Below are 55,837 nucleotides of genomic sequence, written 5' to 3'. Positions count from 1 at the left end.
TAGTCGGCGGCGATCTGGTTCAGCACGGCCTGGGTGGTGTCCGAGCCGACGCCCACGATGTCCTGGGAGTGCGGCAGGCCGGCCGGGTCGGCGACGGCGGTGCCGGCGAAGACGGTGGCGACCGAGGTCGCCAGGGCGGCGGCGGCAAGCAGGTTGGCAGCGGTCTTACGCATGTTTCTCTTCCTCCGGTGGGAGAGACGTCCATCGCGTGACCCGCACTCCGGTCGGGAGTCCGGGGCCGGTGACCGCGTCCGCTGCGGCCCGTCCGGCAGTGCAGATCCTGTCCGGCGGGCAGGTTCCGCCGGAAGGGAGGTCGAGCCCGGCCGGGGAATGTCGACTCATCGGTTCAGCGAGGTTTAGGTACTGGTCAGCGTGGACGCCACAGGGCCGTGACCGGGCCTCCGAACGGCGTCGACGTTCTTCTCCAGGAAGCTGCTCGGGGTGTTGCCGGAAACCTGGACTTCACCGAAAGCGCACGAACGGAAGGCCGCGAACGATCCGGGGCGGACGGGGCCCGGGCAGCACGGAACGACGACGGAACCGGTGCCGGAACCGGTGCCGGAATGCGGTGACCGGATGCGGTGACGGAATGCGGCACCGAGCTGCGGCACCGGGATGCGGCGGCGGACTACAGCGGTCGGCGGCCGTCGCGCCCGGAACGGCGCAACTCCTGGCCCACCCACTGCAGTCCGGCCAGGAAGCCCTCGATCCCCGCCTGGCACTGGTCGCGCCGCAGGTACCCGCGCGCGCTGCGGGCGACCGGAACGACGGAGGCCGCCCCCGGCCGGGTGCTGCGCACCGGCAGGTAGGCGGCCCAGACCCACTGGCGCCCCTCGGACTGCCCGATCGAACATCGCAGCGCGGTCCGCTCGATCAGCAACTCCCTTACGGCATCAGCGAGTTCATCCTCGCTCCGGTAGGTCCGCGCGCCGACGCCGAGCGGCCTGCCGTTGGCCGCCCGCAGCGCCCAGCCGACGCAGCGGTCGGCCGCCGGCACGACCAGCAGCCGCGGACCGCGCCGCTCAGCGACCATCGGTGCGTCTCAACGGCACTGCGCGCTCCGGCAGTTCGCGCGGCGGCTGCTTGGCGAGCAGCACCACGAAGCGGCGGAAGGCGTTCTGGCAGGTCGCGTACCGCTCGTACGCGCGGCTGGAACGCACCTCGGGGAGGTTGCGCGAGCCCGGGACGACCCAGACCCAGCCGATGCCGTCCCGGACGTGGGTGATGCGGGCGGTCAGCCCGTCCGCCCCGGCCCGCAGGCCGTCGAAGCTCCGCTCGGCCTCGCCGGCCGTCTCGAACGCGGCCGGGGTGATCGCGACGACCCGGCCGTTGGGCGCCTTCAGTTGCCAGCGGTAGCGCCCGTCCGCGGCTCGTTCGGCGCGGAATCCCCCTCGACTTGCCCCTGCTGCGGTATGACCGCGGCCGGAAGCGTCCACTGCCCCCTCCGTCCGGTTACCTTCCGGTTTCCCCTCCGAGACGGAGCAAAGCTATGTGTGCACACAGAGCCGCCGAAAGCCCAGAACGTTCACAACTTGCGCCGTTGGTCGGGAAGTTCTCTCTCGTTTAACTTTCACTTGTCTTTACCGGAGGGTCCGGTTCCAGCCGATGGACACCCTCAGAGCCGGGCCGTCCAGCGCACCGTGGTGCCCTTCCGGTAGGGCCCGCTCTCGTGCCAGGCGTCGCCGCCGAGCGCCTCGGCGCGCCGGGTGAGGTTGAGCAGTCCGCTGCGCCGGCCGCCCTCCGGGATGCCCACGCCGTCGTCGGTCACGGACAGCAGCACGCCCGGCCGGCCGCCCCGGTCCAGCGACTCCGGGTCGCCGCCCACCGGCCGCCCGTCGTCGCCCAGGTGGACGGTCGCGTCGATCTCCACGCCGACCCGCGAGGCCCGCGCGTGCCGCGCCGTGTTGGAGAGCATCTCCCTCAGTGCGGCGAGCAGTTGACGGCCGGTCCTGTCGCCGACCAGGCTCTCCACCGGCCCGACGAAGCTCACCGAGGGCTTGAAGCCGAGCGCCGCCGCGGCCTGGCTGGCCTCGCGCAGCACCCGGGTGCGCAGGGTGTCCGGCGCGTCGCCGTGGTTGTCGTGCTGCAGGGCGTAGATGGTGGTGCGGACCTCCTGGATGGTGGCGTCCAGCTCGTCCACCGCCTTGCCGATGCCGGTCCGCACCTCGGGGACGACCGCCCGGCGGGCCGCGCTCTCCAGCATCATCCCGGTGGCGAAGAGCCGCTGGATCACCAGGTCGTGCAGGTCGCGGGCGATCCGGTCACGGTCCTGGAAGACGGCGAGGCGCTGCTGGTCGCGCTGGCCCTCGGCGAGCCGCAGGGCGAGCGCGGCCTGCGAGGCGAAGGTCTCGGCGAGCTGCTTCTCGCTCTCGGTGAAGGGCAGCGCTCCGCACGGGCGCCACACGCAGAGCCCGCCGAGCACCCGCCCGGCGGCGACCATCGGCACCGCCATCGACGGGCCGAAGCGGCGGGCGAGCCGCATCACCACGGTCGGGTCGCGGGACATGTCGTCCAGGTAGACGCTCTCCCCCGCCAGCAGCCGGGCCGCGAAGCTCTCCTTGGGCAGCAGCTCGCCGCGGACGAACTCGGCCACCTCGCCGGAGGCGTGGGCGACCCGCATCTGCCCGTCCCCCTCGCCCTCCGGGCCGGTCGGCAGCAGGATCATGCCGAGCGCGGCGTCCGCCAACTCCCGTACCTGCTCGGCCGCGACGGTCAGGGCCGCCTCGGCCTGCTCGGCGGAGAGCAGGGCGGTGGTGACGGCGGCGGCGCCGGCGATCCAGCGCTCGCGGCGGCGGCCCTCCTCGTACAGCCGGGAGTTCTCGATGGCGACGCCGGCCGCGGCGGCGAGGGCGTGCACCACCTGCTCGTCCTCGGGGGTGAAGGCGCCGCCGCCCTTCTTCTCGGTGAGGTAGAGGTTGCCGAACACCTCCTCGCGGACCCGGATCGGCACGCCCAGGAAGGTCTTCATCTGCGGGTGCCGGGACGGGAACCCGGAGGAGCGCGGGTCGGCGCCGAGGTCGGCCAGCCGCAGCGGTTCGGGGCGGTCGATGAGCACGCCGAGGATGCCGCGCCCGGCGGGCAGTTCGCCGATCCCGGCGGCGGTCCCGTCGTCGACGCCGACGTGGATGAAGTCGGCCAGTCCGGTGCCGCCGGGGGCGATCACGCCGAGCGCCGCGTAGCGGGCGTCGACCAGCTCGGCGGCCCCGGTGGCGATCCGCTGCAGGGTGGCGTGCAGGTCCAGCCCGGCGCCGATGGAGACCACCGCCTCCAGCAGCCGCTGCATCCGGTCGGTGACGGCGGCGGCCGACTGCAGGCGCTCGGCGACCTCCGTGACCAGGGTGTCCAGGCCGAGCGAGGCGATCTCGGGCACCCGATGGGGTGTCGGCTCGGGGGCGGCCTCGGAGGGGTCCGGCCTGGTGTCCGGCGCGGGGTCCGGCATGGGGTCCATGAAGAAAGACTAGTTTGTACGGTTTTCAGACGACGGGTGCCGGGACCGGCGCCGGCACGGCTAGCGGGCCTCCCCCACCGGCTCCGGCAGGCCCACCCGCTCCGGCAGACCGTCTGCCTCCAGCAGCTCGTCCGCCTCCAGCAGACCGTCCGCCTCCCGCTCCCGCCGCCACATCGCGTGCAGCCGCCCGTCCCGGTCGGCGACCAGCTCCGACCAGCGGCCCCGCTCGGCCACCCGGCCGCCGTCCAGCACCAGCACCTCGTCCACCGTGGTGTCGTCCAGCCCGGCCAGCCGGTGGGTGATCAGCACGGTGGTGCGCCCCTCGGTGGCGGCCAGCAGGTCCGCGGTGAGCGCGTCGGCGGTGGGCAGGTCGAGGTGCTCGGCGGGCTCGTCCAGGACGAGCACGGGGAAGTCCGCGAGCAGGGCCCGGGCGAGGGCGAGCCGCTGGCGCTGGCCGCCGGAGAGGCGGGCGCCGTGCTCCCCGACCATGGTGTCCAGGCCGTCCGGCAGCCCCTGCGTCCAGTCCAGCAGCCGGGCCGCGGCCAGCGCGGCGCGCAGCTCGTCCTCCCCCGCGCCGGGCCGGGCCAGCCGCAGGTTCTCCCGCAGCGAGCTGTCGAAGACGTGCGCGTCCTGCGCGCAGAGCCCGATCACCCGGCGGACGTCCTCGCCCGCGAGCGCGCGGCTGTCCACAGCCTGTGGACGACCGGCGGCGAAGGTGACGGTGCCGGCGCCCGGCTCCAGGAAACGCAGCAGCGCCTGGGCGAGGGTGGTCTTGCCGGAGCCGGACGGGCCGACCACGGCGATCCGGCGCCCGGCGGCCAGGTCCAGGTCCACCCCGGCGAGCGCGTCCACCGGCTGCCCCGGGTGCCGTACGGTCAGCCCGCGCACCGCGACCGGCAGCGGCTGCTCGGGCAGGGCGCGGGGGTCGGCGGGCTCGGCGACCGGCACCGGGGCGGTCAGCACCTCGTCCAGCCGGGCCCGCGCGGCGCGGCTGCGCTGGCGGGCCTGCACGGCGAGCGGCATCCCGGTGACGGCCTCGAAGGCGGCCAGCGGGGTCAGCACCACCACCGCCAGGCAGACCGGCGCCAGCACCCCGGCCCGCACCCCCTGGACGCCGACGGCCGCCGCGGCGGTCACGGTCAGCCCGGTGAGCAGCGCGATCAGCCCGGTGCCGAGCGCCGTGGTGGCGGCCGAGCGGGCGGCCAGCCGGGTCAGCGCGGTGTCGGCGGCGCGGACGGCGGCCAGCCGGCCGGGCAGCGCGCCGGCCACGGTGAGTTCGGCGGTGCCGGTGAAGGCGTCCACCACTGCGGTGGCCAGGTGCCCGCGCGCCGGGGCCTGCCGCCGCTCGGCGCCGGCCGACCAGCGGGCGGCCAGCGCGGGCACCACCGCGCCCGCGAGCAGCAGCCCGAGGCCGAGCACCGCCCCGGCCGCGGGCAGGAAGGCGGCCAGCGCCAGCGTCGAGCCCAGCGCGACGACGCCGCCCACGGCGGCCGGCAGCCGCCAGCGCAGGTAGTGGTCCTGGATCGCGTCCACGTCGGCGACCAGCCGGGAGAGCAGGTCGCCGCGCCGGAAGGCGGGCAGTCCGGCCGGGGCGAGCGCGCTCAGCCGGCGGTGGACGTCGGCCCGCAGGGTGCCGAGGGTGCGCAGCACCGCGTCGTGCGAGACCAGCCGCTCGGCGTAGCGGAAGACGCTGCGGCCGATGCCGAAGGCGCGCACCGAGGTGACGGCCATCATCAGGTAGAGGACCGGCGGCATCTCGGAGGCGCGGGAGATGAGGTAGCCGGAGGTGGCCATCAGGGCGACGGCGCAGCCGAGCGCGAGCGCGCCGAGCAGGACGGACAGCGCCAGCCGGGGCGTGCTGCCGCTCTCGGCCTCCGGCTCCTCGGGGACGGCGGGGGCGGGCGTCGGCCTCCCGCTGTGGGCGAGCGGGGTGACCGGGGCACCGGCCACGACGGCGGCCGGCCCGGCCAGCCGCACCCGCTCGTCCGCGACGGCCAGCAGCGCGGGCCGGTGCGCGACGATCAGCACGGTGCGCGCCGGGTCCTCGGCGAGGGCCCGGACGGCGTCCACGACGGCGGCCTCGGAGGCGCCGTCCAGGTTGGCGGTCGGCTCGTCCAGCAGGACCAGCGGCCGGTCATCGGCGAGCAGCACCCGGGCGAGCGCGAGGCGCTGGCGCTGGCCGGCGGAGAGCCCGGCGCCGTCCTCGCCGAGCCCGGCGGCCAGGTCGGTCACGAAGTCGAGCGCGTGGGCGGCCTCCAGCGCCGTCCACAGCTGCTCGTCGGTGGCGTCGGGCCGGTGGAGCCGCAGGTTGTCGGCGACCGTCCCGGCGAACAGGTGCGGGTGCTGCGGCACCCAGGCGATCTGCCGCTGCCAGCTGCGCGGCTCCAGCTCGGCCAGGTCGTACGAGCGGCCGTCGGCGGCGGTGATCCGGACGGTGCCGGCCCCGGGGGCGGTGAGGCCGAGCAGGACGGCCAGCAGGGTGGACTTGCCGGCGCCGCTCGGGCCGGTCAGGGCGGTGGTGGTGCCCGGACGCAGGGTCAGCCCGGCGCCGTCCAGCGCGGGCTCGGTCCGTCCGGGGTGGCGCACGACCAGGCCCTCGGCGCCGATCACGGCCCCGGCGAGGGCGGGCGCGGGCACCGTGCCGGCGGCGGGCAGCGGGGTCTCCAGCACCCGGAACAGCTCGTCGGCGGCGGTCAGCCCCTCGACGCTGGAGTGGTAGAGCGCGCCGACCTGGCGGATCGGGAAGTACACCTCGGGGGCGAGGACCAGGATCAGCAGGCCGGTTTCCAGGTCGAGCGTGCCGTCCACCAGCCGGAAGCCGACGGTGACCGCGACCAGCGCGACGGACAGGGTGGAGAGCAGCTCCAGGGTGAAGGAGGAGACGAAGGCGATCCGCAGGGTCCGCAGGGTGGCCCGGCGGTAGTCGGCGGTGATCCGGGCGATGGTGGCGGCCTGGGTGCGGGCCCGGTTGAACACCTTGAGGGTGGGCAGCCCCGCGACGACGTCCAGGAAGTGGTGCGAGAGCCGGGCCAGGGTGTCCCACTGCCGGTCCATCCGGGACTGGGTGGCCATCCCGATCAGCACCATGAACAGCGGGATCAGCGGCAGCGTCCCGGCGATGATCGCGGCCGAGGTGAAGTCGGCGCCGACGATCCGCAGCAGCACGATCACCGGGACGACGACGGCCAGCGCCAGCTGCGGCAGGTACCGGGCGAAGTAGTCGTCCAGCGCGTCGATGCCGCGGGTGGCGAGGGTGGTGAGTTCGCCGGTGCGCCGGCCCGCCAGGTAGGACGGGCCGAGCGCGGTGGCGTGGTCGAGCAGCCGGCGCCGCAGGGTGGACTTCACGCGGGCGACGGACCGGTGCGCGGTGAGCTCGGTGAGCCAGCCGACCAGCCCGCGCCCGACGGCCGTCAGGGCGAGCAGCAGCAGCGGCGTGGTCAGTTCGCCGAGCGTCGCCCCGCGCTGGAAGGCGCGGACGACGATCTCGGCGATCAGACTCGCCTGGGCGACCACCAGGGCCGCGCCCGCCGCGCCGAGGAGCACGGATCCGGCGAGGAAGGCCCGGGTGGTGCGGGCGTACCCGAGGAGTCGGGGGTCGACCGGCTTCATCGCGTCAGACCCGGTCGAGCGGGGCGGCGGCCGGGGCGTGCCCGGGGATGTGCTGGACGCCGATCCGCTTGCGGAACACCCAGTACGTCCAGCCCTGGTAGAGCAGCACCAGCGGGGTGAACACCGCCGCCACGACGGTCATCAGCTTCAGCGTGTACGGCGAGGAGGCGGCGTTGGAGACGGTCAGGCTCCAGCCGGCGTTCAGGGTGGACGGCATGACGTTCGGGAAGAGCGCCAGGAAGAGCATCGCCACGGCGGCCACGATCGTCGCCCCGGAGAGGACGAACGCCCAGCCCTCGCGGCCGAGCTGGTTGGCGACCAGGGCGCCGGCCAGGGCCAGGACGGCGATCACCAGGGCGGCGAGGCTGCGGCCGTTGCCGCTGTCCGCCTGGGTCCAGACCAGGAAGACCAGCGCCAGCACGGCGGTGGCCAGTCCGGCCTGCAGGGCGGCCCGGCGGGCCCGCTCGCGGATCTCGCCGACCGTCTTGAGCGCGGCGAACACCGCGCCGTGGAAGGTGAACAGGGCGAGCGTCACCAGGCCGCCGAGCAGCGCGTACGGGTTCAGCAGGTCCCCGAGGGTGCCGACGTAGTTCTTCTGCGCGTCGATGTCCACGCCGCGCACGATGTTGGCGAAGGCCACGCCCCAGAGGAAGGCCGGCAGGAGGGAGGTCCAGAAGATGGCCTCCTCCCAGTTCCGCTGCCAGCGGGCGCCGTCGCGCTTGGCCCGGTACTCGAAGGCCACGCCGCGCACGATCAGGCAGACCAGGATCACCAGCAGCGGGACGTAGAAGCCGCTGAAGAGCGTCGCGTACCAGTCCGGGAAGGCGGCGAAGGTGGCGCCGCCGGCGGTCAGCAGCCAGACCTCGTTGCCGTCCCAGACCGGGCCGATGGTGTTGATCAGGACCCGTCTCTCGGCGGTGTCGCGGGCCAGGCCCTTGGTCAGGATGCCGATCCCGAAGTCGAAGCCCTCCAGGAAGAAGTAGCCGATCCACAGGACCGCGATCAGCACGAACCAGACGTCGTGGAGTTGCATGTCAGATCCTCAGTTCCGCAGTGGTCCTCAGTGCCCCGTGTCCCGGTGCCTCAGTAGGCGAAGGCGAGCGGCTTGTCGGCGTCCTCGTCCGAGGACGGTCCGCGCAGCGAGGGGACCTCGGTGGGCGGCTGCTCGGTCACCACCGGGCCGGCCTTGGCGTACTTGACCAGCAGCCGGACCTCGACGACCGCGAGGATCGCGTACAGCGTGGTGAAGGTGGCCAGCGCCCCGATCTGGGTGCCGACGCCGACGTTGGGGGAGACCGCGCTGGAGGTGGTCATCAGGCCGAAGACGGCCCAGGGCTGGCGGCCCATCTCGGTGAAGATCCAGCCGAAGCTGTTGGCGATCAGCGGGAAGCCCATGGTCAGGATGCCGATCCGCCAGCTCCACGTGGTCAGCAGCGGGCTGAGTTCGCGTCCGGGGGTGAGCATCAGCCGGGGCACCTCGGTGTCGCCGGTGCGGAACGCGGGGCGCAGGAAGAGCTTCTTCCGGGTGGTCCAGAGGCCGATCAGGCCGGCCACGAAGGAGGTCATCCCGAAGCCGATCATGAGGCGGAAGCCCCAGTAGGTGACGAAGATGCTCGGGATGTAGTCCTTGGGGTCGCCGCCGTGCAGCGCGGCCTCGGCGGCCGCGGTGTCGTTGATGCCGGGGACGGAGGAGCTGAAGTCGCTGTGGGCGAGGAAGGACAGCACCCCGGGGACCTCCAGGGCGACCGAGTTGTGGCCCTTGCCGACGTCGCCGACCGCGAAGACGGAGAACGGCGCGGGCGACTGGGTGTCCCACAGGGCCTCGGCGGCGGCCATCTTCATCGGCTGCTGCTCGAACATGACCTTGCCCAGCTCGTCGCCGCTGAGCGCGGTGCCGGCGCCGAAGACCACGGCGAGCACCAGGCCGAGCCGCAGCGAGGTGCGCATCGAGGCGGTCTTCCTCGCGTCGGCGGTCTCCGGCCTGCGCTTGGCCTTCCAGAGGTGGAAGGAGGAGATGCCGACCATGAAGGCGGCGCCGGTGAGGAAGGCGGCGGTCAGGGTGTGGGCGACGACGGTGAGGGTGGTGTTCTGGAACAGCACCTTGGTGATGTCGGTCAGCTGCGCCTTGCCGGTGGCCGGGTCTATCGCGTACCCGACGGGGTGCTGCATCCAGGAGTTGGCGGCCAGGATGAAGTAGGCGGAGAGCACGGTGCCCAGCGCGACCATCCAGATGCAGGCGCAGTGGATCTTCCTCGGCAGCTTGTCCCAGCCGAAGATCCACAGGCCGATGAAGGTGGACTCGAAGAAGAAGGCGATCAGCGCCTCCATCGCGAGCGGGGCGCCGAAGACGTCACCGACGAAGCGGGAGTAGTCGGACCAGTTCATGCCGAACTGGAACTCCTGGACGATTCCGGTGACGACGCCCATCGCGATGTTGATGAGGAAGAGCTTTCCCCAGAACTTGGTCGCGTGGAAGTACTTCTCCTTGTTCGTCCGCACCCAGGCGGTCTCCAGACCGGCCACGACCGCGGCCAGGCTGATCGTGAGCGGAACGAAGAGGAAGTGGTAGACGGTGGTGATGCCGAATTGCCATCGCGCAATGGTCTCGTGAGCGATTGCCAGTTCCACGTCGCCCTCTCTCCCAACCGGCCCGCACGTTCGACGGGCGCATTCCGGACAAACTTCTTGTGTAGCCGTAGACCGTCGCCAAGCCGTGCAAGCTTGTCCGCTTGTGAACGTGAACACGTTCACAAGGGCCAGTATCCACCATCCTTACGGGGGAACTGCAGGTGGGGTGGGGTTGACGAACCTGTGCGGTGCGTCACGGTTTGCCGCGCGGTGCGCACAGTCTGCGGACCCGGCCCCGGCCGGGGCAACGAACGACCGGGCGGATGCGGACGGGCTCTTGGCCGAACCGGCGCTTGACAGGCCGACGCCCCGCTTGCACCCCGCGAGCGGAGCGAGCCGGGCCCGGCCGGCCCGACCGGGCGCGGCGGTGCCGGCAGGTCCGGTCAGGCGCGGCGGTGCCGGCAGGTCCGGTCAGGCGCGGCCGAGGAGCTGAGTGCCCGAGGTGGAGTCGGCGCGGGCGGTGAAGAACTCGGTGAAGCCGTGCAGGAACTCCTCCCGGGTGATCCGGCCGTCCCCGTCCGTGTCCAACTGGCGGAAACCGTGCGACAGCTCGACCGGATGCACCCGCGGACCGCCGAACACCGCGCGGTACTCGTCGAACTCCAGGAAGCCGCTGCCGTCGGTGTCGGCGGCGGTGAACACCGCCCGCAGCGCGGGCAGCAGCCCCTGCTCCAGGTAGGCCCCGTCCCGGTCGCAGCCGGCCACGGTGGCCGCCACGAACTCCTCCCGGCTGACCTTCCCGTCGCCGTTCGCGTCCATCGCCGCGCGCAGCTGCTCCCACCAGCCCTCGAAGGCCTCGTGCACCCGGGCCTCACCGGCCTCGTCCAGCTCCAGCTGCCAGCAGACGTTGTGCGCCATCGCCCGCAGGTCGTGCACGGTGACGAAGCCGTCGCCGGTCTGGTCCAGCACCTCGCGGAAGAACCGGTCCAGCCGGGGCCCGCGGGTGTCGCGCTGCGGGCGGTAGCGGCGCCCGCCCGGATCGGCCTGTTCCGCGGAGCGGTAGCGCGCGCGGTCCGGGAGGCGGGCGACCAGCGCCCCGGCGCCGCGGTGCAGCACCAGGGACAGCAGCGCGCCGCGCCGGGTCGCGGCCAGCCCGAACCGCTCCCGGACCACCGGTGGCAGGTCGGCCGCCGTCAGCTCGGTGATCACCCGGGCGACGACGCCCCGGACCACCCGCCAGCCGGCGTCCCCGAGGAACCACAGCCGCCGCGGCCGGGGCGCCTCGCGCAGCAGGTCGCCCATCAGGTAGCGCGCCGCCTCGGTGAACTCCAGCTTCTCGCGGGCGTACCGGGCGAAGTAGGGGGGCAAGTCCTTGGCCGTGGGCGGCAGTTCACCCTCGGGCAGGTCGAAGGCGGCCACCGCCTGCTTGAACTCGTCGTACGCCTGCTCCAGTTGGGCCGCGTCGTAGCCGTCGCCGCCCAGCCGCCGCATCGCGACCACGCACTCGAAGAGCGTCAGCAGCACCCACGCCCTGGTCCCGGCGTCCCGGGCGTCGTACGGCCGCCCGTCCGGCCCCGTCCCCCGGATCCGCTTGTGCGCCCGGTCCAGCCGCGCGATCTCCCGCCGCAGCGTCTCCGCGTCCTGGTAGAACAGCCGGCGCCCGCTCCCCAGCGTGTGCTCCACCCGCCGCCACGGGTGCGCCCGGTACGTCGAGTGCTCCGCCATCCCGGCCCCGACCACCGGATCCGCCGCCTGCAGCACCAGCAGCCGCCACGCGACCAGGGCGATCCGCCACTCGGAGAGGTCCCGCTTGAACGACACCGCGCGCTCAGCCACGGCGCTCGCCGGTGATCCCGGGACCGATCACGAAACCCTTGGCGGGGCCTTCGGGGATCACGGCCTCCTTGCCGTAGGGGACCCGGGTCGAGGAGGCGTAGGCACGGCGCTCCCGGTCCGGCTCGGTCAGGACGGTGACGGCACCGCCGTCGTCGTAGTCGTCGATGATCACGTACACCGGGATGCCGGCGGCGGCGTAGGCGCGGTGCTTCAGGATGTGATCGCGTTTGCGAGCCTCGGCGCCGGGCGAGACGGTCTCGATGACGAGTGGCACGCCGGAGGCCGACAGTCCCACACCCTCGGGATGCTCGATCTCATCGGTGTCGTCGGGCGCCACGAAGACATCCGGGATGAGCACCTTGAGATCGGCAATGACGTTGCCGTCCTGCGCGGGGCCGTAGCCGGTCCCCCTCAGATGGTCATACAGAGCCCGACCCAACCGCCTGTTGACGGTGAAGTGGCGAGTTCCGCCAGTGGGTGACAACGTGATCGTCCCCTCGATGATCTCCGCTCGGAAGCCCTCGGGCACATCCATGGACTTCCACGCTTGCCACAGCACCTGGTCCAGGTTCACGGCGACGGTCCTCTCGGCGATGGCCTTCTCGGCGACGGCCCTCTCGGCAACGAGCGCGCTCATGGGAACACCCCACTTCCCGTCCAGTGTGGTCAGCCCGTGCGAGTCCGCACAAGCAACGGCAGCACGGTCGCACACGACCGGGGGGCCGGTCGGGTGATCGACGATCGGTTCACTCGATCGGGGCGTTTGGGGCCCGAAATACCCGGTCAGCAAGGGAATTGACGGGCCGACATCTCTCCGGCGCCGGCGCTCAGCAGGGCCGGTCGGCGTTGTTGGGAAGTTCGACCCGGAACGTCGCACCCTCGCCGGGCGCGGTGTCCAGGCTGAGGGTCCCGCCGTGCGCGCGGGTGAGGGCGGTGGCGATGGCGAGACCGAGTCCGGCGCCGCCGCCGTTGTCGCGGCTGCGCGAGGCGTCCACCCGGAAGAAGCGGTCGAAGACCCGCTGGGCCTGCTCCTCGGTGAGGCCCGGGCCGGTGTCGGCGACCTCCAGCAGGCAGACGCCGCCGGGCCCGGCGCCCACCCCGATCCGCACCGGGGTGCCGGCCGGGGTGTGCTTGACCGCGTTGCCGACCAGGTTGGTCACCACCTGCCGCAGCCGCGCCTCGTCGCCGAGGACGGGCGCCGCGCCGGGCGCGCCCGTGCCGGAGGGGCCGGTGAGCGCGACGGGCCGGCTGGGGTCGAGCGCGGTGAGGTCGTGCAGGGCGTCGGCGGCGAGGGTGCGCAGGTCCATCGGGGCGAGGTCGAGCGGGCGTTCCTCGTCCAGCCGGGCGAGCACCAGCAGGTCCTCGACCAGGGCGCCCATCCGGTCGGCCTCGCTCTCGATCCGGGTCATGGTGCGCTTGACGTCCGCCTCGTTGGGCAGCGCGCCCATGCGGTACAGCTCGGCGAAGCCGCGGATCCCGGCCAGCGGGGTGCGCAGCTCGTGCGAGGCGTCGGCGACGAAGCGCCGCATCCGGGCCTCGGACTCGGCGCGGGCCGCGAAGGCCGCCTCGATCTGGGTGAGCATCCCGTTGAGCGCGACCGACAGCCGTCCGACCTCCGTGCCCGGGGAGAGTTCGGGCATCCGGTGCGACAGCTCGCCGGCCGCGATCCGCTCGGCGCCCTCCTCGATCCGCCGCAGCGGCCGCAGCCCGGCCCGTACCGCGAAGAAGCCGAGCGCGGCGATCAGCAGCAGGACGGCGCCGCCGATGGCCAGGAAGGAGGTGCGCAGCTTGCCGAGGGTGGCGTCGATGTCCTCGCGGGAGACGGCGACCATGACGTGGGTCGGGGTGGCCGTCGGGGAGGCGTACGCGTTGGCGCCGACGGCCGGACCGCGGGGAGCCTGGAGCGGCAGCACCAGCACCCGCCAGCGGTGCTCGCCGCGCTGGTCGGGCAGGTCGAAGGGGACGTCGGGGGCGGTCCGCGCCGGGTCCAGGCCGGCCAGCTGCGGCGCCGGGTCGGTGTCCGCGACGGGCTGGCGCATCACCGCCTGGACCTTGCCGTCCGCGGAGAGGTACTGCACGAGGTACTGGCTGGGCAGCATGATCCGGCGGCCGGTGACGGCGGGCCGGCCGGGGTTGGGGGTGGACACCTGGGCCGGGGGCTTGCGGGACAGCGGCAGCCCGTACCGCTGGAGCTGCTCGTCGAGCTGCTCCACCAGCTGGCTCCGGACGGTGCCGACGACGAAGGCGTCGCTGACCGCGAGGCCGGTGGTGACCAGCGCCAGTGCGAGCACCAGCAGCCGGGCGCGCAGCGACAGCCGTGAGGAGAACCGGGCGAACACGTGCGGCGGTACCTGTCAGCCCTGCGGGGGGCGGCGCAGTGCGTAGCCGATGCCGCGCACGGTGTGGATCAGCTTGGGGCCGTGCGCCGGGCCGGAGTCGAGCTTGCGGCGCAGGTAGGAGATGTACGACTCGACGATGGAGAGGTCGCCGCCGAAGTCGTAGGCCCACACGTGGTCGAGGATCTGCGCCTTGGAGACCACCCGGCCGACGTTGGCCATCAGGTAGTGCAGGAGCTTGAACTCGGTCGGGGAGAGCGAGACCGGGGTGCCGCTGCGGGTGACCTCGTGGGCGACCGGGTCGAGGCTGAGGTCGGCGACGACCAGGCGGCCGTCCTCGGCGGGCCCGCCGGCCCGGCGCAGGATGGCGCGGATCCGGGCGATCAGCTCTTCGAGGCTGAACGGCTTGGTGACGTAGTCGTCCGCGCCCGCGGCGAGGCCCTGGACCTTGTCGCCGACGCCGTCCTTGGCGGTGAGGAAGAGCACCGGCAGGTGGTCGCCGGGGTGCCCGTGCGCCGGCCCGGCTATCTGGCCGCGGCTGGTGCGCTCGCGCAGCTTCTCGACGACGGTGAAGCCGTCGAGGTCGGGGAGCATCACGTCGAGCACGACCAGGTCGGGGCGCTCGGCCGCGATCAGTTCGAGCGCCTCGGTGCCGCTGGCGGCGGAGGCGACCCGGAAGCCGGAGAAGCGCAGCGAGGCGGAGAGCAGTTCGCGGATGTTGGGCTCGTCGTCCACGACGAGCAGGAACGCCTCGCCCTGGCCCCCGGCCACCGTGGAGCCGCCTGGTGTGGTGACAGTGCCTTGCACGGGGCTTCGGCCTCCCGGTCGGACGATGACGTTCAGCATGAGGCTAGCTCTCGGAGGCTACGCGGCATGGATGAATGTTGGATTAACACCTTATCGGTCGGTTTTACGACGACAAGGCCATAGCGGGGCGCTCGGTGGTGTGCGGACGGGCGTGAACACGCCCGGCGCGCCCCCGGACAACAGTGCCCGCCCCTGCCCAGTCGCCGGTATGACCTGGCTCACTCCCCCGCGCCCGGAGCCCCGACCGGCGGGTGCAGGTCGGCCCACGGACGGAGCTTCTCCGGGTTGCGCACCGCCCAGATGTGGGTGATCCGGTCGTCGGCGATCCGGAAGGCGATCACCGTGACCGTGACGCCGCCCTGCCGGGCGACCAGACCGGGCAGGCCGTTGACGGTGCACTCCAGCAGCGTCGTCGCCGGCGCCAGGCGGGCGATCTCCAGGTAGGCGCGGGCGATCCGTTCGTTCCCCGACAGCGGGTGCGGCAGGGCGCCGACCAGGCCGCCGCTGTCGGCGATCACGGTGGCGCCGGGATCGAGCACGCCCATCAGCGACCTCAGGTCCTTCGCCTCCCAGGCCCGTTTGAACTCCCGCACCACGGCCGCCTGCGCGCCCGTCGGCACCGCCGGGGCCTGCGCGACGCGGATCCGGCGGCGGGCCGAGGTGGCCAGCTGACGGCAGGCGGCCGGCGAGCGGCCGACGATCGCGGCCACCTCGGCGAACGGGTACCGGAAGACGTCGTGCAGGACGAAGGCGACGCGTTCGGCCGGCGTCATGGACTCCAGCACGACGAGGAAGGCCATGCCGACCGACTCGTCCAGGGTGATCCGGTCCGCCGGGTCCGCCGCCGCGGTCGTCGCGGCGGACGTCCACTCCCGGCCCTCCGGCAGCGGCTCGGGGATCCACTCGCCCACGTAGCGCTCCCGCCGCACTCTGGCCGAGCCGAGGACGTTGAGGCAGATCCGGCTGGCGACCGTCGTCAGCCAGCCGCCGGGGGAGCCGATCGCCTCCCGCTCCCGCCGGGGCATCGCGTACCAGCGGGCGTAGGTCTCCTGCACCACGTCCTCGGCGTCGGCCAGCGAGCCGAGCAGCCGGTACGCAAGATTGATCAACCGCCGCCGCTCGCCCATGATCGCGCCCGGACCCTCGTCCCGCACCGGTCCCCGCCCCTTCGCCTCGTCGTCGGACTCCTCACCCATCTGACAGGACCGCGCAGCGGAATGTGACGCCTTTGCCGTCACCTCACATCCCGGACCGCTGTCCTGTCGTACCGCTCGAAGGCGAACAACCGAGACGGAGGAACCCGATGGACGACTTCCGAGCGACCGCCGACCTGGTCGAGATCCAGGCGCTGCAGGCCGAGTTCACCGATGCCGTGATGATGCGCGACCGCTCCCGGCTCTCGCGGCTGTTCACCCCCGACGGCGCGCTGCGGATGCCGAACGTCCCGGTCGAGCTGGTCGGCCGCGAGCAGATCCGCGTCGGCGGCGAGAAGCTGCAGGAGCAGTGGGACTTCTTCGTCCAGAACACCCACCCCGGCGCGATCCGGATCGACGGCGACACCGCGTCCGGCCGCGCCTACCTGTTCGAGCTCGCCCGTCTGAAGAACGGCTTCCAGGGGCTCAACCACGCCGTCTACCACGACCGTTACCGGCGCACCGAGGACGGCTGGCGGATCACCGAGCGGGTCTACGAGGTGCGGTACCTCGACACCACCCCGCTGACCGGCTCGGCGCCGGAGTCACCCCGGGTGTCGTTCACCGACCCGGCCCCGGCCGAGCGGCTGGAGCGGGCGGCGGCCGCCCTGACGGCCAACGGCTTCACCGTCGAGGTCCTGGACGGCCTCGCCGCCGCGCGCGCCCGGGTCGACGAGCTGATCCCGGAGGGCGCGGGCGTCTTCACCGGCGCCAGCGAGACCCTCCGGCTCTCCGGCATCGACGAGGACGTCAACGCCGGCATCCGCTACCGGGCGGTCAAGCCGCGGGTGACGGCCATGGACCGGGCCACCGAGGGCGACGGCATCCGGCGGGCGGTCGCCACGCCCGACGTGGTGCTGGGCAGCGTCGCCGCCGTCACCGAGACCGGCTCGCTCGTCGTCGCCTCCGGCACCGGCAGCCAGCTGCCCGCCTACGCGGGCGGCGCCGGCCGGGCGATCTGGGTCGTCGGCGCGCAGAAGGTGGTCCCCGACCTGCCGACCGCCCTGCGCCGGGTCGAGGAGCACGCCCTGCCGCTGGAGTCCGCCCGGGCCGAGGCCGCGTACGGGTGCCCCAGCGCCGTCAGCCAGCTCCTGGTCCTCAACGCGCCGGCCCGGATGACCCCGGGCACCGTCCTGCTGCTGCGCGAGGCCGTCGGCTACTGAGCGGGCCCCGCAGCAGTCGGCCTGTACGCCGGGTTCCGTCTCCCGAGTACCGCACCGGCGCAGGAAGTCGGCCGGACCGACTTCCTGCGCCGGACGGGCCCTACGGCTCCAGCCGGTGCGGCCCCCGGAAGAGGAAGGTCGCCTCGCGGATCGACGGCAGGCCGAGGGCGAGCATCAGCAGCCGGCCGAGGCCGAGACCGAGGCCGCCGTGCGGCGGGGTGCCGTAGCGGAAGCAGTCCAGGTAGCCGGAGAGCGGCCCGGTGTCCATGCCCTTCTCGCGGGCCTGCGCGACCAGCCGGTCGTACCGGTGCTCGCGCTGGGCGCCGGTGGTGATCTCCACGCCCTTCCACAGCAGGTCGAAGGACTCGGTGACGGTCGGGTCGTCCTCCGGTCGCAGGTGGTAGAACGGCCGCACGGAGGCCGGGAACCGGGTGACGAAGACGAACTGGTGCCCGGTCTCCTCGGCGATCAGGGCGCACAGCGTCCGCTCGCCCTCGGGGTCGAGGTCATCCTTGACGCCCTCCGGGTCCCAGCCGGTGGCGCGGAGCCGGGCCAGCGCGTCGGCCATCGTGATCCGCGGGAACGGCAGTTCCGGTACGACGACCTCCGTGCCGAAGTGCTCGGCGATCGCCCCGCCGTGGCGCTCGGCCACGGCGGCGAGGACACGGTGCAGCATCCGTTCCTCGAAGGCCATCACGTCCTCGACGCCGTCGATCCAGGCGATCTCGACGTCGACGCCGGTGAACTCGGTGGCGTGCCGGGAGGTGAAGGACGGCTCGGCCCGGAACACCGGCCCGATCTCGAAGACCCTGTCGATGCCGCCGGCGATCGCCATCTGCTTGTAGAACTGCGGCGACTGGGCGAGGTAGGCCGTCCGGCCGAAGTAGCCGACCTCGAACACCTCGGCGCCGGACTCGGAGGCCGTGCCCATCAGCTTCGGCGTGTGCAGCTCGGTGAACCCCTCCTCGGCGGTCACCTCGCGCATCGCCCGCTCGACGGTGGTCTGGACGTCGAACACCAGGTGCTGGGCGGGGCGCCGGATGTCGAGGAACCGCCAGTCCAGGCGCTGGTCGATGCCGGTCTTCTCGTCGATCGGCAGCTTCGGCTCGGCGAGCGAGACGATCTCCACGCGGGACGGGACGATCTCCAGGCCGCCGAGCTTGACCTGCGGGCTCGCGACCACCCTGCCGGTGATCTTCACCGCGGACTCCGGCGTCACCTGCTCGAACGCGGCCTCGATGACGTCGCCGTCGCCACCGCGCGGGTGGGTGACCTGGACGAGGCCGGTGTGGTCGCGGACCAGGACGAACTGGATCCGCCGCTGCAGCCGCAGCGTGTTCACCCAGCCGTAGACGGTGACCGTCTCCTCGATGCGCGCGTGGAGGTCAGCGACGAGGGTGCGCGTCATGGCGGCAACTCCCTGGGTTGCGGGCGCGTTGGTCGCGCCGACGACGAGCGGTAAACGGCCGCTCGGGGGGACGCGCCCACCATAGACGGTCAAGATCGCGGAAGTCGCCCGGTTTTCCGGCGGTACCGCCCCGGCGACACGGGACGGTACGGCCTCCTCAGCCCATGCCGAACGAGTCGTGGACCGGGCGCACCTCCACCGCCACGACGTGGAAGTCGAGGACCCGCGCGGCGATCTCCCGCGCCCGCTCCGGGCTCGCGCAGTCGATCACGTAGTAGGCGGTCAGGTGCTCGGCCGCCGCCGCGAAGGGCCCGGCCGTGGCGGTCGCCCCGTCCGGTGCCTGCGACCCGTCCGACCCGTCCGACCCGTCCGATCCGTCCGGACCGCCGCCGTTCCGGCGGAGCGTGGTCGTGTCCGTCGGATACGCCAGCCCCGCGCCGTTCAGCATCTCACCCGAGCCCTCCAGGTCCCGGTGGAGCGCCTCGTGCCGCCGGAACACCTCCGCCCGCTGCTCGGTGGTCATCGCCGCGGTCGCCGCCGGATCGGCGTACATCAGCACCATGAACTTCATGGCGCGATCCTCGCACCGGAACGCCCGGGTGCCGCGGCTCACCGCACCGGTGGCCCGACGGTCGGATGCGCACCGCGGTCGCGGCTGCGCGGGGGTGGACGGCTCCGGGGGCGCGGGTCAGAGGGTCCAGTCGAGGACGGTGCCGTCCGGGGCGGTGTAGCCGATGCGCTGGACGTCCGGGCCGGCTTCGAGGGTGAACCACTCGCGGCGCGGGCGGTTGTGGGCGAGCCAGCTCTGGTGGGCGGCGTCGACGTCCGCGGGGGCGGCGAGGGCGTGGAGGCCCGCCCAGAAGGAGAAGCCGGGGTCGTCCAGGACGCGCGGGTCGGCCTCCGGGGCCGCCGGGACGGGGGCCCCGCCGGGGTGCAGCGGCGCGAGGGCGGCCGGGCGGGGGAGGAAGCGGCCGACCGCACGGCCGTCGGGCAGCCTGGTGAGTCGGGCGACCGCGCCGCCGATTGGGGCGACGATGAGTCCGCCCGGCGCGCACTGGTCGAGCCAGGCCCGGGGGACGCGGCGGACCTCGCCGGTGGCGATGATCCGGTCGTACGGCGCGGCGGCCGGGTGCCCGTCCACGCCGTCGGCCCGGACGACGGACGGTGCGAGGCCGGACTCGGCCAGCCGGGCGCGGGCGGTGTCGACCGGACGCCCGGTGCGGTCGGTCGAGGTGACGGCGGCCGCGCCGGCGAGGTGGCAGAGCAGGGCCGTCTGGTAGCCGCCGCCGGTCCCGATCTCCAGCACCCGGTCGCCGGGGCGGACGTCCAGCGCGTCGAGCACGTCGGCGAGCAGGCTCGGCAGGGCGGCGGTCGACGTGGCGACTCCGCCGCGCAGGCCGCCCGGCGCGGCGTCCTCCGCGTGCACGCCGTCGATCCCGGTCACCAGCGCCCGGTTCGCGTACACCTCCCGCAGCCAGGAGTCGTCGCCGAAGTCGTCGGCGCGCCACGGCAGATGGAGGCCGCGCTCCTCGCGGTAGAACACCGGGACGAACGGGTGCCGCGGCACCGTGAGGAACGCCTCGACCACCCGGGCGGACAGCCCGGTGCTTCCGCGCTCGATCTCGGAGGCCAAGTCGACCCTGGCGCGCAGGAGTTGCTCGTCGGTGTGGAGAACGGTCGGCATGCCCGGTCGGCCCTTTCGTGCTCGCGGTCACGGACGTCGGGGCAGACCGGTCAGGTGCTCGACGAAGACCGTCCGGCCGTTTTGCTTTCCCCCGCGACCGGCGCCCCCGATGCTCCCGAAGACGTGAACAGATGGTCAAGACTTGTGAATGGAGGAAATGCCGAATTCGCGGGGCCGGGCGGTCGGTTCGCGTTTCCGGGCTCAGCCGAAGACGGCCGTCGGCTCACCGGTGTACCAGGTGTTGTCGATGCGGAGCCGGCGGATGACCCAGCGGTCGCCGTCCCGGACGAGGTCGACGTCGTACGGGTTCTTCAGCAGGGCGTGGGTGGCCGGGTCGGCGGTGAGCAGGTGCTGGGCCTCCACCAGGGCGGTGAGCCGGGCGGTGTCGCCGTCGACGGTGATCCGCGGGTTGGTCACCTGGTGGGTGGTGTCCACCCGGCCGGCGAACATCGCCAGGATGGTGGTGACGATGGTGTCCCGCCCGGACATCAGCGGCGGCTCGGCGCCCCACTTGGCGGCGGCCGGGCGGAAGTCCAGCTCGGCGTCGGCGGCGAAGGCCGAGGCGAACAGCGCCTCGTCCTTGAGGTCCTGCCCCAGGCCGAAGCGGTACAGCGCGTCGATGATCTCCGCGCGGTCCCTGAGCTCCGCGACGACCGCGGCGGTGTCGTGGGCGGGGGCGGTCAGGGCGCGGTCCCGGGTGACGTCCATGATGTCCTCCTGTGGGGAGCGGTGGGGGCGTGGTGGCGACGACCTCGATCCTGCGCCGCGCCTGACGTGGCATCAACGCGCTCCTGCGCAACGATCGTGAAGTCCCGGTTGACGGTGGAGGGGTGGGTGCGCATGCTGGAGCGCCACGAGCTGGAGGCCTTCCTGACGCTCGCCGAGGAACTGCACTTCGGCCGCACCGCCGAGCGGCTGCACGTCTCCACGGCCCGGGTCAGCCAGACGATCGCCAAGCTGGAGCGCCGGATCGGCGTCCCGCTGTTCCACCGCACCAGCCGCCGGGTGGAACTGTCCCCGGTGGGGCGGCAGTTGCAGGCGGAGGTCCGGCCCGCCTGGGAGCTGATCACCGAGGCGTTCGGGCGGGCCGTCGAGGCCGGACGAGGCCTGACCGGGCTGCTGCGGGTCGCCTTCGACGGGCCGGCGGCGGGCCAGCTGCTGGTCGGCGCCGCCCGGGTGTTCCGCGACCGGCACCCGGACTGCGAGGTCCGGATCCGCGAGGCGCACCTGCCGGACGTCCTGCCGTGGCTGCGCGCCGGCGAGGTGGACCTGGCGCTGACCGGCCGCCCGGTGCACGCCGAGGGCGTCACCGAGGGCCCGGTCCTGGTACGGGAGCCCCGCATGCTCGCCGTACCGGCCGGGCACGCCTTCGCCCGCCGTACGGTCGTCTCCGTCGAGGACCTCGCCCGGGTGACCGTGCTGCAGCTCCCCGAGAGCGTGCCGGACTCCCTGCGCCACGACCTCGCACCGCGCCGGACACCCGCCGGGAAGCCCGTCCCGCCCGGCCCGTCGGCCGCGACGCTCAACGAGGCGCTGACCCTGGTCGGCGCGGGCGAGGGCGTCTTCGCCGTCGGCGCCCATGTGCGGCGCTACTTCGCCCGCCCCGACGTCGTCTACGTGCCCTTCGAGGACGCCGCGCCGGTCGAATGGGGCCTGGTGTGGCTCGCCGAGGGCGCCACCGCCCGCGTCCGGGCCTTCGGCGAGGCCGCCCTCGCCATGGTGCAGGAGCACGCCCCCTGAGCGGTCCGTGGGAAGTCGGCCGGGCCGACTTCCCACGCCGCAGGCGGCTTCCTCAGGACTGCGCCGGCGTGCCGATCGCCCGCGGCCGGCCGGACCACAGCACCGAGCCGAGCAGCATCGCGCCGGGCGCGATCCCGGCGACGACCGCGATCACGGCGACGGGGGCGTCGCAGGCGGCCAGCACCAGGCCGACGACACCGCAGGCCGCCATCCCCGCGGCGAGGACGTGCAGTGCGGGCCTGCGCCAGACGGCCGCGAGGCCGAAGAAGTGCACACCGACCACGAAGGCGATCCACGCGACGCTCGCACGGGGGGTGTGCAGCACGTTGGAGATCACGAACAGTCCGACCGCGAGGGCCAGCCCCTCGGCCGCCACCACGTACCAGTAGCGCCGCCCGAAGCCCGTGCCGCTCGGCGGTCCGCCGTCGCCGACGGTCGCGGCGTCGGTGGTGATGGCGGTGGCGGTGGCGGCGGCAGTAGGCACAGCGGCACGGCCGGCGAACACGATCCGGACGAACGCGAGGATGGCGAGCACCCGCAGCGGAGCGCCGAGGGCGGTCGGCAGGGTCCCCGCGTTCATCTGGACGAAGGCGAGGCCGAAGCCACCGCCGATGAGCCTGCTGACCTGATCCTTTGTCATGATCGTCAGATTTACAGCATGAAGATCATCCGGCACAGCGGGTTCCCGGACTTCCGCCACTGTCGGCCATCAGGGTCAAGGACGACCCCGCCTTGCTCACCCGCTGGCGTGCCTCGTGAAGCGGCCGAGCCCGTTCGGGCTGAAGTGGTGACACCATTCCCACCCGCCCGGAGAGAACCCCATGAAGATTTCCCGCACGGTGACCGCCACGGCCGCCGCCGTCGCCCTGATCACCGTGGTGTGCGGCGGCTGCTCCAGCAGCACCAAGACGACGACCACGGCGACCACCTCACCCGCGGCGAGCCCCACGGCGACGTCCACGGCGGGCGCCACCGGCAGCCCGACCGCCACGTCGACCTCGACGGAGAGCCCGAGCCCCACCGCCGGAGCCACCGGCGCGGCCGTGGTCGGGGCCGCCACCGTCGGCAAGTTCCAGAACGTCCTGGTCGACTCCCAGGGCAGGACGCTCTACCTGTTCGAGGCGGACACCTCGCCCACCTCGACCTGCTACGACGCCTGCGCCACCGCCTGGCCGCCCCTGCTGACCACCGGCACCCCCACCGCCACCGGCGGCGCCGACCAGGCCAAGATCACCACCACCGCCCGCAAGGACGGCACCTCCCAGGTCGTCTACAACGGCCACCCGCTCTACTACTTCGAGGGCGACACGGCGAAGGGCGACGCCAACGGCCAGGAGTCCAGCGCCTTCGGTGCCAAGTGGTACGTGGTCAACGTCTCGGGCAACAAGGTCGAGGGCGACTGAGCGGATGGCTGACGCCGAACGGCCGTCCCGTCCCCGGCGGCGGGCCCCCGGCCTCCTGTGGGCGCTCCTGCCGGTGGCGGTGACGGCCGGGCTCTTCTGGTACGGCCGGGCGCACACCCCCGACTACACGAGCAGCCTCTTCGGCCGCCGCTACGACGACGCCAACCAGCTCAAGGCCCAGCTCGGCACCGCCCTGCTGGGCCTGGCGCTGGTCCAGCTCCTGCTGGCGCTGTGGATGTACGGCCGGCTGCCGGGCGCGGCCGCCGCGCCCCGCCCGGTCCGGACCGGGCACCGGGTGGTCGGCCTGGGGGCGTTCCTGCTCTCCCTCCCGATCGCCTACCACTGCATCACCGCCTACGGCGTGCAGCTGACGGACAGTCGGATCGCCCTGCACTCGTTCGCCGGGTGCTTCCTCTACGGCGCGTTCGTCGCCAAGGTCATCGTGGTCCGCCACCGCCGCGCGCCCGGCTGGGCCCTGCCCGTCGCAGGTGGCGCGCTCGTCGTCCTGATCGCCCTGCTCTGGTACAGCGCGGCGCTCTGGTACCTCGACGGGGACCACGTACCCGGCCTGTGAAACCGCCGGCGGCCCCTCGCGAGGAGCGGGGGGCCGCCGGACCGTTCAGCCCTGCCGGGGGAACGCGGAGGTGCGGGTGAGGACCGCGACCGCGACCAGGGCGAGGGCGGAGAGGCCCTGGAGGACGGCGTACCAGGGCGGGCAGAGGCCGGGGATCAGGTCGACGCCGACGAGCGCCACCGGCATGACCGTCGAGACGGTGCGGAGCCGGTCGAAGTCCCGGTAGGAGCCCTCGGCGGCCCGGGTGGCGAGCCGGAGGAGGAGCGGGGTGACCGCGAGGAGGATCACGCCGCGGACCCACATGAACGAGGTCGCCTCGTGCCCGGTGAACGCCATCACCGCGACCGTGGCGAGGATGACGGCGCTGACGGCGCCGAAGAGCGTGATGCACTTCTTCACCACGGTGAAGCTGTCCTGGGTGGTGGTGGTCGCCATGGTGCTGTTCCCTCCGTGTCGTTGTGGGAACGACGCTACGGAGTCGGGCCGCGCCCCGGTACGGGCTTGGCCCCACCGGTGGGTGGGGCCAGCCACACTCCCGGGCCGACCCTGCGGGCGCCGGGGAGGAGGTGGTCGGACCGGCACCGCGCCGGGCACGCGCGGAGGCCCTCGACCAGGGAAGGGACGAGGGCCTCGCGCGCGTCGGGCGGGTTCCGGGTCAGCCGCCGGACGGGTTCCTGGGGGCGCCGCCACCGGCACCGGCACCGCCACCGCCGAAGCCACCGCCGCCGAAGCCTCCGGCGGCCGCGTTGCCTTCGACGAGCTGGCTGGCGGTGTAACCACCGTTGGCGTCGGGGGTGCCGACGACGGTCACGCTCTGGCCGGGCTGCAGGTCGGCGACCTTGCCCTCCTTGTTGAGCTGGACCTTCGTCGCGTCGCCGGTGGTGATCTTGACGGTGTTTCCGTTGGCGTCGGTCAGGTAGACCGTGGTGCCGTCGACGGCCTTGACCGTGCCCCGGGTGAGACCGGCCTGCCCGCCGCCCTGGCCACCCTGGCCGCCCTGACCGCCCTGGCCGGCCCCGCGGCGGGAACCGTTCTGCCCACCGCCCTGCCCGTACCCGCCCTGGCCCTGGCCACCCTGGCCCTGACCGCCGTACCCGCCGCCCCCCGCGGGGCGCTGGGCACCGGCGGCCGCCGCCGCGGGCCGGGCGGACTTGCCGGCGGAGGAACCGTTGCTCTGCTCGTACCAGACCCCGCCCGCGAACGCGCCGGTGGCGATCACGCCGCCGGCCAGCACCAGGCTGAGCCAGGGCAGCTTCCGCCGGGGCGGCGCGGCCAGCTCGGCGCTCACATCACGGGCGTCCGGCGGGGTGGAGAGCAGGGCGACCTGCTCGGCCGGGGTACTGCTGACCGTGGCGATCTCTTTGCTCATGGGTTGGAGTCCTACTCGTGCCGGAGGGCGTCGATCGGCCGCAGGGAGGCGGCCCGGTTGGCGGGGTAGCTGCCGAAGAACAGCCCGATGGCGACGGCGATGCCGAACGCGCCGAGCACCGATTCGGGGATCACCACCGGCTTGATGCCGACGATGCTGAAGTGCGAGCCGACCATGCCGGCCGCCACGCCCAACCCCGCGCCGATCACCGACAGCAGCGTCGACTCGGTCAGGAACTGCCCGAGGATGACCGCGCGCGGCGCACCGAGCGCCTTGCGGATGCCGATCTCACGCGTCCGCTCGGTGACCGTCACCAGCATGATGTTGGTGATCCCGATCCCGCCGACGAGCAGCGAGATCGCCGCCACCGCGCCGAGCAGCACGGTGAACGTCTTGGTGGTGCTCTCGCGCGCCGTGAGCAGCGAGGCCTGGTTGGTGATCCGGAAGTCGGCCTTGCTCGGGTCGGCGATCGCGTGCGACGCGAGCAGCACCCGGGTGATCTCCGACTGGGCCGCCGTGGTCGAGTCCGCGGAGGCGGCCTGCACCAGGATCTGGTTCACCGTACCGAAACCGGTGAAGGCGTTCTGCACCGTCGGCAGCGGGGCGATGACCACGTCGTCCGGGTCGGTGAAGCCGCTGCCGCCCTTGGCCTGCAGCACGCCGACCACGGTGAACGGCGTGCCGCCGAGGACGATCTGCTTGCCGACCGGGTCCTCGGCGTCGAACAGCTGCTTCGCCGTGGTGGCGCCGAGCACGGCGACCTTGCGCGAGCCGAGCACGTCGTCGTTGGTGAAGTACTCGCCCTTCGCGACCTTCTGGTTGGAGGTCTCGAAGTACGCCGGGTAGGTGCCGACGATCGAGCCGGGGCTGTACGAGATGTTCCCGTACAGCGCCGTGCCGGTGGTCGTGACGACCGGGGCCACCGACTTGATCGCCGCGGGGTCGGCGTCGTTCGCCAGCGCCTTGGCGTCGGCGACGGTGAGCTTCTTGACCGAGGACGCGGCCCGGGCGCCGCCCGCCGCCGAACCGGAGCTGACGGTCAGCGAGTTGGTGCCGAGCGAGGTGATCGAATCCTTGACCGCGACCGACGAGCCGTTGCCGACCGCCAGCAGCAGGATCACCGAGGCGACGCCGATCAGCACGCCGAGCATGGTGAGCGCCGAGCGCACCTTGTTGGCGGCCAGGCCGCCGACCGCGAAGCGGAGTGTCTGCCAGAGGATCACGCGGGCACTCCCAGGTCACGAAGGGCGGGTGGCGGCCCCTCCACCGGAGCCTGCCGGACGTCGCTCACGATCTGTCCGTCGACCAGTCGCAGCACCCGCTTGGCGTGCCGGGCGACCTCGTCCTCGTGAGTGATCAGGACGACCGTGCGGCCGGTGGCGTTGAGCCCGTCGATCAGGGCCAGCACCTCCTCCGTGGAGCGGCTGTCCAGGTTTCCGGTCGGCTCGTCGGCGAGCAGCATCGCGGGGGCGGTGACCAGCGCCCGGGCCACCGCGACGCGCTGCTGCTGGCCGCCGGAGAGCTGGTTGGGCTTGTGCCCGGAGCGCTCGCCGAGTCCGACCAGGGAGAGCGCGGCCAGGGCCCGGCGGCGCCGCTCGGCGGCCCGGACGCCCGCGTAGGCGAGCGGCAGCTCGACCTGGGCGAGGGCGGTGGTGCGCGGGATCAGGTTGAAGGACTGGAAGACGAAGCCGATCTTGCGGTTGCGCACCAGCGAGAGCTGCTGCTCGTCCAGGTGACCAACGTCGACGCCGTCCAGCAGGTAGCGGCCGGACGTCGGGACGTCGAGGCAGCCGAGGATGTTCATCAGGGTGGACTTGCCGGAGCCCGAGCTGCCCATCACGGCGACGAAGTCGCCCTGCTCGATGTCCAGGCTGACGCCCTGCGGCGCGCCGGTCTCCGGGTCGTCGGGCCCGCGCAGCGCGTGCACGGTGGCGTCACCGTGCCCGTACGACTTGGTGAGCCGGCGGATCCGGATCACCGGCACGGGCGTCGCGGGGACGCGCTTGTCGATGACGTGACGCATGCTCAGCCCCGACCGCCCCGGCCGCCGCCGCCACCGCCGCCGGCACCGCCGCCCGGGAAGACCCCGGCGCCGCCGCCGGCGCCGCCGCGGTTGCCGCCGGCGCCCGGGAAGGAGCCGTTCGGGAAGCCGTTGCTGCCGCTGGTGGTGGGGAGTTCGACCTTGTCGCCCTCCTTCAGTCCGGACACCACCTGGACCGTGCTGTCGCCCTCGACGCCGACCCCGACGGTGACCCGCTCGGTGGCGCCGTTCTCGTGCACCACGGTCGCGGTGCGGGAGGTGCCGGTGCCCGACAGGGCTGAGGTGGGCAGCGAGAGCGCGTTGTCGGCCTCGCCGGTGATCACCTGGACGGTGGCGCTGAGACCGGTGCGCAGGGTGCTGGTGTCGCCGCTCAGCTGGAGGGTCGCCGCGTACTGGACGGCGGAGGAGCCCGCGGCGCCGCCGGAGCCGCTACCGCTGGGCAGCGAACTGACCGACAGGACGGTCGCGTTGAGCTTGGTGTCGGACTGCGCGTTCAGCGTGACGGTGGCCGCCTCGCCCTTCTTCAGCTTGAGCGAGTCGAGCTCGGAGAAGTTCGCGGTGACCTGCATGCCGGTCGGGTTGGTGAGCACGATGAAGCCGCTGGGGGAGCTCGAACCCGTGCTGGTGCCCGTCGACTTGGTGGAGCCGCTGCCGGTGGACCCGGAGGCGGTCGCGCCGACCGTGTCGCCGACCTTGTTGGAGATCGAGGCGACGGTGCCGTCCGTCGAGGCCGTCAGCGTCGTCCCGCTCAGCGCCGCCTGGGCGTTGGAGAGGCTGGTCTGCGCGGTGGCGACCTGCTGCTCGGCCTGGGCCACGGCCGCGTCGTCGACCTTGGTGGTGGTGATGGTGGTGGTCTGCGGGGCGGGCGTACTGCTCCCGCCCGCCCCGCGTCCGCCACCGGCGGTGCCGGACCCGCCCCCGGACCCCCCGGAGGACGGGGCCGGCAGCGGCTCGGTGGTCGTGGTGGTGACCCCGGCCTGCGCCTTGGTGAGGTTGGCGTTGGCCGTGGTGAGGGCCACCCGGGCCGCGTCCACCTGCTGCTGGGCCGCCGTGGTGTCGACGGTGGCGAGCACCTGACCCTTCTTCACGGCGTCCCCGACCGCGACCTTGACCGCAGTGAGCTTGCCACCGGTGGTGAAGTCCTGGGCCGCGTCGGTGGGCGAGATCAAGGTGCCGGTTCCGGACACGGTGGCCAGGACCGTTCCCTTGCCGACCGTCGCCGTGCGGGTCGTGGGCTTGGCCGAGGCCGGACCGGAGCTGCCGCTGACCGTGGCGTACACCAGGGCCGCGCCGCCCAGCAGGGCCACGCCGAGCGCGGAGTTGACGAGGACGGCACCGCGCCGCCGTGGGAGCACCTTCATGGCGGACAGCTTCGCGGGGCGCTCTTGCGGAGCCCTGAGCGCAGGCTGGGAGAAGACTGAACGGTCGGATCCGGGCATTCCGGACGGATTGCCCGCCCCGCGCGACCTGCTTGGCCGCTCCGTGGGCGACCGTTGGCCGAACTCCCAGCCGGCTCCCAGCGATCCACAGCTTTCCGGGAGCGATCCGGGACGGAACCGGGACAACTCCGGGGCGGCTCCGGGACCGCTGCGAAACGGCCGCGGGAACGACTGCCGAACGGCTCATGAACGGCCGCGGGAAAGGCCGCGGGAACGGCCGCGCGCAGGAACGCCGCAGGGGCGCGCCGGTGGAGGCGCGCCCCTGCGGGTCCTACGGGTCCTGCGGGTCCTGCGGGTCCTGCCGGCCCCTGCGGCCGCGGAGGGTCGGAGCGGGGGTCAGAGCGACTTGCGGAAGGCCTCGGCCACCGACAGGAAGATCGAGTTGCCCTCGGCCTCCCCGATCGACACCCGCACACCCTCCGGGAACGGCCGCACGATCACGCCCGCCTCGGTGCAGGCCGCGGCGAATTCCGCCGAGCGCTCGCCGAGTCCGAGCCAGACGAAGTTGGCCTGCGAGTCCGGGATCTCCCAGCCCTGGGCGCGCAGCCCGGCCACCACCCGGTTGCGCTCCTCGACCAGCGCGTCCACCCGCTCCAGCAGCGCCTCCTCGGCGCGCAGCGAGGCGACGGCGGCGTTCTGGGCGAGCTGGGTCACGCCGAAGGGGACGGCGGTCTTGCGCAGCGCGGCCGCCACCGGCTCGTGCGCGATCGCGAAGCCGACCCGCATGCCCGCCAGGCCGTACGCCTTGGAGAAGGTGCGCAGCACGCAGACGTTGGGGCGGTCGCGGTAGAGGTCGATGCCGTTGGGCACCTCGGCGTCGCGGATGAACTCGATGTAGGCCTCGTCGACGACCACCAGGACGTCGCCGGGGACGGCGTCCAGGAAGCGCTCCAGCTCGGCGCGGTGGATCACGTTGCCGGTGGGGTTGTTGGGGTTGCAGACGAAGATCAGCCGGGTGTTCGGGGTGATCGCGGCGAGCATCGCGTCCAGGTCGTGGTCGCCGGCCTCGGTGATCGGCACCGGGACGGGCGTGGCGCCGGCGATCTGGGTGATGATCGGGTAGGCCTCGAAGGAGCGCCAGGCGAAGATCACCTCGTCGCCCGGGCCGGCCGTGGCGAGGATCAGCGACTGGGCGACGCCGACCGAGCCGGTGCCGGTGGCGATGTGCTCGGCGGGCACGCCGAAGCGCTCGGCCAGCACCGCGGTCAGCTCGCCGACGCCCATGTCGGGGTAGCGGTTGAGCGAGCCGGCGGCCTGGACCGCCGCCTCCAGCACGCCGGGCAGCGGGGCGTACGGGTTCTCGTTCGAGGACAGCTTGTAGGCGTCGGCGCCGGCCGGCTTGCCGGGCTTGTAGGTGGGGATGCCGTCCAGGGTCGGCCGCAGGCGCGGGCCCTGCGCTGACGTACCACTGCTCACGGTCGTACTCCGTTTCCAGAAGTTGCACAACTGTCCGGTGCGCTCGCCCGCCACGGACGGGTTCGCCCCCGTGCCCGGGATCTCCTGACGCGCCCGGACCACCCCGGTCGGGTGCCTTGCACCATACCGACCGCCCTCACCCGTAGGAGTGAGATGCCCGGTCGGGTTACAGGTGCAGATCAGCCATTCTGCCCGGTTCCTTTGGCACATGTCAGAGGTAAGAAGCCTGGTTTCGGGCGGGTATCGAAGGAGCGCACTACGGCTCACTCTTGGAGAAACGTATCTCCGAAGGCTCCCGATGCGCCGGTCACAGACCCTTGTCAGGAGCCATACGATCGGTCCGCCATGACAGCAGCAGCCAACCAGAGCGGTCGGCGACCCACCACCTCACGGCGTCTGGAGCGGGCCGGCATCCGGGATGTGGCGGCAGCCGCCGGAGTGTCGATCACCACCGTCTCCGACGCGCTGAACGGTAAGGGCCGCCTGCCCGACGAGACCCGCAGCCGGGTGCGCGAAGTCGCCGAGCGCCTCGGCTACCGCCCCTCGGCGGCAGCCCGAACCCTGCGCACCGGGCGGTCCGGCCTGATCGGGCTGACCGTCACGACCTACGGCGAAGAGCCCTTCACCTTCACCGAGTTCGCCTACTTCGCCGAGATGGCCCGGGCCGCCACCAGCGCCGCCCTCGGCCGCGGCTACGCGCTGGTGGTGCTGCCCGCCTCCTCGCGCCACGACGTCTGGGGCAACATCGCCCTGGACGGCACCGTGGTGATCGACCCGCCCGACCAGGACCCGCTGGTCAGCGAGCTGTACCGGTCGGGCGTCCCGGTCGTCAGCGACGGCAAGCCGGGCAACTGCCCGGTCACCGCCTGGGTCGACAACGACCACGAGGCCGCCGTCCTCGGCATCCTCGACCACCTCTCCGAAGCCGGCGCCCGCCGGATCGGCCTGCTCACCGGCACCAGCACCGACACCTACACCAGGCTCTCCACCGAGGCCTACCTCGGCTGGTGCACCAAGGTCGGGCAGGAACCGGTGTACGAGGCCTACCCGGCGCACGACCCGGCGGCCGGCGCGGTCGCCGCCGACCGGCTGCTCGCCCGCCCCGACCGGCCGGACGCCGTCTACGGACTGTTCGACCCCAACGGCACGGACCTGCTCGCCGCCGCCCGCCGGTACGGCCTGCGGGTGCCGGACGACCTGCTGCTGGTCTGCTGCAGCGAGAGCGACGTCTACGCGGCCACCGAACCGCCGATCACCACGCTCTCGCTCAAGCCGCGCAAGATCGGCACCACCGTGGTCAACCTGCTCATCGACGCGATCGAGGGCGTGGACTCCGGGACGGGCGTCGACATCGCGCGGCTCTTCCCGCCCCGGTTCCGCACCGCCGGCAACGGCCCGCCGCCGGGCACCCTGATGCCGACCGAACTGATCGTCCGCGCGTCCTCCCAACGCCGGAGCCCGCGCACCACCGTCAGCCCGCCCCGCCCCCCGGGCGAGGTCTAGACCGCCGATGCCGACCGGCATCGGCGGGGCACCGGCCGGACGCCTCCCGGGGCGCCGTTCGGGGCACGGACCGGGACACCGGCGGGGCCCCCGAACGGCCCCGCCGGACACCGACCGGAGCCGGGCGAGCACGAAAGACGCCCGGCCAGAGCTGACGAGACCATACCGAGCCAGGACAAAACGGACCCTCACGGGCCGCCCGGCTGACGCTCCGGAGGATTGGATGCCCACCAGGTGACGACGGCGGGAGAGTGGTCTTCCTATGATGGGCGAATGACACCCGAGGACCGCTTCCCCGGGCCCGAGCACCCCCACCCGGGCCCCCGCCACCAGCCGGACCTCGACGTGCTGCCGTACGGCACCTATTACGAACCCGAGCCCGCCCAGGCCTACTCCGGCACCCCGTACGACGCCGAGACGTACAGCGGCTACGGCGGCGCCCGCTACCTGGAACAGCACTGGACCACCGACGGGCAGGGGCACACCGTGCACGCCCAGGGAAACACCGCGGGCCACGCCCGGGACCAGGCGGCGGCGTTCTCGCACCAGGACCACCCGGGGTACGACGCCCAGGACCGCCCGGCCTACGAAGGCCAGGAGCACGCCGGGTACGACGCGCAGGACCACGGCGGGTACGACGGCCGCGACCACGGCCCGTACGAAGGCCAGGAGCGCGCCGGGTACGACGGCCAGGACCACGCGGCCTACGACGCGCCCGAGCACGCGGCGTACGAGAACCGGGACACCGGCGGCTACGACGACCGCGCCGGCTACGAGCCGACCCTCCCCGACCAGCCCTCCCCGGCCCTCCGGCTCGCCGGCCGCGACGACCCGCCGACCATCGAACTCGGCCCGCCGCTGCCGCTCCCGGACCCCGCCGCCCCGACCTACCCCTACCCGGCCCCCGGCCCCGGCGAGCCCCCCGGCCCGGTGTACGTCGTCGGCGACGTGCACGGCTACCTGGAGGAGCTGCGCGCCGCGCTGCACGGCCAGGGCCTGATCGACGCCGACGGCCACTGGTCGGCGGGCCGCGCCCGGATCTGGTTCCTCGGCGACTTCACCGACCGCGGCCCCGACGGCATCGGCGTCATCGACCTGGTCATGCAGCTCGCCGCGGAGGCCGCCGCGGCCGGCGGCTACTGCCGCGCCCTGATGGGCAATCACGAACTGCTCTTCCTCGGCGCCGCCAAGTACGGCGACGAGCCCGTGCAGTCCACCGCCGGCACCGCCTCCTTCCTGGCCGCCTGGCGGCTGAACGGCGGTCAGCAGAACGACCTGGACCGCCTGGAGGCGCACCACATCAGCTGGCTGTCCCGGCTCCCCGCCATCGCGCTGGAGGACGACCACCTGCTGCTGCACTCCGACACCACCGCCTACCTGGAGTACGGCGAGTCCATCCCCGACGTCAACGACGCCGTGCACGGCCTGCTCTCCGACGGCAGCGTGGACGAGTGGTGGGACTGCTTCCGCCGCTTCACCAAGCGCTTCGCCTTCCGCGGCGACGCCGGACCGACCGCCGTCCACGAGCTGCTGGACACCTACGGCGGCAGCCGGATCGTCCACGGGCACAGCCCGATCCCGTACCTCACCGGCGCGGTGCACGCGGACGACGGCCAGCCGCCGCACATCCCCGGACCGTACGTGTACGCGGACGACCTCGCGGTGGCGATGGACGGCGGCGTCACCATGGAGGGGCGGCTGCTGGTCGCCCGACTTCCCGTCAACTGACGTCGGTCGTCGAACGATTGTTCCCGGCGCCCGGGCCGTCGCGCACGCGCGGCCCGGGGCGCGAAATTCCGGAAACCGACTGTCAGCCCGGGCACACCCGCCCCTACCATGAGGCACACCACACCCGGCCGCCCGTCCGGCGGCCCGCCTCCGCGCCCGTTTCGGCGTCCTGAGGGCGCCCGCGCCCCCGGGGCGGAGCGAACCGGGGTCCGCACGAACGGGGTCCCCATGTCCAACCCCCCGCCGCTGCTCGCCGAGGACCGCCCGGAGTTCGAGCGCCTCCTCGCCGAAGCACTGCGCGACCGCACCGTCCTCACCGCCCTGCGCGCGCCCGGCGCGCTCACCACCGACCAACTGCGCATCCGCGCGCTGCGCGACGCCGACGGCATCAACGCCGCCGCCGGCACCGAGTACGCGCACTACAGCCGACTGCGCGAGAGCCTGCGCACCACACCCCCGCCACCACCCGGCGCCGAACCCACCGCCCCCGGCCTGCTCACCCAACTGCGCTCCGCGAACGGCGGCGCCGGACTGTTCCCCGTCCTCACCGTGCTCACCCCGATCCTGGCCTGGGCCGCCGCCGTCTTCCTGCTGCTGATCGGCTACCTGCTGCGCGCCGCCGACCCGGACCTCGCCCTCGCCCGCTCGCTCGTCACGGCCGGCTGGGTGGCACTCGCCGCCGGAGTCGCCGCGATGGCCATCGGCATCGTCGGGCTCCTCCTCACCGCCATACGCGACGGCGCCGCGGCCACCCCGGCCGGCACCGACCCGGAGCTCGCCGCCGAACTCACCGACGCCCGCACCGAGTGGCGCACCGCGCTGCGCGACCGCGGCCTGCTGCCCTACCTGCACGCCGCGCTCCCGCCGGTGCCCGGGCGCGAGCGCGCCGCCGACCCCGGTACCGCCTCCGGCCCGCCGGCCGCCTCCCCCGCCGACTCCCCCGCCGGCGACCACGACCCCGCCGAGCGGCCCGACTTCAGCAGCCCCGACTTCAGCAGCCCCGGCTACACCTCGCCCGCCTTCACCAGCCCCGGCCCCGACGGCCTGACCGACCCCGAGGGCCGCACCCCCCGCCCCGCCGCGTTCACCACCCCCGACTTCACCGGCCCCGGGTACACCGGCCCCGGCTACACCCCACCGGCCTTCACCGGCCCCGACGACGTGACCTGACCCGTCGACCACCACCCCCGCGACTCAACCCGAGTTCGGATCCGGGGGATGCATACACCCCCGATCCGGGTGCGACCACCATCGCCCGGGGCACCGCCTCCCGCCAGGCTGGAAGCACACGAGACCGCCGACCCGGGGGAGGCCGATGATGAACATCGGACGGACCGGACCACAGCACACCGCGCACACCCGCACCGCACCGACGGCACTGCTGGTCACCGCCCTGCTGCTGGCCCTGCTCGGGCTGCTCCCCGGCGCGGGGCCGGCACGTGCCACCACGCCGAAGGCCCCGGGCGCGACCGCCCCGGGCGCGAAGTCCCCGGCGGCCATGAACCGGGCGACGACCCCGACCCCGACCCCGGCGCCGAAGGCTCCGAGCGCCGCCCCGGCCGCCGCGGGCGACCCGGTCGAAACCCGGGTCGACTTCGCCGGCGCCGGCGGCACCGTCCTGCACGGCCTGGTGCTGACCCCGCCCACCGCCACGGCCCGCCACCGCGGACCCGGGCTGGTCATGGTCCCCGGAGCCGGCCCCGGCCCGCTGGGCGAACTGCGGCCGGCCGCCGAGGCGTACGCCCGACGCGGCATCACCACACTGATCTTCGACAAGCGCACCGACGGCTACTCGATGACCCACCGCGACTACGGGCAGCTCGCCGACGACGCCCTCGCCGCCGTCCGGCTGCTGCGCGCCCGGCCGGAGGTCGCACCGGGCCGGGTCGGCCTGTGGGGCCTCTCCGAGGGTGCCTGGGTGGTCTCGCTCGCCGCCGCCCGCTCCGGCGACGTGGCGTACCTGGTCACGGCCGGCGCGGTCGGCCTCACCCCGGCCCGCCAGCAGGCCTGGGCGTACGACGGCTACCTGCGCCACGCCGGCGTCTCCGGCTCGCTGCGCACCGCGCTGCCCGACAGCTCGGTGCGGGTGCTCGCCGCCGCCGGACTCTTCCCGGAGGCCGACTACGACCCGGTGCCGGTGTGGGAGCGGGTCCACCAGCCGGTCCTCGCCGAGTGGGGCACGCTCGACCGCGAAGCCGCCCCGGAGGAGAGCGCCGCGATCATCCGGCAGGCCCTCGACCGCGCCGGCAACACCCACTACACGCTGCGGACGGTCCCCGGCGTCCGGCACAACCTGCACCTGACCGACGACGACGGGTACGACCGGCCCGACCGGCTGCCGCCGGACTACGCCGAGGCCGAGACCGCCTGGATCCAGCGCCTCGCCACCGCGCTCCCCGCCGCCTCGGCCGATCCGGCCCCGCACCAGGACACCCTCAGCCACGCGCTCGCCCCGCTGCCCTGGTACCAGCGCACCTGGGCCGAAGCCGTCGCCACCCTGCTCTGCCTGACCGGCTTCGCCGGCTACGCGCTGACCGGCGCCGCCCGCCGGATCCGCCGCCGACCGCGCTCCGCCGCCCTGCCCCGCGCCGCCCGTTGGGCGGCCGCCACCGGCACCGCCGCGCTGCTGGGCGGGCTCGGCTACCTGTTCTTCCTGATGGTCACGGCCGCGATGTTCCCCGGGCCGGTGCTGCTCGGCCGTCCGGTGGTCTGGCTGGCGGTGCAGCTGCTCGCCGTGGTCGCGGTGGGATCCGCGGGCGTCGCCGCCTGCACCGCGCTGCGGCGGCGGGCCGCCCTCGCCGCCACCCGCGGCCTGGACCGCGCCCGGCTCGGCGCGCTGCTGCTGGCCTCGGCGGTGTTCGTGCCCTGGGCCCTGTCGTGGGGCCTGCTGCTGCCCTGACGGCGGACCGGACCGGCGCCCGCTCCCCGCCCGGGGGGCGGGTTCGCCCGTGCGCGCGCCGTCCCCCGGGCAGGGCGCCGATCAGACCGCGCCCGTGCGGGCAGGGCGCCGGTCAGACCGCGCCCGTACAGGCAGGGCGCCGGTCAGCCCGCCCCGGCCCCGTGCGGGCAGGGTTCGGCGAGCGGCCCGTCCCCGAACCGGCTCGGCCACGGCGGGTGCTCCCCGACCGGCAGCCCCGCGGCCACCGCGTTCCAGCGCTCGACCCAGGGCCGGGCCAGGTCGGGGCAGCACCACACCCGGTCCAGGTTCCAGTACGGGCTCCGCCACCTGGCACGCCACACGGCGGGCTCGTGCAGGCGCCTGACCCGGAAGCCCTCCAGGTGGCGCCGCCGGATGATGATGCTGATGTGGCGCCTCCCGCCGCCGCGGTGCAGCCCCACCACGTGCACGTCGCCGTCCTCGTCCGGGTAGCGGGGCGGGGACACCCAGAGCCGCGCCCCCGGCGCGAAGTGCCTGAGCCCGGACCGCACCTGCGCACCGTCCGGGCCGTGGGTGGTCGTGGCGGCGACGTTGGCCACCACACACCATTCCGGCGGCGCGCCCGCGCCCTCCGTCTGTTCGGACATGCGGGGAGTCTGCACCCGGGCCATACCCTCCCACCAGCGCTTTTCCCGCTCAGCCGGCCGCCGCCGCGACGCACGACGGCGCTGCCCCGGCAGCGGGCCCACCGGTGGCCGGCCCGCCGGCGGCGTCCGCCGCCGCCCGGACGAACGCCAGGACCCGCGCGGTCGAGTTGCCCTCCCGCCAGATCGGGCCGCGTTCGATCGGCGGCGCGTCGTGGATGGGCACGTAGGCGACGTCCGGGCGCGGGTAGTAACGGCGGGAGTGCTCGCCGACCGGCAGCACGCCGCGGCCCAGGGCGACCAGGCTGAGCATCTCGGAGAACGTCCCGCCGGACGGGCCCCTGGTGACCGGCCGACCGGACGGCGTGTGGTCGGGGGTGCGGTCCCGCTTGAAGCCCACCGAGGTGACGGCCGGGTACTGCACCACCGGGTGGTCGGCGAGCACCTCGATCGACACCGACCGCTCCGCGGCCAGCGGGTGCCCGGCGGCCACCGCGAGGACCCGCTGCTCGGTCAGCAGCACCGGCCCGCAGGCCATGCCGTCGAACGGGTAGGAGGCGATCAGGACGTCCACCGAGCCGTCCACCAGGCTCGCCCGGGAGTTGGAGAGCTGGACCTCGCGGACGTCTACCCGGCAGTCGGGGTGCCGCTCGCCGAACAGCGCGACCGCCTTGAGCAGCAACGGAGCCGTCCACTCGCCGAGGAACGCGACCCGCAGCTCCCCGGTCACCCCGCGGCTGGCGTCCTCCGCCCGGCGCAGGGCCGCCGCCATCGCCTCCACCACCGGGGCCAGGTCGTCGGCCAACTGGCTTCCCACGGCGGTGAGTCGCACCGTCCGGCTGGTACGTTCGAACAGCGGGCCGCCGATCCGGCGCTCCAGCTTCTTCACCACCTGGCTGACCCGCCCGGTGGTCAGGCGCAGACGCTCGGCCGTCCGGCCGAAGTGCAGCTCCTCCGCGAGCGCGAGGAAGACCTCGACCTCCAGCCGCTCCAGCATCAGCCCACCCCGCCCCTCGATCGTTGAATATGACTCAACGATCGTACGTCGATCATGCGTTGATGGCGGGTCCGTTCCGGAGGATCGTGGAACACGTCACCGACCGCGCGGAACAGCCCGCGGCGATCCCCCGAGCCACGCCCGGAGCCCCCCATGACCAGCGCCACCGACCCGGCCGCCACCACCGCCGCCACCGACTCCGCCGGCACCGGGCGCCGGATCACCGCGGGCCTCTTCATGTCCCTCGACGGCGTGGTCGAAGCCCCCGAGACCTGGCACTTCCCGTACCTGAACGAGGAGATGGGCGCCGTCGTCGGCGGCCTCGCCGCCGCGGCCGACACCCTGCTGCTCGGCCGGCGCACCTACGAGACCTTCGCCGCCACCTGGCCGCAGCAGACCGGCGACATGGCGGACGCGCTCAACGCGATCCCCAAGCTGGTCGTGTCCACCACGCTCGACAAGGCCGAGTGGAACAACTCAAGCGTCCTCTCCGGCGACCTCGTCGCCGAGCTGACCGAGCTCAAGCGCCGGCCGGGCCGCGACATCAGCCTCTCCGGCAGCATCATGCTCACCCGGTCCCTGCTGCGCGCCGGACTGATCGACGACCTCCACCTGCTCGTCCACCCGATCGTCCTGGGCTCCGGCATCCGCCTGTTCACCGAGCAGGACCGGATCCCGCTGCAGCTCGCCCACTCGGCCACCTTCCGCACCGGCGTGGTCCACCTGCACTACCGCCAGGCCTGACCACCACCCACGACACCCCCACCCACCGGAGGACCCACCATGCGCGTCATCGCCTTCGACCACCTCGTCCTCAACGTCTCGGACGTCGAGCGTTCCCTGGCCTTCTACGTGGACCAGCTGGGCCTGGAGCCCGTCCGCGTCGACGAGTGGCGGGCCGGGAAGGTGGGGTTCCCCTCCGTCCGCGTCACCGCCGACACCATCATCGACCTGACCGACCGCCCCCGGCAGGAGTCCAACGTCGACCACATCTGCCTCACCGTCGAGCCCCTCGACTGGCAGGAGGTCATCGACGCCGGCACCTTCACCGTCCTCGAAGGCCCCGTCCCCCGCTACGGCGCCCGCGGCACCGCCACCTCCCTCTACGTCCGCGACCCCGACGGCAACACCGTCGAACTCCGCTGGTACCCCGCGGACGCCGGCCACTGACCACGGCGCCGCCCCGGCCCCACGGGGGTGGACCGGGGCGGCACCGTCCGCGGCGACGGGAACGGCACAGGGTGACCCCGGCGGGATGATGATCCCGTGGAACAACTGACCGAAGATGATCTCAATCGCCTGAACGACTTTCTCTGCGCCCGGCTGCACGACGCCGCGGCGCTTCCGGCGAGCGAGGCCGACAGGATCGGCCAGGCGCTGTCCGTGACGCTTCGATCCGCGTACACCGAGGCACTACGTGGAGTGCGGATGAAGCGGACGTCCCTCGGATACGTGCCCCAGAGGGCCCGGACCGCGCAGGCGTGGGATCTGATGGTCGGTGCTGCGATCGTCTGGCAGAACCACTCGGACTTCCCCGCCGATCTCGCCGTGCGGGCCGTACGGTTCCATCTCCGCCCGCGGTGACGGGAAAGCGGGCCGGCTCGGGCGATTCTCGTCAGTCGAAGGTCAGCCGGCTGCCCCAGGCCGCGCTCGCACCACTACGCCAGACGGCCAGGCCCGTGTACGTGAAGACGCAGCCGAGACCGACCCAGTCGTCGCGGTCGTCGTGGCGGAGAGAGCGGTCCGCGAAGGCGGTTCGGAGGTCGTCGAGCGGGATCACCGTGAAGGCCTCGCCCGACTCCACCGGGAAGTGGCGGACCTCGATCCAGCCCTCACGCACGTACGGGAGCAGGGGAGCGAGCTGGCGATCGACCCACTCGGAGAGCTCCGTGCCGGTCAGCTCGGTCGGCAGATCCTCCCAGATGCCGAACGGCCCGGTGAGCATGCCGCTGAACTCGGCGGCGCAGACCAGCACCTTCTGTTGCTCGCGGGTGAGTTCGTCCCAGCCGGGCAGACCGTCACCGGTCGCGGCCGGAAGCGCGCTCGTGTGCCACCACTCGCGCGCGGACTCGGTGGCGTGCAGGTCGAACGTCGCGGCCGCCTTCGGGCTCCAGAGCCAGTTGGCCGGCTCGGCCAGCACGTGCTGCAGCTGCGAGCCGGTCACGACGGGATCGGTCGGGGCAGCGCCCATACCCTGTCGTATCCGGACGGTGAGCAGACCGCGCTCGACCAGATCCAGGACGACCGGGGCCAACTGGGGTACCAGCGCGCGCTGTTCGTCCCGGCTGTAGCTCCGTAGCGGCGGGGCATCCTTCGCCCCGGCCCACCGGAGATCGATTCCGTACTGCTGGACCGTTCCGGCCAGGCGCGACTGCCACAGGCCACGGCGCATCAGCGTCTGCTCGGCCGGGCTCAAGGCGTTCCAAGGCTGCATGGCACGGATCATCCCAGGCACGGCCCTGCGCCACAGAGCGGTTTTCCGCGGTTCTGATCTGGCAACAACGTGCCCCTCCGGCGCAGTGGGCCTCGGTCTCGGCCACGGTTACCTGCCGGTTGCCGCCACGCACACAAAGGTTGCCGTGATCGGGAGGACTTTCCGAGAGCCGCCGGCACGTCGTCCACTGGTCATGACGGCATGGCATGCATCTCAGTGCGCCCGCGCTGCGCCGGGAAGCCCCCTCCTGCCTCCCGGAGCAGCGCGGTCCACACCGATGGTCAGTCGGCCAGCGGGAGGTAGACCCGGTTGCCCTGGGCCTTGAACTCCTCGGACATGGCCTGCATGCCGGCCACCGCCTCGGCGTCGTAGCCGGAGGCCACGGCCGTGGCGCCGTCGCCGTGCTCGTCGCGGATCTTCTGGGAGATCTTCATCGAACAGAACTTCGGGCCGCACATGGAGCAGAAGTGGGCCGTCTTGGCGGGTTCGGCGGGCAGCGTCTCGTCGTGGAAGTCGCGGGCGGTCTCCGGGTCGAGGGCCAGGTTGAACTGGTCCTCCCAGCGGAACTCGAAGCGGGCGTCGGAGAGCGCGTCGTCCCATTCCTGGGCGCCGGGGTGGCCCTTGGCGAGGTCGGCGGCGTGGGCGGCGATCTTGTAGGTGATCACGCCGGTCTTGACGTCGTCCCGGTTGGGCAGGCCCAGGTGCTCCTTGGGCGTGACGTAGCAGAGCATCGCGGTGCCCCACCAGGCGATCATCGCGGCGCCGATGCCCGAAGTGATGTGGTCGTAGCCGGGGGCGACGTCGGTGGTGAGCGGGCCGAGGGTGTAGAACGGCGCCTCGTCGCAGATCTCCTTCTGGAGATCCATGTTCTCCTTGATCTTGTGCATCGGGACGTGGCCCGGGCCCTCGATCATCACCTGGACGTCGCGCTCGCGGGCGATCCGGCCGAGCTCGCCGAGGGTCTGCAGTTCGGCGAACTGCGCCTCGTCGTTGGCGTCCGCGATCGAGCCGGGGCGCAGGCCGTCACCGAGCGAGAAGGTCACGTCGTAGGCGGCGAGGATGTCGCAGAGTTCCTCGAAGTTGGTGTAGAGGAAGTTCTCCTGGTGGTGCGCCAGGCACCAGGCGGCCATGATCGAGCCGCCGCGCGAGACGATGCCGGTCTTGCGGCGGGCGGTCAGCGGGACGTAGCGCAGCAGCACGCCGGCGTGGACGGTCATGTAGTCGACGCCCTGCTCGCACTGCTCGACGACGGTGTCCCGGTAGACCTCCCAGCTCAGCTCCTCGGCCTTGCCGTCCACCTTCTCCAGGGCCTGGTAGAGCGGCACGGTGCCGATCGGCACGGGGGAGTTGCGCAGGATCCACTCGCGGGTGGTGTGGATGTTGCGGCCGGTGGAGAGGTCCATGACGGTGTCGGCGCCCCAGCGGGTGGCCCAGGTCATCTTCTCCACCTCCTCCTCGATCGAGGAGGTGACGGCCGAGTTGCCGATGTTGGCGTTGATCTTCACCAGGAAGTTGGTGCCGATGATCGCCGGCTCCACCTCGGGGTGGTTCACGTTGACCGGGATGACGGCCCGGCCGCGGGCCACCTCGTCGCGCACGAACTCGGGCGCCAGACCCTCGCGGAGGGCCACGAACTCCATCTCCGGGGTCACCACGCCCCGCTTGGCGTACGCGAGTTGGGTGACGGCCGCACCGCCGCGGCCGCGCAGCGGACGGCGCGGGCGGCCGGGGAAGACGGCGTCCAGGTTGCGCAGGTTCCCGCCGCGCGGCGCGGTGTGCTTGATCCCGTCGTCCTCGGGGCGCGGCTCGCGGCCGTCGTACTCCTCGACGTCGCCGCGCTGGCGGATCCAGGCGTCGCGCAGCGCGGGCAGGCCGCGCCGCACGTCGGGCTCGTACGCCGGGTCGGTGTACGGGCCGGAGGTGTCGTACAGCGGGACGGACCTGCCGTTGGTGAGCCGCACCTCGCGGTAGGGGACCCGCAGGTCGGGGCGGGATCCCTCGCGGTAGGCCTTGCTCCAGGCCGGGGTCGGGTAGCCGGTGCGCTCGCTGCTGGGGGCGCTCCGGACAGACTGCGGCTGTGCGTCGAACGTGGTCATCTGACCTCTACTCCCTACGCCGGCATTACCCGGTCAGGTTCCTGCGGTCGACGCAGCCGTCGGTCCGTCCGTCGACGTCCCGGTCAGCGCCCTCTCAGCCCGGTGCTCCGAGCTCCCGCGTCGCAGGCGGTGTTGCCTGCACATGACGCCCAACACGGTAGCGAGCCGATCGCCGCTGGTCCAGAGCGGGTCCATCGGCCGGGAACGGCCGAGGCCCGGCTCCCCGTGACGGGGACCGGGCCTCAGGGCGGCGTTCGGGAGGGAGGTCAGCTCTTGGCGGCCTTCTTCACCAGGATCACCACGGCGGCCGCGATGCCGACCACCACCAGCAGCTTGATCGCGAAGCCCAGCAGCGTCCCGATCACCCCGAAGACGAAGGCCACGATGTTCCAGGCCAGCACCAGGACCAGCACCGGGATGACGATGTTGCGCACCCAGGAGGGCAGCGACTTCCAGAGCTCAGCCATGTCCGTTCCTCTTCTCCCCTCGGGCCGGCCGCCGTCCGGTGCCGGATCCCGCTTGCTTTCGATACTTCGATCGTACGGGGGCCGGAGTGCCGGAACGAGGCCCAACGGCCCGGAGAGAACCCCGAGATCACCCCGACCCCGACCCCCGGGGAACACCCCCGGGGATCTACGGGGACACCCCCTGGAAGGCCCCCGCCGAACGGCCGGGAACCGGTCCGCCGCCGGTCGGAACGGCGGGCGGAGGGGCGGGCGGAACGGCGGGCGGAGGGGCGGGCGGTCGGCGGGCGGAGGGGCGGGCGGTCGGCGGGCGGAGGGGCGGGCGGTCGGCGGGGGCCGCCGGATCCGCGGCAGGATCCGCCGCCGGTCAGACCGGCCAGCGCTCACCGCGCCAGGCGGCGTCCCAGAACATCCACTCGTAGCGTGAGGTGGTCACGAAGTGCTCGACCACCTTGCGGCGTTCGGCCGCGGAGAGCTCCTCGCCGATCCGGTCGGTGAGCGCCAGCACCCGGCGGACCACCGACTGGAACGCGTCGTCGCCGTAGGTCGCGATCCACTTGGCGTAGAGCGGGTCGGGGGAGCCCTGGGCGAGCAGGGCCCCGCCGACCCGGGCGTAGATCCAGTAGCAGGGCAGCACCGCGCCGACGGCCTCGGCGAAGGAGCCGCCGTAGACGGTGGCCAGCAGATAGCTGGTGTAGGCCCGGGTGGTGGGCAGCACGGGTTCGGCGGCGGCCTGCTCGGCGGTGCCGCCGAAGGCGGTCAGGAACTCCGCGTGCATGCCCTGCTCGGCGGCCAGTGCGCCGACCGCGTCGTCGGCGAAGGCCCGGACGTCCTCCTCGCCGGGCGCCTTGGCGGCGCAGACGGCGAGGGCGCGGGCGTAGTCGCGCAGGTAGTGCGAGTCCTGGACGACGAAGTGGCGGAAGGCCTCGCGCGGCAGGGTGCCGTCGGTGAGGCCGGCGAGGAAGGGGTGGGCCAGGATCTCGGCGTAGACCGGCTCGATGGCCGCCCAGAGTTCCTCGGTGAGGCTGCGTTCTTCGGTGAGGCTGCGGGTCATGCGGACGACCCTAGGCGAGCGCCCCGGCGGCGGGGTCCCCGGCCACCGGCCGGTCGGCCGTCCTCCGGGGGCGGGAGCGGGCCTTCGGCACCAATCCGCCGTGTGGTGGTTCCCCCGGGCGGTGCCGCCTGCCAGGCTTGGGCGGTATGAAGGGTTTCGTCATCAAGACACTGATCAACGCGGCGGCCATCTGGGCCGCCGCCTGGATCGTCGCAGGCATCCAACTCGCCCAGGGCAACGCCGACTGGCAGCACAAGGCGCTCACGGTGCTCGGCGTCGCCGTCGTCTTCGGCGTCGTCAACTGGCTGATCAAGCCGGTGGTCAAGCTGTTCTCGTTCCCGCTGTTCATCCTCACACTGGGCCTGATCACCTTCGTGATCAACGCCCTGATGCTGATGCTGACCTCGTGGGCGTCGGGGAAGCTGCAGCTGGACTTCCACGTGACCGACTTCTGGGCCGCGCTGTTCGGTTCGCTGATCATCAGCCTGGTGGCGTGGGGCCTGCACCTGGCCCTGGACGACGACTGACCGCCGTCGTGCGGAGTGTGCGCGAGGGGCCCGTACCCGGGTGGACCACCCGGGTACGGGCCCCTTCGTCGTGCCGCGCGCGTGCCGCGGGGCACTCCGTGCATCGCCGCGGGATCGCCGCGGGCGTCCTCCGCGGGCCGCCTCAGCCCGCGTTCTCCCGCCCGCGGAGGATGGCCGCGAGCTTGGCGTCGAGCTCCCGCCCGATCAGCTCCTGCCCCACCGGCACCAGCCGGGCGGTGCCGGCCAGGAAGGCGAGCAGCGGCGCGGACGGGGCCCGCAGCACGGCGTCACCGGCGGGGGAGCGCAGCAGGATGCGCACCTCCGTGGACGCCTCGTCGACCGGGTGGATGTGCACGTCGCCCTCGCCCGCCGGGCCGGTGATCCCGTCGAGCAGCAGCTCCCGCGCGAAGAACCAGGTCACCGGTGCGTCACCGGGCAGGTGGAAGGCGAGCCGGACGGCGTACGGATCACCGGCCTCGTAGACCGCGTCCACCGGGACGCGCACGGAGAGCTCGTGCGAGACCACGAGGTTCATCACCAGGTGCCCCTGGACTCTGCTGTGCTGCATGGCGCCAGTCCTCTCGTTCTGCCCCGGTCGGGCTTCGACCCGGTCCCGGGGGTCCGGACGCATTCCCGGGGTTTCGCCCCATTCCCGGGGTTTCGACGCATTCCCGGCGCGGGAGACTCCCGCACAACGCTCCAGCCCCGGAGGTGGCCATGGGCCCCGACAACCGAACCCCGCCACCGCGCCCGGTCGTGAAGCGGACGGCGCGGGCGATCCTGCTGGAGCTGGACCCGGACGATCCGTACGGCCCGGCCTCGATCGTGCTGATCCGGCGGGTCCGGCCGGGCGCGCCGCACCCGTACTGGATCACGCCCGGCGGCGGGGTCGAGCGCGGCGACCGGACGGTGGTCGAGGCGCTGCACCGCGAGGTGGACGAGGAGCTCGGCGGCAAGGTCGTGGACGTGGTGCCCGCCTTCGTCGACACCATCAGCCACACGCACCATGACGACGGCACCCTCCTGCACCCGCACGGGGTCAAGGTGCAGCACTTCTTCGTCTGCCGGCTCGCCTCGATGGACCTCAGCCGACGGCACGGGCCGGAGGTGACGGAGCCGAACGGGGAGTACGAGGTGGTCCGGCTGCCGTTCACCCGCGAGGGGGTCACCTCGGTCAACGTGGTCCCGCCCCGGCTGCGGGCGTACCTGGCGGCCAACATCGAGGGCATCCGCGCGCTGCTCGCGCCCGATCTCGGGTGATCACCCGGCGGCCAGGTCGCCGACCAGGTCGTGCCGGATGCGCTCGGCCGGCACTCCCGCGCGCAGCAGCACCCCGACGCCCCGGCGCACCATCGCGGGCGGCCCGCTGAGCACCGCGTCGCGGCCCGCCCACGGGCCGAACCGGCCGACCACCTCGGGGAGTTCGCCGGTCATCGTCCCCAGGGCCGGGCCGTTGCCGCTGCCCGACAGCACCGGGTGCACCGTCAGCCAGGGGTGGACCCGGGCCAGCTCGCGCAGCCCGTCCAGCGCGTACAGCTCGGCGGTGCGGCGGGCGCCGTAGAACACCTCGACCCGGCGGCCGGGCGCGCCGTGCCCGGCGATCTCCTCGACCAGTGCGCGGATCGGCGCGATGCCGGTGCCGCCGCCGAGGCAGAGCAGGTCCGCGCCGCCGGTGTGGTCGACGGTCATCGCGCCGGCCGCCGGGCCCAGCCGCAGCACGTCCCCGGGTGCGGCCCGGTGGACCAGCGCGTTGCTCACCCAGCCCGCCTGGACGGCCTTGACGTGGAAGGTCAGCAGCCCGTCCGGGCGGGGCGCGGCGGCGAAGGAGTAGTGCCGCCAGACCCGCGGCCACCAGGGCGTCTCCAGGCTGGTGTACTGCCCGGCCCGGAACGGGTACGCCTGGTCAGGGCGGACGGTGATCACCGCGACGTCCCGGGTGGGGCGCTCGTGCCGGACCACCTCGCCCTGCCACCAGGGCGGCGAGGTGCGGGCGGCCTCCTCGGCGGCCTCGATCATGATCGAGGAGATCAGCCGGTAGGCGCGCCGCCAGGCCAGCTCGGTGTCGGTGTCCCAGCGCCCGCCCGTGTACCTGGCCAGCGCCTGCACCAGGCACTCGCCCACCGGGGCGTAGTGGCCGGTCAGGGTGCCGTACCGGCGGTGGCCGCGGCCGAGAGCGCCCAGCCTGGCGCGCAGGGCCACCGGGTCCTCGGCGCCGCGGGCGGCGGTGAGCAGGGCGCGGAACAGCCGGTCGCGCTGGACGTCCATGGCGGCGGGGAAGAGCGAGCGGACCTCGGGGTGGTGCAGGAAGAGCAACGCGTAGAAGTGCGCGGTGGCCCGGTCGGCCACCGGCTCGACGGCCGCGAGGCTGTCCCGGATCAGCTCGATGTCCCGCGCGGTGAGCGGCAGTTCGACGGCGGGGACGAGGGCCTGCCCGACGCCGGGGTTCGCGGACGGCAGCGCGACCGGCAGCGCGGACGGCGCCGCGGGGGGTGCGGGCAGTGCGGCGACGGGCGTCGCCGGAGGCTGCCCGGCGGGGGTCGGCGCGGCCCAGGCGTCGCTCCAACTGTCACCTGGTCCGGCCCAGTTGAGCCCGGGCGCGTCGGCGAACAGCGGGCGGAAGGCGGGCGAGCTGCCGGTGACCGAGACCGCCTCGGGGTAGCTCGGCGCCGGGTGGTCCGGCGCCGGGAAGCTCGGCCCGGGCGAGCCCGGTGCGGGGACGGTCGGCGGCTCGGACGGCATCGCCGGGATCACCGGGCGGAGGTGCTCCGCCCCACGAGCGTCCGGCGCCGGCGGAAGGACGGTCGCGGGCGGAAGGACGGTCGCGGGCGGAAGGACGGTCGCGGGCGCGCCCGCCGGCGGTACCGGCGGCAGCGTCAGCACCGGAGGCACCGGCGGCGTCGGCAGCACCGGCGGCAGGTCCGGCGGGTCCAGCGGCATCGGCGGCCGGACGGCCCGGGTCGGCGACGGCGCCTGCGGCACCGGAGTCCCCTCGGGCGGGAGCTCCGGCAGGCCCGGGACGGAGGCGGCCCCCGCCGAGCCGTGCCCGGTGCGGACCAGAAGTGTTCTGCGGGACTTCACCGCTACGTTTCGAGTACCCAAGAGAATCGTTTCGCCTCCGGCCGGCCTACGCCACCACCTGGCTTGTCTCTGTTGACGCCTAGGCAGCGTGGCACGCCCGAAGTGCTCATCCGACAAATCACGCGAAGCCCGGACACCCGGCCCGGGAACGCGCTACTCTCACTCGATCGCGGTTGCCCTGAGTGGCCCCCCGTCCACCCAGGGCAACCGTCGTCGCTCGACGGCGCCGCTCCTCAGAGCTGCCGCAGCAGCATCCCCGGCTGCTCCACGCAGTCCGCGACGAACCGCAGGAAACCGCCCGCCGTCCCGCCGTCGCAGACCCGGTGGTCGAAGGTGAACGACAGCTGCGTCACCTCGCGCACCGCCAACTCCCCGCCGTGCACCCACGGTTTGGCGACGATCCGGCCGACCCCGAGCATCGCCGCCTCGGGGTGGTTGAGGATCGGGGTGGAACCGTCCACGCCGAACACCCCGTAGTTGTTCAGCGTGAAGGTGCCGCCGGTCAGCTCGGCCGGGGTGAGCGCGCCGCTGCGCGCCGCCTCGGTCAACCGGCCCAGCTCCTCGCCGAGCTGCTCGGTGCTGCGGGCCTGCGCGTCCCGCACCACCGGGACGACCAGGCCGCGCTCGCCCTGCGCGGCGAAGCCCAGGTGCACCGCCGAGTGCCGGACGATTCCCGAACCGTCCTCGGTCACCGAGGAGTTGAGCTCGGGGAAGCGCGCCAGCGCGACCGTGCAGATCCGCGCCAACAGCGCCAGCACGCTCACCTTCGGGCCCGGAGTCGCGTTCAACTGCCGCCGCAGTGCCATCAGTTCGGTGGCGTCGGCATCCACCCAGCAGGTCGCCGCCGGGATCTCCCGGTGGCTGCGGCTGAGCTTCTCGGCCACCGCCTTGCGCAGCCCGCGCAGCGGGACGACGCCCTCCGGCACCGCGGCCGCGGCGGGCCGGGCGGCGGCGACCGGAGCGGCCACCTTGGCCGCGACCGCCCGTTCGACGTCCGCCCGCATGATCAGTCCGTCCGGTCCGCTGCCGGTGAGCGCGGCCAGGTCGACGCCCTGCTCCCGGGCCAGCCGCCGCACCAGCGGCGAGATCACCGGCACCACGACCGGCGCGGCCGGAGCCGGAGCCGGGGCCGGAGCCGGAGCCACAACCGCCGCAGCCGCCGCAGGCGCCGTCACCGCCGGAGCGGCCACCGGAGCCGCCCCCGCAGCGGCCACCCCGACCCGGCGCCGCCGACCGCCCTTCCCGGTCTCCGCGACGCCGTACCCGACCAGCGGCCGCTCGACCTCGGCGGAGGCCGCGGGAGCGCGCCCGGCACCCGAACCGGCCGAACCCGCCGAACCGGCGGAACCCACCGGCTCGTCGGCGGCCCCGCCCGACGCCGCCACCGCGACCGTCACCAGCGGAGCGCCGACGGCGATCTCCTCGCCCTCCTCGCCGTACCGCGCGGTGACCACCCCGCCGTACGGGCAGGGCACCTCCACCACGGCCTTGGCGGTCTCCACCTCCACCACCGGCTGGTCGACGGCGATCACCTCGCCGACCTCGACCATCCACCGCACGACCTCCGCCCCGGTGAGTCCCTCACCGAGGTCGGGCAGCCGGAACTCCCGCACGACGGGCATCATGCTCAGTCCTCCCACTGCAGCCGGGCGACCGCGTCCAGGATCCGGTCCACCCCGGGCAGGTGATGGTGCTCCAGCATCGGCGGCGGGTACGGGATGTCGAAGCCGGTGACCCGCAGCACGGGCGCGGCCAGGTGGTGGAAGCAGCGCTCGGTGACCCGTGCGGCGATCTCCGCGCCGGTGCCGCCGAAGCCGGTCGCCTCGTGCACCACCACGGCCCGGCCGATCGAGCGCACGACCCGGCAGACCGTCTCGTCGTCGAACGGCACCAGGGTGCGCAGGTCCAGCACCGCGAGGTCCCAGCCCTCGGCCTTCGCCGTCTCGGCCGCCTCCAGGCAGACCGGCAGCGAGGGGCCGTAGGTGATCAGCACGGCGGACGTCCCGGTGCGCCGCAGCACGGCCCGGCCGATCGGCTCGACCGGCGCCGCCGGGTCCAGCTCGGCCTTGCCCCAGTAGAGCCGCTTGGGCTCCAGGAACACCACCGGATCGTCGGAGGCGATCGAGGCGCGCAGCAGCCCGTACGCGTCGGCGACCGTCGCGGGCGTGACCACGTGCAGGCCGGGGGTGCTGGTGTAGTACGCCTCGGAGGCGTCGCTGTGGTGCTCGACGCCGCCGATGCCGCCGCCGTACGGGACGCGGACGGTGATCGGCAGCGGCAGCTTGCCCGCCGTGCGGTTGCGCATCTTGGCGACGTGCGAGAACAGCTGCTCCAGCGCCGGGTAGGCGAAGGCGTCGAACTGCATCTCGACCACCGGGCGCAGCCCGTACATCGCCATGCCGATCGCGGTGCCGAGGATGCCGGCCTCGGCCAGCGGGGTGTCCAGGCAGCGGTCCGGGCCGAACTCGGCGGTCAGCCCGTCGGTGATCCGGAAGACGCCGCCGAGCGCGCCGACGTCCTCGCCGAGGACGTGCACCGCGGGGTCCTCGCGCATGGCGTCCCGCAGCGCGGAGTTGAGTGCCTGCGCCATGGAGGCGGTGCGCACGGGGGTGGCCGTCTGGTTCATCAGTGCTGCACCTCGGCCTCGGCGGCCAGCTCGGCGGACAACTGGGCGGCCTGCTCCCGCAGCTGCGGGGTCGGCTCGGCGTAGACGTGGGCGAACAGCGCCATCGGGTCGAGCTCCGGGTCGGCGTGGAACTCGGCCCGCATCCGGGCCGCCAGCGCCTCCGCCTCGTCCGCGGCCTCCTGCACCAGCCGGTCGTCCAGCACGCCGAGTTCGCGCAGTGCGCGCTCCATCAGCAGGATCGGGTCGTGCTCCCGCCAAGCGTCCACCTCGGGCTCGGTGCGGTAGCGGGTCGCGTCGTCGGCGTTGGTGTGCGCCTCGATCCGGTAGGTCAGCGCCTCGACCAGGGTCGGGCCGCCGCCGGTGCGGGCCCGCTCGACCGCCTCGGCCAGCACGGAGTGCACGGCGGGGGCGTCGTTGCCGTCCACCAGCCGGCCCGGCATGCCGTAGCCGACGGCCTTGTGGGCCAGGCTGGGCGCGGCGGACTGCGCGCTGAGCGGGACGGAGATCGCGTAGCCGTTGTTCTGCACCAGGAAGACCACCGGCGCGTTGAGCACGGCCGCGAAGTTCAGCGCCTCGTGGAAGTCGCCCTCGCTGGTGCCGCCGTCGCCGAGCATCGCCAGCGCGACGGCCGGCTCGCCGCTCAGCCGGGCGGCGTGCGCCAGCCCGACGGCGTGCGGGGCCTGGGTGGCGAGCGGGGTGCAGAGCGGGGCGGTGCGGGTGGCGCGCGGGTCGTAGCCGGTGTGGGCGTTGCCGCGCAGCAGGGTCAGCGCCTCCAGCGGGTCCACGCCGCGGGAGACCACGGCGAGGGTGTCGCGGTAGCTGGGGAACAGCCAGTCGCGGTCGCGGAGCACCAGCGCGGCGGCGACCTGGCAGGCCTCCTGGCCGGTGGACGCCGGGTAGACGGCGAGGCGGCCCTGCTTGGTCAGGGTGGTCGCCTGCTGGTTGTAGCGGCGGCCGACGACCAGGCGTCGGTAGAGCTCGCGCAGCAGCGCCGGGTCGTACTTCTCCAGCGCGGGGGTGCCGAGCACCCGGACGGGGGAGAGGTCCGGGAGTAGGGGGGCCGGGTCGGTGCGCGGGGCGGTGGCCCCGGGCGACCAGCCGGGCACGAGCGAGTGGTGTCTGTGGTCGAGAACGGTCATCTCGGGGCACCTCCAGGAGTGGCGGGGGCTCCCTACCGATTGTTCGGTCGTCTGTTCATCTTGACCAGAAGCGTGACAAGGTGGTGGACATTCGGCCTGCGGAGCGGTCGACTGGTGGCAGTGTGTCCAATCGGTGAGGGTGGGGGGTCATGTCGGCTGAACAGATGTCCAGACTCGACCGGGTCGACCGTTCGATCCTGCGGCTGCTGCAGCAGGACGGTCGCGCCTCGATCCGCTCGGTCGCCGAGCGGGTGCACGTGTCCCGGGCCAATGCGTACGCCCGGATCTCCAGGATGGTCGAGGACGGCATCATCCGCGGCTTCACCGCCCGGGTGGACCACGAACGGGCCGGTCAGGCGGCGTCCGCGTACATCACGCTGAAGATCGTCCAGAACTCCTGGCGCACGGTCCGCGAGCAGCTGCTGGAGCTGCCCGGGGTGGCGCACATCGCGCTGGTCGGCGGGGACTTCGACGTCCTGCTGCTGGTGCACACCGCCGACAACCGGACCCTGCGGGAGCTCGTGCTCAACCGCATCCAGTCCATCCCCCAGGTGCTCGGCACCCGCACCATGCTGGTCTTCGAGGAGACCGACCAGGTCCCCCCGGACCCGCAGACCCCCTGACGCCCCCCCGGCAACCCCCGGCCCGACCCCCTGCCAGGCCCCCGCCGACGACCGGCTACCGCGCCCGCAGCCCGTCGAAGGCCAGGTGCACCACCGCGTCCGCGACCCCGTCGGCGGCCTTGAGCCCCGGCCGGTACCACTCCACGATCGAGTTGATCATCCCGAACAGCAGCCGGGTGGCCAGCCGGGGCTCCACGTCCGCCCGCAGCGCGCCGTCCGCGACCGCCGCCCGCAGCAGCTCCGCGACCTGGTGGTCGAAGTCCCGGCGCCGCTCCAGCGCCCACAACTCGGTGGCCGTGTTGCCCCGCACCCGCAGCAGCAGCGTCACGTACGGCAGCTCCGCCAGCAGCACCTCCGCGGTGCGCCGCACCACGTGCTCCAGCCGCTCCACCGCCGGGCCCTCCACCGCCGCCGGCTCGACCAGGATCGCGAACAGCCCGTCCAGCGCCCGCCCGACGGCCAGCCGCAGCAACTCCTCCTTGCCGCGCACGTGGTGGTAGATGGAGGACTTGGAGATCCCGGCCGCCCGGGACAGGTCCTCCATCGAGGTGCCGTCGTAACCGCGCTCGTTGAAGACGTCGACGGTCACCGCGAGCAGTGACTCCACGGTGTAGGCGGTGCGCGTGGTGTGATCGGCCATCCTCCGAGTATCCCCGGCCTCCCCGGGCGGTACGCGATCGGGTCCCGCTGGTCCACACCACCCGCGCGGCCGGGCCCACCCCGGCCAGAAGGCCCAGGCCCTAGACTCTCCGGACGATCCGTCCACGTGCAGAGCAGGCTGGGGTCCACGGCTGATGAACGCAATACCGGCAGTCGCCTCCGACGTGCCCGAGCAGCGCAGCGGGGAGCCGGAGCACTCGCGCACCTGGCAGGAGCGTGCCCGCGCGCTGGTCGTCCGCTTCGGGCCGGCCGTGTGGTGCTACGCGGTGCTCAAGCTGGTCGGCTTCACCGTGTTCATGAAGCTGCTCTCCTTCGCCGGCGACTACGCCAAGAAGCCGGCCCGGTTCGGCGGCGGCGCCAACCCGTGGGACGTCCTGGCCAGCTGGGACGGCTGGTGGTACCAGCAGGTGGCCCAGTTCGGCTACCACCCGGCGCTGGTCCCGGTCGCGGGGACGGAGGGCATGAGCGTCGAGCAGAACTCGGCCGCCTTCTTCCCGCTCTACCCGGGCCTGATGCGGATGACCTCGGACGTCACCGGCCTCGGCCTGTACGGCGCCGGGATGCTGGTCTCCGTGGTGGCCTCGCTGTTCGCCGCCGCCGGCATCTACGCCGTGGTGGAGAAGCTGTCCGGGGACGTCCGGGCGGGCGTGATCGCGGCCGGGATCTGGGCGATCGCACCGGGCTCGGGCGCCGAGTGGGCGGTCTACTCGGACTCCACCTTCGTCGCGCTGGCCGCCTGGGCCTGCTACTGCGTGATGACCAGGCAGTGGGTCGCGGCCGGGGTGATCACCCTGGTCGCCGGGCTCAACCGGCCGACCGCGGCGGCCCTGATCGGCGCCGTGGGCCTGGCCGCCCTGGTCGAGCTGTACCGGCGGGACAGCGGCGTGCTGCGCCCGCTGGCCGCGATGCTGCTGGCCCCGATCGGCCTGCTCGGCTACGTCGGCTGGGTGGGCTGGCGGATGGGCGAGTGGGGCGGCTACTTCCGGCTCCAGCACGACGCCTGGCTGCACTACTTCGACGGCGGCCAGGGCACCTGGCACGCGGTCCGCGGCGTCCTGCTGGGCCGCAACGACTACCCCTTCGCCTTCCCGGTGCCGGACCTCCTGGCGACCCTGATCGTGCTCACCCTGCCGGTGCTGATCACGCTGATGATCCGGCTGCGCCCGCCGCTGGTGCTGACCGCCTACACCCTGGCCACGATCGTCTCGGTGCTCGGCAGCCTCGGCATCTTCGGCAACACCTCGCGCTACCTGCTGCCCGCGTTCCCGCTGCTCATCGCGCTGGCGCTCGGCATGCGCAAGCTGAGCTGGCCGGTGCTGGCCGCCGTGCTGGGCACCGGTGCGATCGCCTCCGGCTGGTACGGCGGGTACGTGCTGTTCGAGCTGGGCGTGCCGTAGAGCCGGTCCACCCGAGCCCCGGAGGGCGTGTCCGCCGCGGACGCGCCCTCCGTCCGTTCCGGCGGATTCCCACCCCTGCACCCTCTTGAGCCGACCGATCGTTCGGTTACTCTGTGACGTGTCCCGTCCTCCCCTCTGAGGAGCGCACAGATGTCCGCAGCGGTCACCCACCCCCTCGTCAGCGAGCTCGTCGAGCGCCACCAGGCCACCCTGGACGCCGCGCTCGCCGCCGCCGCCAAGCGCGACTACTGGTCGCCCTACCCCGAGTTCCCCAAGGCGTACGGCGAGAGCGGCCCGGCGGACGGCAAGGCCGCCTTCGACGCCCTGCTCGGCAAGCCCTTCGCCCTGGCGGGCCACCCCACCGACGGCGACCAGGTCGGCGGCGAGGCCTCCCCGTACGGCGTCGAGCTGGGCATCACCTACCCGCACGCCGACCCGGACGCGCTGATCGGCGCGCTCACCGCCGCCCGCCCCGGCTGGGCCGCCGCCTCCCCGCTGGAGCGCGCCGCCGTCTGCCTGGAGATCCTGCACCGGATCAACGCCGCCTCCCACGAGTTCGCCCAGGCCGTCATGCACACCACCGGCCAGGCCTACGGCATGGCCTTCCAGGCCGGCGGCCCGCACGCCCAGGACCGCGGCCTGGAGGCGGTCGCCTACGCGTACGCCGAGCAGACCCGGCTGCCGCGGCAGGCCGACTGGACCAAGCCGCAGGGCAAGCGCGACCCGCTGGTGATGACCAAGGAGTTCACCGTCGTCCCGCGCGGCCTCGCGCTGCTGATCGGCTGCAACACCTTCCCGACCTGGAACGGCTACCCGGGCCTGTTCGCCTCCCTCGCCACCGGCAACCCGGTGCTGGTCAAGCCCCACCCCCGGGCCGTGCTGCCGCTCGCGCTGACCGTCCGGACCGCCCGCGAGGTGCTCGCCGAGGCCGGCTACGACCCCAACCTGGTCTGCCTGGCCGCCGAGCACGAGGGCGGCACCGTCGCCGCGGCCCTCGCAGTCCGCCCCGAGATCAAGATGATCGACTACACCGGCTCCACCACCTTCGGCGACTGGCTGGAGGAGAACGCCAAGCAGGCCCAGGTGTACACCGAGAAGGCCGGCGTCAACGCGGTCGTCATCGACTCCACCGACGACTACAAGGGCATGCTGTCCAACCTGGCCTTCGCGCTCTCGCTCTACAGCGGCCAGATGTGCACCACCCCGCAGAACGTGCTGATCCCGCGCGGCGGCATCGGCACCGACCAGGGCGACAAGACCTACGACGAGGTGGTCGCCGACCTCGCCGGCGCGATCGAGGGCCTGCTCTCCGACGACGCCCGCGCCGCCGCCATCCTCGGCGCCGTGGTCAACCCCGGTGTGCTGCAGCGCTCGGCCGCCGCGGCCGGTGGCGAGTACGGCGAACTCGCCCTCGCCCCGCGCGCGGTGACCTCGCCCGACTTCCCCGGCGCGACCGTCCGCACCCCCGCCCTGGTCAAGCTGAACGCCGACAAGCCGGACGACCGCTCGGTCTTCCGCAGCGAGTGCTTCGGCCCGGTCTCCTTCGCCGTCGCCGTCGAATCCACCGCCGCCGGCATCGAGCTGCTGCGCACCACCGTCCGCGAGAAGGGCGCCATGACGGCCTCCGGCTACACCACCTCCCCCGAGGTGGAGGTGCTGCTGGTCGAGGCCGCGCTGGACTCCGGCGTCTCCCTCTCGCTCAACCTGACCGGCGGCGTCTACCCCAACCAGACCGCCGCCTTCTCCGACCTGCACGGCACCGGCGCCAACCCGGCCGCCAACTCCGCCTACTGCGACGGCGCGTTCGTCGCCAACCGGTTCCGCACGGTCGAGATCCGCCGGCACAGCTGAGCGTTCGTACCGGCACCCCACCCCTCCCGGGCCCCGGCGGTCATCGACCGCCGGGGGGGCGGGGGGGGCGACCGCCCCCCCGGGCCCCCCGCTGGTGGCGTGGG

The 55,837-nt window shown here is 73.6% G+C and carries 51 protein-coding genes (1 of these 51 only partly in view); 16 read left to right on the top strand and 35 right to left on the bottom strand.

Annotation, left to right across the window (positions count from 1 at the left end; translation table 11 throughout):
- The 12 genes from ABT048_RS24885 to sigJ all read right to left on the bottom strand — a co-directional run.
- Window positions 1-173: the start of a PstS family phosphate ABC transporter substrate-binding protein gene (locus ABT048_RS24885; RefSeq protein WP_350523693.1), read on the bottom strand. 862 nt of this gene lie to the left of the window's left edge; the window shows 173 of its 1,035 coding nt (coding positions 1-173); its start codon is at window positions 171-173; its stop codon lies off the left edge, out of view.
- A 455-nt stretch (window positions 174-628) separates the two neighbouring features.
- Window positions 629-1,033 (bottom strand): hypothetical protein, encoded by a 405-nt coding sequence (locus ABT048_RS24880; protein WP_350523692.1) that lies wholly within the window; start codon window positions 1,031-1,033, stop codon window positions 629-631.
- Entirely contained in the window at window positions 1,023-1,436 is a 414-nt protein-coding gene (locus ABT048_RS24875; RefSeq protein WP_350523691.1) for a YegP family protein, read from the bottom strand. The genes ABT048_RS24880 and ABT048_RS24875 overlap by 11 nt, the downstream gene beginning before the upstream one ends.
- A 179-nt stretch (window positions 1,437-1,615) precedes the next feature.
- Complete coding sequence (locus tag ABT048_RS24870) at window positions 1,616-3,439, bottom strand: sensor histidine kinase (RefSeq protein WP_396551195.1); 1,824 nt, start codon at window positions 3,437-3,439, stop codon at window positions 1,616-1,618.
- Window positions 3,440-3,508: 69 nt separating this feature from the next.
- Complete coding sequence (gene cydD / locus ABT048_RS24865) at window positions 3,509-7,057, bottom strand: thiol reductant ABC exporter subunit CydD (RefSeq protein ID WP_350523690.1); 3,549 nt, start codon at window positions 7,055-7,057, stop codon at window positions 3,509-3,511.
- Window positions 7,058-7,061: 4 nt separating this feature from the next.
- Entirely contained in the window at window positions 7,062-8,090 is a 1,029-nt protein-coding gene (cydB, locus tag ABT048_RS24860; RefSeq protein ID WP_350523689.1) for a cytochrome d ubiquinol oxidase subunit II, read from the bottom strand.
- A gap of 50 nt (window positions 8,091-8,140) precedes the next feature.
- The gene (locus ABT048_RS24855; RefSeq protein WP_350523688.1) at window positions 8,141-9,685 is read right to left on the bottom strand and encodes a cytochrome ubiquinol oxidase subunit I; all 1,545 of its coding nucleotides are present in this window, start codon (window positions 9,683-9,685) and stop codon (window positions 8,141-8,143) included.
- A 411-nt stretch (window positions 9,686-10,096) separates the two neighbouring features.
- Window positions 10,097-11,461, bottom strand: coding sequence for an oxygenase MpaB family protein (locus tag ABT048_RS24850; protein ID WP_350523687.1), 1,365 nt, complete (start codon window positions 11,459-11,461; stop codon window positions 10,097-10,099).
- Window positions 11,454-12,098 (bottom strand): Uma2 family endonuclease, encoded by a 645-nt coding sequence (locus ABT048_RS24845; RefSeq protein ID WP_350523686.1) that lies wholly within the window; start codon window positions 12,096-12,098, stop codon window positions 11,454-11,456. The genes ABT048_RS24850 and ABT048_RS24845 overlap by 8 nt, the downstream gene beginning before the upstream one ends.
- A gap of 190 nt (window positions 12,099-12,288) precedes the next feature.
- Window positions 12,289-13,800, bottom strand: a complete 1,512-nt coding sequence (locus tag ABT048_RS24840) for a sensor histidine kinase (RefSeq protein ID WP_350523685.1) — start codon at window positions 13,798-13,800, stop codon at window positions 12,289-12,291.
- A gap of 15 nt (window positions 13,801-13,815) precedes the next feature.
- Window positions 13,816-14,643 carry a response regulator transcription factor gene (locus tag ABT048_RS24835; protein ID WP_396551085.1) on the bottom strand — a complete coding sequence of 276 codons (828 nt, stop codon included), beginning with the start codon at window positions 14,641-14,643 and terminating at the stop codon, window positions 13,816-13,818.
- Window positions 14,644-14,822: 179 nt separating this feature from the next.
- Window positions 14,823-15,800, bottom strand: a complete 978-nt coding sequence (sigJ, locus tag ABT048_RS24830; RefSeq protein WP_402808175.1) for an RNA polymerase sigma factor SigJ — start codon at window positions 15,798-15,800, stop codon at window positions 14,823-14,825.
- 107 nt (window positions 15,801-15,907) lie between these two features.
- Here sigJ and ABT048_RS24825 point away from each other — a divergent pair, with 107 nt between their 5' ends.
- Window positions 15,908-16,960, top strand: a complete 1,053-nt coding sequence (locus ABT048_RS24825) for an LUD domain-containing protein (RefSeq protein WP_350523683.1) — start codon at window positions 15,908-15,910, stop codon at window positions 16,958-16,960.
- A 100-nt stretch (window positions 16,961-17,060) separates the two neighbouring features.
- On the opposite strand, the gene aspS is transcribed toward ABT048_RS24825, so the two are convergent.
- The 4 genes from aspS to ABT048_RS24805 all read right to left on the bottom strand — a co-directional run bounded on the left by aspS (window position 17,061) and on the right by ABT048_RS24805 (window position 20,760).
- The gene (gene aspS / locus ABT048_RS24820) at window positions 17,061-18,368 is read right to left on the bottom strand and encodes an aspartate--tRNA(Asn) ligase (protein ID WP_350523682.1); all 1,308 of its coding nucleotides are present in this window, start codon (window positions 18,366-18,368) and stop codon (window positions 17,061-17,063) included.
- 157 nt (window positions 18,369-18,525) lie between these two features.
- Window positions 18,526-18,939 carry a YciI family protein gene (locus ABT048_RS24815; RefSeq protein WP_350523681.1) on the bottom strand — a complete coding sequence of 138 codons (414 nt, stop codon included), beginning with the start codon at window positions 18,937-18,939 and terminating at the stop codon, window positions 18,526-18,528.
- 117 nt (window positions 18,940-19,056) lie between these two features.
- Window positions 19,057-20,052 (bottom strand): methyltransferase domain-containing protein, encoded by a 996-nt coding sequence (locus tag ABT048_RS24810; protein ID WP_350523680.1) that lies wholly within the window; start codon window positions 20,050-20,052, stop codon window positions 19,057-19,059.
- Between the two features lie 201 nt (window positions 20,053-20,253).
- Complete coding sequence (locus ABT048_RS24805) at window positions 20,254-20,760, bottom strand: nuclear transport factor 2 family protein (RefSeq protein ID WP_350523679.1); 507 nt, start codon at window positions 20,758-20,760, stop codon at window positions 20,254-20,256.
- Between the two features lie 132 nt (window positions 20,761-20,892).
- On the opposite strand from ABT048_RS24805, the gene ABT048_RS24800 reads away from it, so the two are divergent.
- Window positions 20,893-21,792 carry a LysR family transcriptional regulator gene (locus ABT048_RS24800; protein WP_350523678.1) on the top strand — a complete coding sequence of 300 codons (900 nt, stop codon included), beginning with the start codon at window positions 20,893-20,895 and terminating at the stop codon, window positions 21,790-21,792.
- A 52-nt stretch (window positions 21,793-21,844) separates the two neighbouring features.
- Here the strand turns inward: ABT048_RS24800 and ABT048_RS24795 are convergent, their stop codons facing one another.
- Window positions 21,845-22,432 (bottom strand): hypothetical protein, encoded by a 588-nt coding sequence (locus tag ABT048_RS24795; protein ID WP_350523677.1) that lies wholly within the window; start codon window positions 22,430-22,432, stop codon window positions 21,845-21,847.
- 181 nt (window positions 22,433-22,613) lie between these two features.
- On the opposite strand from ABT048_RS24795, the gene ABT048_RS24790 reads away from it, so the two are divergent.
- Complete coding sequence (locus ABT048_RS24790) at window positions 22,614-23,195, top strand: COG4315 family predicted lipoprotein (protein WP_350523676.1); 582 nt, start codon at window positions 22,614-22,616, stop codon at window positions 23,193-23,195.
- Between the two features lie 4 nt (window positions 23,196-23,199).
- Window positions 23,200-23,769 carry a DUF6529 family protein gene (locus tag ABT048_RS24785; protein ID WP_350523675.1) on the top strand — a complete coding sequence of 190 codons (570 nt, stop codon included), beginning with the start codon at window positions 23,200-23,202 and terminating at the stop codon, window positions 23,767-23,769.
- 45 nt (window positions 23,770-23,814) lie between these two features.
- Here ABT048_RS24785 and ABT048_RS24780 read toward each other — a convergent pair whose 3' ends face one another.
- The 6 genes from ABT048_RS24780 to hisC form a co-directional block, all read right to left on the bottom strand.
- Window positions 23,815-24,204 carry a hypothetical protein gene (locus tag ABT048_RS24780; protein ID WP_350523674.1) on the bottom strand — a complete coding sequence of 130 codons (390 nt, stop codon included), beginning with the start codon at window positions 24,202-24,204 and terminating at the stop codon, window positions 23,815-23,817.
- A gap of 220 nt (window positions 24,205-24,424) precedes the next feature.
- Complete coding sequence (locus tag ABT048_RS24775; protein ID WP_350523673.1) at window positions 24,425-25,138, bottom strand: DUF5666 domain-containing protein; 714 nt, start codon at window positions 25,136-25,138, stop codon at window positions 24,425-24,427.
- Window positions 25,139-25,149: 11 nt separating this feature from the next.
- On the bottom strand, window positions 25,150-26,361 hold the full coding sequence (locus tag ABT048_RS24770) for an ABC transporter permease (protein WP_350523672.1): 1,212 nt from the start codon (window positions 26,359-26,361) through the stop codon (window positions 25,150-25,152).
- Window positions 26,358-27,161 carry an ABC transporter ATP-binding protein gene (locus ABT048_RS24765; RefSeq protein WP_350523671.1) on the bottom strand — a complete coding sequence of 268 codons (804 nt, stop codon included), beginning with the start codon at window positions 27,159-27,161 and terminating at the stop codon, window positions 26,358-26,360. Before ABT048_RS24765 ends, ABT048_RS24770 begins: the two co-directional genes overlap by 4 nt.
- A 2-nt stretch (window positions 27,162-27,163) precedes the next feature.
- A complete protein-coding gene (locus tag ABT048_RS24760; protein WP_350523670.1) occupies window positions 27,164-28,540 on the bottom strand; it encodes an efflux RND transporter periplasmic adaptor subunit in 1,377 nt (458 codons plus the stop codon).
- A gap of 414 nt (window positions 28,541-28,954) precedes the next feature.
- Window positions 28,955-30,034 carry a histidinol-phosphate transaminase gene (gene hisC / locus ABT048_RS24755; protein WP_350523669.1) on the bottom strand — a complete coding sequence of 360 codons (1,080 nt, stop codon included), beginning with the start codon at window positions 30,032-30,034 and terminating at the stop codon, window positions 28,955-28,957.
- Window positions 30,035-30,379: 345 nt separating this feature from the next.
- Here hisC and ABT048_RS24750 point away from each other — a divergent pair, with 345 nt between their 5' ends.
- The 4 genes from ABT048_RS24750 (at window position 30,380) to ABT048_RS24735 (ending at window position 36,164) form a co-directional block, all read left to right on the top strand.
- Window positions 30,380-31,537 carry a LacI family DNA-binding transcriptional regulator gene (locus tag ABT048_RS24750; protein ID WP_350523668.1) on the top strand — a complete coding sequence of 386 codons (1,158 nt, stop codon included), beginning with the start codon at window positions 30,380-30,382 and terminating at the stop codon, window positions 31,535-31,537.
- Between the two features lie 273 nt (window positions 31,538-31,810).
- The gene (locus ABT048_RS24745; RefSeq protein WP_350523667.1) at window positions 31,811-33,265 is read left to right on the top strand and encodes a metallophosphoesterase; all 1,455 of its coding nucleotides are present in this window, start codon (window positions 31,811-31,813) and stop codon (window positions 33,263-33,265) included.
- 228 nt (window positions 33,266-33,493) lie between these two features.
- The gene (locus ABT048_RS24740) at window positions 33,494-34,435 is read left to right on the top strand and encodes a hypothetical protein (RefSeq protein ID WP_350523666.1); all 942 of its coding nucleotides are present in this window, start codon (window positions 33,494-33,496) and stop codon (window positions 34,433-34,435) included.
- A gap of 148 nt (window positions 34,436-34,583) precedes the next feature.
- Entirely contained in the window at window positions 34,584-36,164 is a 1,581-nt protein-coding gene (locus tag ABT048_RS24735; protein ID WP_350523665.1) for an alpha/beta hydrolase family protein, read from the top strand.
- Between the two features lie 143 nt (window positions 36,165-36,307).
- Here ABT048_RS24735 and ABT048_RS24730 read toward each other — a convergent pair whose 3' ends face one another.
- On the bottom strand, window positions 36,308-36,790 hold the full coding sequence (locus ABT048_RS24730; protein ID WP_350523664.1) for a hypothetical protein: 483 nt from the start codon (window positions 36,788-36,790) through the stop codon (window positions 36,308-36,310).
- Window positions 36,791-36,839: 49 nt separating this feature from the next.
- Window positions 36,840-37,784 (bottom strand): LysR family transcriptional regulator, encoded by a 945-nt coding sequence (locus ABT048_RS24725; protein WP_350523663.1) that lies wholly within the window; start codon window positions 37,782-37,784, stop codon window positions 36,840-36,842.
- Between the two features lie 153 nt (window positions 37,785-37,937).
- Here ABT048_RS24725 and ABT048_RS24720 point away from each other — a divergent pair, with 153 nt between their 5' ends.
- From ABT048_RS24720 to ABT048_RS24710, 3 genes are all read left to right on the top strand, one after another.
- Window positions 37,938-38,528 (top strand): dihydrofolate reductase family protein, encoded by a 591-nt coding sequence (locus tag ABT048_RS24720; RefSeq protein ID WP_350523662.1) that lies wholly within the window; start codon window positions 37,938-37,940, stop codon window positions 38,526-38,528.
- Between the two features lie 39 nt (window positions 38,529-38,567).
- Window positions 38,568-38,954, top strand: a complete 387-nt coding sequence (locus ABT048_RS24715; RefSeq protein ID WP_350523661.1) for a VOC family protein — start codon at window positions 38,568-38,570, stop codon at window positions 38,952-38,954.
- Window positions 38,955-39,050: 96 nt separating this feature from the next.
- Window positions 39,051-39,368: a hypothetical protein gene (locus ABT048_RS24710; RefSeq protein ID WP_350523660.1), complete on the top strand. Its 318-nt coding sequence runs from the start codon at window positions 39,051-39,053 to the stop codon at window positions 39,366-39,368.
- A 31-nt stretch (window positions 39,369-39,399) separates the two neighbouring features.
- Here ABT048_RS24710 and ABT048_RS24705 read toward each other — a convergent pair whose 3' ends face one another.
- The 4 genes from ABT048_RS24705 to tenA all read right to left on the bottom strand — a co-directional run bounded on the left by ABT048_RS24705 (window position 39,400) and on the right by tenA (window position 43,832).
- Window positions 39,400-40,218, bottom strand: a complete 819-nt coding sequence (locus tag ABT048_RS24705) for a hypothetical protein (protein ID WP_350523659.1) — start codon at window positions 40,216-40,218, stop codon at window positions 39,400-39,402.
- A gap of 281 nt (window positions 40,219-40,499) precedes the next feature.
- Window positions 40,500-42,314, bottom strand: coding sequence for a phosphomethylpyrimidine synthase ThiC (gene thiC / locus ABT048_RS24700; protein WP_350523658.1), 1,815 nt, complete (start codon window positions 42,312-42,314; stop codon window positions 40,500-40,502).
- Window positions 42,315-42,580: 266 nt separating this feature from the next.
- Window positions 42,581-42,781: a DUF5326 family protein gene (locus tag ABT048_RS24695; protein ID WP_350523657.1), complete on the bottom strand. Its 201-nt coding sequence runs from the start codon at window positions 42,779-42,781 to the stop codon at window positions 42,581-42,583.
- 364 nt (window positions 42,782-43,145) lie between these two features.
- Window positions 43,146-43,832: a thiaminase II gene (gene tenA, locus ABT048_RS24690; protein ID WP_350523656.1), complete on the bottom strand. Its 687-nt coding sequence runs from the start codon at window positions 43,830-43,832 to the stop codon at window positions 43,146-43,148.
- Window positions 43,833-43,978: 146 nt separating this feature from the next.
- On the opposite strand from tenA, the gene ABT048_RS24685 reads away from it, so the two are divergent.
- Window positions 43,979-44,359, top strand: a complete 381-nt coding sequence (locus ABT048_RS24685) for a phage holin family protein (protein ID WP_350523655.1) — start codon at window positions 43,979-43,981, stop codon at window positions 44,357-44,359.
- A gap of 142 nt (window positions 44,360-44,501) precedes the next feature.
- Here the strand turns inward: ABT048_RS24685 and ABT048_RS24680 are convergent, their stop codons facing one another.
- Window positions 44,502-44,927 carry an SsgA family sporulation/cell division regulator gene (locus tag ABT048_RS24680; protein WP_350523654.1) on the bottom strand — a complete coding sequence of 142 codons (426 nt, stop codon included), beginning with the start codon at window positions 44,925-44,927 and terminating at the stop codon, window positions 44,502-44,504.
- 149 nt (window positions 44,928-45,076) lie between these two features.
- Here ABT048_RS24680 and ABT048_RS24675 point away from each other — a divergent pair, with 149 nt between their 5' ends.
- A complete protein-coding gene (locus tag ABT048_RS24675; protein ID WP_350523653.1) occupies window positions 45,077-45,619 on the top strand; it encodes an NUDIX domain-containing protein in 543 nt (180 codons plus the stop codon).
- Here ABT048_RS24675 and ABT048_RS24670 read toward each other — a convergent pair whose 3' ends face one another.
- From ABT048_RS24670 to pdhA, 4 genes are all read right to left on the bottom strand, one after another.
- Entirely contained in the window at window positions 45,620-47,437 is a 1,818-nt protein-coding gene (locus tag ABT048_RS24670; RefSeq protein WP_350523652.1) for a globin domain-containing protein, read from the bottom strand.
- Window positions 47,438-47,670: 233 nt separating this feature from the next.
- Entirely contained in the window at window positions 47,671-49,059 is a 1,389-nt protein-coding gene (locus ABT048_RS24665) for a dihydrolipoamide acetyltransferase family protein (RefSeq protein WP_350523759.1), read from the bottom strand.
- A gap of 5 nt (window positions 49,060-49,064) precedes the next feature.
- Window positions 49,065-50,063: an alpha-ketoacid dehydrogenase subunit beta gene (locus ABT048_RS24660; RefSeq protein ID WP_350523651.1), complete on the bottom strand. Its 999-nt coding sequence runs from the start codon at window positions 50,061-50,063 to the stop codon at window positions 49,065-49,067.
- Window positions 50,063-51,202 carry a pyruvate dehydrogenase (acetyl-transferring) E1 component subunit alpha gene (pdhA, locus tag ABT048_RS24655; RefSeq protein WP_350523650.1) on the bottom strand — a complete coding sequence of 380 codons (1,140 nt, stop codon included), beginning with the start codon at window positions 51,200-51,202 and terminating at the stop codon, window positions 50,063-50,065. The genes ABT048_RS24660 and pdhA overlap by 1 nt, the downstream gene beginning before the upstream one ends.
- A gap of 149 nt (window positions 51,203-51,351) precedes the next feature.
- Here pdhA and ABT048_RS24650 point away from each other — a divergent pair, with 149 nt between their 5' ends.
- Window positions 51,352-51,825: an Lrp/AsnC family transcriptional regulator gene (locus ABT048_RS24650; protein ID WP_350523649.1), complete on the top strand. Its 474-nt coding sequence runs from the start codon at window positions 51,352-51,354 to the stop codon at window positions 51,823-51,825.
- A 55-nt stretch (window positions 51,826-51,880) separates the two neighbouring features.
- On the opposite strand, the gene ABT048_RS24645 is transcribed toward ABT048_RS24650, so the two are convergent.
- A complete protein-coding gene (locus tag ABT048_RS24645; protein WP_350523648.1) occupies window positions 51,881-52,465 on the bottom strand; it encodes a TetR/AcrR family transcriptional regulator in 585 nt (194 codons plus the stop codon).
- 154 nt (window positions 52,466-52,619) lie between these two features.
- On the opposite strand from ABT048_RS24645, the gene ABT048_RS24640 reads away from it, so the two are divergent.
- Window positions 52,620-53,882 (top strand): putative hexosyltransferase, encoded by a 1,263-nt coding sequence (locus ABT048_RS24640; RefSeq protein WP_350523647.1) that lies wholly within the window; start codon window positions 52,620-52,622, stop codon window positions 53,880-53,882.
- A gap of 150 nt (window positions 53,883-54,032) precedes the next feature.
- Window positions 54,033-55,733, top strand: coding sequence for a phenylacetic acid degradation protein PaaN (gene paaN / locus ABT048_RS24635; RefSeq protein WP_350523646.1), 1,701 nt, complete (start codon window positions 54,033-54,035; stop codon window positions 55,731-55,733).
- Window positions 55,734-55,837 lie beyond the last annotated feature (104 nt).

This window comes from Kitasatospora sp. NPDC096140 (assembly GCF_040303045.1).
Classification (GTDB): domain Bacteria; phylum Actinomycetota; class Actinomycetes; order Streptomycetales; family Streptomycetaceae; genus Kitasatospora.
The sequence above is the reverse complement of the archived record's forward strand: the minus strand, read 5'-3'. Positions and strand labels throughout refer to the sequence as shown.

What these genes read in the sequence shown, in the direction of transcription:
- ABT048_RS24880 (WP_350523692.1), bottom strand. Translation starts at nt 1,033, where the DNA reads ATGGTCGCTGAGCGGCGCGGTCCGCGGCTGCTGGTCGTGCCGGCGGCC.
- ABT048_RS24870 (WP_396551195.1), bottom strand. Translation starts at nt 3,439, where the DNA reads ATGCCGGACCCCGCGCCGGACACCAGGCCGGACCCCTCCGAGGCCGCC.
- cydD (WP_350523690.1), bottom strand. Translation starts at nt 7,057, where the DNA reads ATGAAGCCGGTCGACCCCCGACTCCTCGGGTACGCCCGCACCACCCGG.
- cydB (WP_350523689.1), bottom strand. Translation starts at nt 8,090, where the DNA reads ATGCAACTCCACGACGTCTGGTTCGTGCTGATCGCGGTCCTGTGGATC.
- ABT048_RS24845 (WP_350523686.1), bottom strand. Translation starts at nt 12,098, where the DNA reads ATGAGCGCGCTCGTTGCCGAGAGGGCCGTCGCCGAGAAGGCCATCGCC.
- ABT048_RS24835 (WP_396551085.1), bottom strand. Translation starts at nt 14,643, where the DNA reads ATGCTGAACGTCATCGTCCGACCGGGAGGCCGAAGCCCCGTGCAAGGC.
- sigJ (WP_402808175.1), bottom strand. Translation starts at nt 15,800, where the DNA reads ATGGGTGAGGAGTCCGACGACGAGGCGAAGGGGCGGGGACCGGTGCGG.
- ABT048_RS24825 (WP_350523683.1), top strand. Translation starts at nt 15,908, where the DNA reads ATGGACGACTTCCGAGCGACCGCCGACCTGGTCGAGATCCAGGCGCTG.
- aspS (WP_350523682.1), bottom strand. Translation starts at nt 18,368, where the DNA reads ATGACGCGCACCCTCGTCGCTGACCTCCACGCGCGCATCGAGGAGACG.
- ABT048_RS24815 (WP_350523681.1), bottom strand. Translation starts at nt 18,939, where the DNA reads ATGAAGTTCATGGTGCTGATGTACGCCGATCCGGCGGCGACCGCGGCG.
- ABT048_RS24810 (WP_350523680.1), bottom strand. Translation starts at nt 20,052, where the DNA reads ATGCCGACCGTTCTCCACACCGACGAGCAACTCCTGCGCGCCAGGGTC.
- ABT048_RS24805 (WP_350523679.1), bottom strand. Translation starts at nt 20,760, where the DNA reads ATGGACGTCACCCGGGACCGCGCCCTGACCGCCCCCGCCCACGACACC.
- ABT048_RS24800 (WP_350523678.1), top strand. Translation starts at nt 20,893, where the DNA reads ATGCTGGAGCGCCACGAGCTGGAGGCCTTCCTGACGCTCGCCGAGGAA.
- ABT048_RS24795 (WP_350523677.1), bottom strand. Translation starts at nt 22,432, where the DNA reads ATGACAAAGGATCAGGTCAGCAGGCTCATCGGCGGTGGCTTCGGCCTC.
- ABT048_RS24790 (WP_350523676.1), top strand. Translation starts at nt 22,614, where the DNA reads ATGAAGATTTCCCGCACGGTGACCGCCACGGCCGCCGCCGTCGCCCTG.
- ABT048_RS24785 (WP_350523675.1), top strand. Translation starts at nt 23,200, where the DNA reads ATGGCTGACGCCGAACGGCCGTCCCGTCCCCGGCGGCGGGCCCCCGGC.
- ABT048_RS24780 (WP_350523674.1), bottom strand. Translation starts at nt 24,204, where the DNA reads ATGGCGACCACCACCACCCAGGACAGCTTCACCGTGGTGAAGAAGTGC.
- ABT048_RS24775 (WP_350523673.1), bottom strand. Translation starts at nt 25,138, where the DNA reads ATGAGCAAAGAGATCGCCACGGTCAGCAGTACCCCGGCCGAGCAGGTC.
- ABT048_RS24765 (WP_350523671.1), bottom strand. Translation starts at nt 27,161, where the DNA reads ATGCGTCACGTCATCGACAAGCGCGTCCCCGCGACGCCCGTGCCGGTG.
- ABT048_RS24760 (WP_350523670.1), bottom strand. Translation starts at nt 28,540, where the DNA reads ATGAAGGTGCTCCCACGGCGGCGCGGTGCCGTCCTCGTCAACTCCGCG.
- ABT048_RS24750 (WP_350523668.1), top strand. Translation starts at nt 30,380, where the DNA reads ATGACAGCAGCAGCCAACCAGAGCGGTCGGCGACCCACCACCTCACGG.
- ABT048_RS24745 (WP_350523667.1), top strand. Translation starts at nt 31,811, where the DNA reads ATGACACCCGAGGACCGCTTCCCCGGGCCCGAGCACCCCCACCCGGGC.
- ABT048_RS24740 (WP_350523666.1), top strand. Translation starts at nt 33,494, where the DNA reads ATGTCCAACCCCCCGCCGCTGCTCGCCGAGGACCGCCCGGAGTTCGAG.
- ABT048_RS24735 (WP_350523665.1), top strand. Translation starts at nt 34,584, where the DNA reads ATGAACATCGGACGGACCGGACCACAGCACACCGCGCACACCCGCACC.
- ABT048_RS24730 (WP_350523664.1), bottom strand. Translation starts at nt 36,790, where the DNA reads ATGTCCGAACAGACGGAGGGCGCGGGCGCGCCGCCGGAATGGTGTGTG.
- ABT048_RS24725 (WP_350523663.1), bottom strand. Translation starts at nt 37,784, where the DNA reads ATGCTGGAGCGGCTGGAGGTCGAGGTCTTCCTCGCGCTCGCGGAGGAG.
- ABT048_RS24720 (WP_350523662.1), top strand. Translation starts at nt 37,938, where the DNA reads ATGACCAGCGCCACCGACCCGGCCGCCACCACCGCCGCCACCGACTCC.
- ABT048_RS24715 (WP_350523661.1), top strand. Translation starts at nt 38,568, where the DNA reads ATGCGCGTCATCGCCTTCGACCACCTCGTCCTCAACGTCTCGGACGTC.
- ABT048_RS24705 (WP_350523659.1), bottom strand. Translation starts at nt 40,218, where the DNA reads ATGCAGCCTTGGAACGCCTTGAGCCCGGCCGAGCAGACGCTGATGCGC.
- thiC (WP_350523658.1), bottom strand. Translation starts at nt 42,314, where the DNA reads ATGACCACGTTCGACGCACAGCCGCAGTCTGTCCGGAGCGCCCCCAGC.
- ABT048_RS24695 (WP_350523657.1), bottom strand. Translation starts at nt 42,781, where the DNA reads ATGGCTGAGCTCTGGAAGTCGCTGCCCTCCTGGGTGCGCAACATCGTC.
- tenA (WP_350523656.1), bottom strand. Translation starts at nt 43,832, where the DNA reads ATGACCCGCAGCCTCACCGAAGAACGCAGCCTCACCGAGGAACTCTGG.
- ABT048_RS24685 (WP_350523655.1), top strand. Translation starts at nt 43,979, where the DNA reads ATGAAGGGTTTCGTCATCAAGACACTGATCAACGCGGCGGCCATCTGG.
- ABT048_RS24680 (WP_350523654.1), bottom strand. Translation starts at nt 44,927, where the DNA reads ATGCAGCACAGCAGAGTCCAGGGGCACCTGGTGATGAACCTCGTGGTC.
- ABT048_RS24675 (WP_350523653.1), top strand. Translation starts at nt 45,077, where the DNA reads ATGGGCCCCGACAACCGAACCCCGCCACCGCGCCCGGTCGTGAAGCGG.
- ABT048_RS24665 (WP_350523759.1), bottom strand. Translation starts at nt 49,059, where the DNA reads ATGCCCGTCGTGCGGGAGTTCCGGCTGCCCGACCTCGGTGAGGGACTC.
- ABT048_RS24660 (WP_350523651.1), bottom strand. Translation starts at nt 50,063, where the DNA reads ATGAACCAGACGGCCACCCCCGTGCGCACCGCCTCCATGGCGCAGGCA.
- pdhA (WP_350523650.1), bottom strand. Translation starts at nt 51,202, where the DNA reads ATGACCGTTCTCGACCACAGACACCACTCGCTCGTGCCCGGCTGGTCG.
- ABT048_RS24650 (WP_350523649.1), top strand. Translation starts at nt 51,352, where the DNA reads ATGTCGGCTGAACAGATGTCCAGACTCGACCGGGTCGACCGTTCGATC.
- ABT048_RS24645 (WP_350523648.1), bottom strand. Translation starts at nt 52,465, where the DNA reads ATGGCCGATCACACCACGCGCACCGCCTACACCGTGGAGTCACTGCTC.
- ABT048_RS24640 (WP_350523647.1), top strand. Translation starts at nt 52,620, where the DNA reads ATGAACGCAATACCGGCAGTCGCCTCCGACGTGCCCGAGCAGCGCAGC.
- paaN (WP_350523646.1), top strand. Translation starts at nt 54,033, where the DNA reads ATGTCCGCAGCGGTCACCCACCCCCTCGTCAGCGAGCTCGTCGAGCGC.